Origin of the sequence: Aliiglaciecola sp. (assembly GCF_039982535.1) — a bacterium.
Classification (GTDB): Bacteria; Pseudomonadota; Gammaproteobacteria; order Enterobacterales; family Alteromonadaceae; genus Aliiglaciecola.
In genome coordinates this window covers 57,672-115,342 of the sequence record NZ_JBDWYG010000019.1, presented here as the reverse complement: position 1 = coordinate 115,342, position 57,671 = coordinate 57,672, and the positions used below count along the sequence as shown (strand labels likewise).

At 40.4% G+C, this 57,671-nt stretch carries 44 protein-coding genes (1 of these 44 only partly in view); 24 read left to right on the top strand and 20 right to left on the bottom strand.

Features of this window, described 5'->3' with window-relative positions; all coding sequences use genetic code 11:
* Positions 1 to 17: 17 nt before the first annotated feature.
* Complete coding sequence (locus ABJV04_RS04480) at positions 18 to 602, bottom strand: CoA pyrophosphatase (protein WP_348490102.1); 585 nt, start codon at positions 600 to 602, stop codon at positions 18 to 20.
* Complete coding sequence (pabB, locus tag ABJV04_RS04475; RefSeq protein ID WP_348490101.1) at positions 599 to 2,041, bottom strand: aminodeoxychorismate synthase component I; 1,443 nt, start codon at positions 2,039 to 2,041, stop codon at positions 599 to 601. Before pabB ends, ABJV04_RS04480 begins: the two co-directional genes overlap by 4 nt.
* A 125-nt stretch (positions 2,042 to 2,166) precedes the next feature.
* On the opposite strand from pabB, the gene ABJV04_RS04470 reads away from it, so the two are divergent.
* Both ABJV04_RS04470 and rmuC read left to right on the top strand, forming a co-directional pair.
* Positions 2,167 to 3,687 (top strand): fumarate hydratase, encoded by a 1,521-nt coding sequence (locus tag ABJV04_RS04470; protein WP_348490100.1) that lies wholly within the window; start codon positions 2,167 to 2,169, stop codon positions 3,685 to 3,687.
* A 111-nt stretch (positions 3,688 to 3,798) separates the two neighbouring features.
* Positions 3,799 to 5,277 carry a DNA recombination protein RmuC gene (gene rmuC / locus ABJV04_RS04465; protein ID WP_348490099.1) on the top strand — a complete coding sequence of 493 codons (1,479 nt, stop codon included), beginning with the start codon at positions 3,799 to 3,801 and terminating at the stop codon, positions 5,275 to 5,277.
* Positions 5,278 to 5,389: 112 nt separating this feature from the next.
* On the opposite strand, the gene rimO is transcribed toward rmuC, so the two are convergent.
* Positions 5,390 to 6,796 (bottom strand): 30S ribosomal protein S12 methylthiotransferase RimO, encoded by a 1,407-nt coding sequence (rimO, locus tag ABJV04_RS04460; RefSeq protein ID WP_348490098.1) that lies wholly within the window; start codon positions 6,794 to 6,796, stop codon positions 5,390 to 5,392.
* 410 nt (positions 6,797 to 7,206) lie between these two features.
* Between rimO and ABJV04_RS04455 the strand changes: the two genes are divergently transcribed.
* Both ABJV04_RS04455 and ABJV04_RS04450 read left to right on the top strand, forming a co-directional pair.
* Entirely contained in the window at positions 7,207 to 8,997 is a 1,791-nt protein-coding gene (locus ABJV04_RS04455) for a diguanylate cyclase (protein WP_348490097.1), read from the top strand.
* Positions 8,998 to 9,050: 53 nt separating this feature from the next.
* A complete protein-coding gene (locus ABJV04_RS04450; RefSeq protein ID WP_348490096.1) occupies positions 9,051 to 9,530 on the top strand; it encodes a DUF2919 domain-containing protein in 480 nt (159 codons plus the stop codon).
* A gap of 12 nt (positions 9,531 to 9,542) precedes the next feature.
* Here ABJV04_RS04450 and ABJV04_RS04445 read toward each other — a convergent pair whose 3' ends face one another.
* Entirely contained in the window at positions 9,543 to 9,956 is a 414-nt protein-coding gene (locus ABJV04_RS04445) for a hypothetical protein (protein ID WP_348490095.1), read from the bottom strand.
* Between the two features lie 221 nt (positions 9,957 to 10,177).
* Between ABJV04_RS04445 and ABJV04_RS04440 the strand changes: the two genes are divergently transcribed.
* A complete protein-coding gene (locus ABJV04_RS04440; RefSeq protein WP_348490094.1) occupies positions 10,178 to 10,813 on the top strand; it encodes a hypothetical protein in 636 nt (211 codons plus the stop codon).
* 29 nt (positions 10,814 to 10,842) lie between these two features.
* On the opposite strand, the gene tcdA is transcribed toward ABJV04_RS04440, so the two are convergent.
* Complete coding sequence (gene tcdA / locus ABJV04_RS04435) at positions 10,843 to 11,619, bottom strand: tRNA cyclic N6-threonylcarbamoyladenosine(37) synthase TcdA (RefSeq protein ID WP_348490093.1); 777 nt, start codon at positions 11,617 to 11,619, stop codon at positions 10,843 to 10,845.
* A gap of 311 nt (positions 11,620 to 11,930) precedes the next feature.
* Between tcdA and ABJV04_RS04430 the strand changes: the two genes are divergently transcribed.
* Positions 11,931 to 13,349 (top strand): mannose-1-phosphate guanylyltransferase/mannose-6-phosphate isomerase, encoded by a 1,419-nt coding sequence (locus tag ABJV04_RS04430; protein ID WP_348490092.1) that lies wholly within the window; start codon positions 11,931 to 11,933, stop codon positions 13,347 to 13,349.
* Positions 13,350 to 13,362: 13 nt separating this feature from the next.
* A complete protein-coding gene (locus ABJV04_RS04425) occupies positions 13,363 to 14,811 on the top strand; it encodes a phosphomannomutase CpsG (protein ID WP_348490091.1) in 1,449 nt (482 codons plus the stop codon).
* A 93-nt stretch (positions 14,812 to 14,904) separates the two neighbouring features.
* Here the strand turns inward: ABJV04_RS04425 and ABJV04_RS04420 are convergent, their stop codons facing one another.
* Both ABJV04_RS04420 and gltA read right to left on the bottom strand, forming a co-directional pair.
* Positions 14,905 to 15,330, bottom strand: coding sequence for a DUF3429 domain-containing protein (locus ABJV04_RS04420; RefSeq protein ID WP_348490090.1), 426 nt, complete (start codon positions 15,328 to 15,330; stop codon positions 14,905 to 14,907).
* A gap of 176 nt (positions 15,331 to 15,506) precedes the next feature.
* Positions 15,507 to 16,787 (bottom strand): citrate synthase, encoded by a 1,281-nt coding sequence (gene gltA, locus ABJV04_RS04415; protein WP_348490089.1) that lies wholly within the window; start codon positions 16,785 to 16,787, stop codon positions 15,507 to 15,509.
* A 401-nt stretch (positions 16,788 to 17,188) separates the two neighbouring features.
* Here gltA and sdhC point away from each other — a divergent pair, with 401 nt between their 5' ends.
* From sdhC to ABJV04_RS04365, 10 genes are all read left to right on the top strand, one after another.
* Positions 17,189 to 17,563 carry a succinate dehydrogenase, cytochrome b556 subunit gene (gene sdhC, locus ABJV04_RS04410; RefSeq protein WP_303473763.1) on the top strand — a complete coding sequence of 125 codons (375 nt, stop codon included), beginning with the start codon at positions 17,189 to 17,191 and terminating at the stop codon, positions 17,561 to 17,563.
* Positions 17,557 to 17,904 (top strand): succinate dehydrogenase, hydrophobic membrane anchor protein, encoded by a 348-nt coding sequence (gene sdhD / locus ABJV04_RS04405; RefSeq protein ID WP_348490088.1) that lies wholly within the window; start codon positions 17,557 to 17,559, stop codon positions 17,902 to 17,904. The genes sdhC and sdhD overlap by 7 nt, the downstream gene beginning before the upstream one ends.
* Positions 17,904 to 19,673, top strand: coding sequence for a succinate dehydrogenase flavoprotein subunit (gene sdhA / locus ABJV04_RS04400; RefSeq protein ID WP_348490087.1), 1,770 nt, complete (start codon positions 17,904 to 17,906; stop codon positions 19,671 to 19,673). Before sdhD ends, sdhA begins: the two co-directional genes overlap by 1 nt.
* 14 nt (positions 19,674 to 19,687) lie before the next feature.
* A complete protein-coding gene (locus ABJV04_RS04395) occupies positions 19,688 to 20,398 on the top strand; it encodes a succinate dehydrogenase iron-sulfur subunit (RefSeq protein WP_348490086.1) in 711 nt (236 codons plus the stop codon).
* 176 nt (positions 20,399 to 20,574) lie between these two features.
* Positions 20,575 to 23,397, top strand: coding sequence for a 2-oxoglutarate dehydrogenase E1 component (sucA, locus tag ABJV04_RS04390; RefSeq protein ID WP_348490085.1), 2,823 nt, complete (start codon positions 20,575 to 20,577; stop codon positions 23,395 to 23,397).
* A 12-nt stretch (positions 23,398 to 23,409) separates the two neighbouring features.
* Complete coding sequence (gene odhB / locus ABJV04_RS04385; RefSeq protein WP_348490084.1) at positions 23,410 to 24,894, top strand: 2-oxoglutarate dehydrogenase complex dihydrolipoyllysine-residue succinyltransferase; 1,485 nt, start codon at positions 23,410 to 23,412, stop codon at positions 24,892 to 24,894.
* 132 nt (positions 24,895 to 25,026) lie between these two features.
* Positions 25,027 to 26,193 (top strand): ADP-forming succinate--CoA ligase subunit beta, encoded by a 1,167-nt coding sequence (gene sucC, locus ABJV04_RS04380; protein ID WP_303473770.1) that lies wholly within the window; start codon positions 25,027 to 25,029, stop codon positions 26,191 to 26,193.
* A complete protein-coding gene (gene sucD, locus ABJV04_RS04375) occupies positions 26,193 to 27,065 on the top strand; it encodes a succinate--CoA ligase subunit alpha (RefSeq protein ID WP_348490083.1) in 873 nt (290 codons plus the stop codon). Before sucC ends, sucD begins: the two co-directional genes overlap by 1 nt.
* 558 nt (positions 27,066 to 27,623) lie before the next feature.
* Positions 27,624 to 30,716, top strand: coding sequence for a TonB-dependent receptor (locus tag ABJV04_RS04370; RefSeq protein ID WP_348490082.1), 3,093 nt, complete (start codon positions 27,624 to 27,626; stop codon positions 30,714 to 30,716).
* A 65-nt stretch (positions 30,717 to 30,781) separates the two neighbouring features.
* Complete coding sequence (locus tag ABJV04_RS04365) at positions 30,782 to 35,104, top strand: alpha-1,6-glucosidase domain-containing protein (protein WP_348490081.1); 4,323 nt, start codon at positions 30,782 to 30,784, stop codon at positions 35,102 to 35,104.
* A 128-nt stretch (positions 35,105 to 35,232) separates the two neighbouring features.
* Here the strand turns inward: ABJV04_RS04365 and ABJV04_RS04360 are convergent, their stop codons facing one another.
* On the bottom strand, positions 35,233 to 36,261 hold the full coding sequence (locus tag ABJV04_RS04360; RefSeq protein ID WP_348490080.1) for a substrate-binding domain-containing protein: 1,029 nt from the start codon (positions 36,259 to 36,261) through the stop codon (positions 35,233 to 35,235).
* Between the two features lie 188 nt (positions 36,262 to 36,449).
* Between ABJV04_RS04360 and glnS the strand changes: the two genes are divergently transcribed.
* Positions 36,450 to 38,114, top strand: a complete 1,665-nt coding sequence (gene glnS / locus ABJV04_RS04355; RefSeq protein ID WP_348490079.1) for a glutamine--tRNA ligase — start codon at positions 36,450 to 36,452, stop codon at positions 38,112 to 38,114.
* A gap of 144 nt (positions 38,115 to 38,258) precedes the next feature.
* On the opposite strand, the gene ABJV04_RS04350 is transcribed toward glnS, so the two are convergent.
* Positions 38,259 to 39,005: a YciK family oxidoreductase gene (locus ABJV04_RS04350; protein WP_348490120.1), complete on the bottom strand. Its 747-nt coding sequence runs from the start codon at positions 39,003 to 39,005 to the stop codon at positions 38,259 to 38,261.
* 351 nt (positions 39,006 to 39,356) lie between these two features.
* On the opposite strand from ABJV04_RS04350, the gene ABJV04_RS04345 reads away from it, so the two are divergent.
* Both ABJV04_RS04345 and sohB read left to right on the top strand, forming a co-directional pair.
* Positions 39,357 to 41,936, top strand: coding sequence for a VolA/Pla-1 family phospholipase (locus ABJV04_RS04345; RefSeq protein ID WP_348490078.1), 2,580 nt, complete (start codon positions 39,357 to 39,359; stop codon positions 41,934 to 41,936).
* Between the two features lie 278 nt (positions 41,937 to 42,214).
* Positions 42,215 to 43,237, top strand: a complete 1,023-nt coding sequence (gene sohB, locus ABJV04_RS04340; RefSeq protein WP_348490077.1) for a protease SohB — start codon at positions 42,215 to 42,217, stop codon at positions 43,235 to 43,237.
* 322 nt (positions 43,238 to 43,559) lie between these two features.
* Here the strand turns inward: sohB and ABJV04_RS04335 are convergent, their stop codons facing one another.
* From ABJV04_RS04335 to ABJV04_RS04310, 6 genes are all read right to left on the bottom strand, one after another.
* Positions 43,560 to 44,363 (bottom strand): PEP-CTERM sorting domain-containing protein, encoded by an 804-nt coding sequence (locus ABJV04_RS04335; protein WP_348490076.1) that lies wholly within the window; start codon positions 44,361 to 44,363, stop codon positions 43,560 to 43,562.
* Positions 44,364 to 44,653: 290 nt separating this feature from the next.
* Positions 44,654 to 45,040, bottom strand: a complete 387-nt coding sequence (locus ABJV04_RS04330; protein WP_348490075.1) for a hypothetical protein — start codon at positions 45,038 to 45,040, stop codon at positions 44,654 to 44,656.
* A 107-nt stretch (positions 45,041 to 45,147) separates the two neighbouring features.
* Entirely contained in the window at positions 45,148 to 45,828 is a 681-nt protein-coding gene (locus ABJV04_RS04325; protein ID WP_348490074.1) for a hypothetical protein, read from the bottom strand.
* 36 nt (positions 45,829 to 45,864) lie between these two features.
* Positions 45,865 to 46,266, bottom strand: coding sequence for a hypothetical protein (locus ABJV04_RS04320; protein WP_348490073.1), 402 nt, complete (start codon positions 46,264 to 46,266; stop codon positions 45,865 to 45,867).
* Positions 46,267 to 47,136: 870 nt separating this feature from the next.
* A complete protein-coding gene (locus ABJV04_RS04315) occupies positions 47,137 to 48,966 on the bottom strand; it encodes a M2 family metallopeptidase (RefSeq protein ID WP_348490072.1) in 1,830 nt (609 codons plus the stop codon).
* Between the two features lie 79 nt (positions 48,967 to 49,045).
* The gene (locus ABJV04_RS04310) at positions 49,046 to 49,384 is read right to left on the bottom strand and encodes a hypothetical protein (protein ID WP_348490071.1); all 339 of its coding nucleotides are present in this window, start codon (positions 49,382 to 49,384) and stop codon (positions 49,046 to 49,048) included.
* A gap of 128 nt (positions 49,385 to 49,512) precedes the next feature.
* Here ABJV04_RS04310 and ABJV04_RS04305 point away from each other — a divergent pair, with 128 nt between their 5' ends.
* The gene (locus tag ABJV04_RS04305) at positions 49,513 to 50,274 is read left to right on the top strand and encodes a Nif3-like dinuclear metal center hexameric protein (protein ID WP_348490070.1); all 762 of its coding nucleotides are present in this window, start codon (positions 49,513 to 49,515) and stop codon (positions 50,272 to 50,274) included.
* Positions 50,275 to 50,319: 45 nt separating this feature from the next.
* Here ABJV04_RS04305 and elyC read toward each other — a convergent pair whose 3' ends face one another.
* The gene (gene elyC / locus ABJV04_RS04300; protein WP_348490069.1) at positions 50,320 to 51,078 is read right to left on the bottom strand and encodes an envelope biogenesis factor ElyC; all 759 of its coding nucleotides are present in this window, start codon (positions 51,076 to 51,078) and stop codon (positions 50,320 to 50,322) included.
* 66 nt (positions 51,079 to 51,144) lie between these two features.
* Here elyC and ABJV04_RS04295 point away from each other — a divergent pair, with 66 nt between their 5' ends.
* Positions 51,145 to 51,900, top strand: a complete 756-nt coding sequence (locus ABJV04_RS04295) for a methyltransferase domain-containing protein (protein ID WP_348490068.1) — start codon at positions 51,145 to 51,147, stop codon at positions 51,898 to 51,900.
* Positions 51,901 to 51,965: 65 nt separating this feature from the next.
* Here the strand turns inward: ABJV04_RS04295 and ABJV04_RS04290 are convergent, their stop codons facing one another.
* From ABJV04_RS04290 to sbcB, 4 genes are all read right to left on the bottom strand, one after another.
* A complete protein-coding gene (locus ABJV04_RS04290; protein WP_348490067.1) occupies positions 51,966 to 52,955 on the bottom strand; it encodes a 2-hydroxyacid dehydrogenase in 990 nt (329 codons plus the stop codon).
* 47 nt (positions 52,956 to 53,002) lie between these two features.
* Entirely contained in the window at positions 53,003 to 53,485 is a 483-nt protein-coding gene (locus ABJV04_RS04285; RefSeq protein WP_348490066.1) for a glutathione peroxidase, read from the bottom strand.
* A gap of 39 nt (positions 53,486 to 53,524) precedes the next feature.
* Positions 53,525 to 55,180, bottom strand: coding sequence for a FapA family protein (locus ABJV04_RS04280; RefSeq protein WP_348490065.1), 1,656 nt, complete (start codon positions 55,178 to 55,180; stop codon positions 53,525 to 53,527).
* Positions 55,181 to 55,463: 283 nt separating this feature from the next.
* Entirely contained in the window at positions 55,464 to 56,900 is a 1,437-nt protein-coding gene (sbcB, locus tag ABJV04_RS04275; protein ID WP_348490119.1) for an exodeoxyribonuclease I, read from the bottom strand.
* A 280-nt stretch (positions 56,901 to 57,180) separates the two neighbouring features.
* Between sbcB and ABJV04_RS04270 the strand changes: the two genes are divergently transcribed.
* Positions 57,181 to 57,597 (top strand): CBS domain-containing protein, encoded by a 417-nt coding sequence (locus ABJV04_RS04270; protein ID WP_348490064.1) that lies wholly within the window; start codon positions 57,181 to 57,183, stop codon positions 57,595 to 57,597.
* Between the two features lie 65 nt (positions 57,598 to 57,662).
* Positions 57,663 to 57,671, top strand: the 5' end (the start) of a protein-coding gene (gene hrpA, locus ABJV04_RS04265; protein ID WP_348490063.1) for an ATP-dependent RNA helicase HrpA. It continues 3,921 nt past the right edge of the window; only the first 9 of its 3,930 coding nucleotides appear in the window; its start codon is at positions 57,663 to 57,665; the stop codon falls past the right edge of the window.

Sequence of the window (57,671 nt, the reverse complement as noted above, 5' to 3'; positions counted from 1 at the left end):
AATAAAACTTATACAGTCTAATCTAGGGATTCATAATCTATGTGATTTGACAGCAGTCTGACGAACGAAGCTGTTGCTCCCCAAATGGTTTTATCCTGCCAAGTGATAAAATAAATAGGATGTTTAATTTGGCCGCGATTGACCCAGTGAATAAAATGATTTTGTTTGTTTATAAGGTGTAATAAGGGCACTTCAAACACATTGTCAACTTCGTTTCTATCCAGAATGAGTTCAAACTCAGGTTGTACAAAACTCAAAAAAGGCGTGACTTCAAAACGGCTGACAGTACGATATTTGGGTAAGCTACCAATGAGGGTTATTTTCTCTGGGGTAAGTCCGATTTCCTCTTCTGTTTCCCGCAGCGCGGTGTGAGCCAGGTCAATATCGCTTTTCTCTAGTTTCCCACCTGGAAAGCTAACTTGACCGGGGTGATTTTTTAAATGCATAGCTCGTTGGGTGAATAAAACGGTTAATTGATCTGCGCGCTCTATAATTGGGATCAGAACAGCAGCAGGTTTACCTATTTCAGTTAACGGGAAATCTGCTTCTGGTTTAATTTTTCTAATATGTTGAAAGCGACGAATAAATTCTTCTTTATTCATAGGTCGTTTTCCAAAATGGGTAAAATTTTCGACACCTTATCTAAACTTTCTTGATATTCATCTTCAGGAGCTGAATCTAAAACAATTCCACCTCCTGCCCAACAATATATCTGTGAATCTTCACATAATAAAGTACGAATACAAATACTTGTATCCATATCACCGTTTCTATTTATATAACCAATACTGCCGCAATAGATATTTCTTCTATGAGGCTCTAACTCATCAATTATTTGCATGGCTCGTATTTTAGGTGCACCAGTGATGGAACCGCCCGGAAAAGCACCTTGTAACAAGCTTAGACTATCATCACTGCTATTTAATCTTCCAGTAACCGTACTCACAAGGTGATGAACCGCTTCAAAGGATTCTATGGCAAAAAGCTCAGGGACTTGAATCGAGTGGTCTTCACAGGCTTTACTCAAATCATTTCGTAATAAATCCACTATCATTAAATTCTCAGCTCGATCTTTTGTTGAGTTTTTTAAAGCTTCGATATTGCTTAGATCTGTGTTTGGGTTTGTTGAGCGGGGGCGTGTGCCTTTTATAGGTTGGCTTTCCACTTGGCTGTCTTTTACCTTTAAAAACCGTTCCGGCGAAATACTTAACACAGTGCTGTTTACAAGTTGAATGTAAGCAGAAAAAGGAGCTTGATTGGACTTTCTAAGTGTTAGGTAGGCTTGCCAAGTCGATCCACTAAACTGTGCGTGAAAACGTTGCGCCAAATTGACCTGATAACAATCTCCTGCGCGCAAGTAATCTAGAATATTTTGCAGCTTAGCCACATACTCATTCTTTAACATATTTGATTGCCAAGGCGTTTTCAATTGCCATTTCCCCTGAGTTTTTTCACACAAAGGACGGTTCAATAGGCTTTCAATTTCTGCTGTAGTTGGCGCCGGCAGGCTAGGGATATCTGTTAGGTAAAATAATCCAGTGTGGTTGTCTTTGATGACACTCCAACTATAAATGCCTACAGCCATGTCAGGGCTTTGATAGACACTTTTTGCAACGTTAGGCAAGGTTTCATAACAACGACCTAAGTCGTAACCAAAATAGCCCATGGCACCGCAGGTAAAAGGTAATAGGCGATCTCTGTCTTTAGCTGTTGGCTGCTCTTTGGGAAGGCTTGATTGCAGCAAGGTTCGTAAAATGGCAATGGGTTGGCCGGTTATTTTTTCCACTTTTTCTATCGGCGAATAATCATTTAGATGATCATAGAAGTACTCAATTTCACAAGAATTTTGATATGCGGTTATCGCAGCAATAGGTTTGGCGACAAAAATATCAAAACGCGCATTTTTGTGGGTGCTATTTGCTGAATCCAGCAAAATAGACCATTTAGATTGACAGTAATGGGCAAACAATTCCGTGATGTCTGTGGAGGGTGGAATAGCAAGTGTTTGAATACGAGAGCTTTTACAAGCGCTATGCTGCATGAAAATTTTACCAACAAATTTAAATTATACGCGTTTAGCGATGGAGCAATTGATTCCAAGAGGGTATCATATTGGCGGATATTTAAGACACAAAAAACTTCCCTACAATTGATTTAGAGGCACCTATGGCACTCATTCGTCAGCAAGATTTAATTGATAGCATTGAAGATGCATTACAATTTATTTCCTATTATCACCCTATAGATTATGTAAAAGCGGTAGAAGCGGCTTACAACAGAGAGCAAAGTCAGGCAGCAAAAGATGCCATGGCGCAGATTCTAATTAACTCTCGTATGTCTGCTGAAGGTAAACGTCCCCTTTGCCAAGATACAGGTATTGTTACCTGTTTTGTTAAGGTTGGAATGGGCGTGCAATGGGATAAGACTGACATGACGGTTCAACAAATGGTCGATGAAGGAACTCGTCGTGCTTACCTCAATCCTGACAACCCACTTAGAGCGTCGATTGTATCTGACCCTGCAGGTGCGCGTAAAAACACTAAAGATAACACCCCGGCAGTAGTACATATTGATATGGTACCAGGTGAAGGTATTGAAGTGATGATCGCGGCTAAAGGCGGCGGCTCTGAAAATAAATCAAAAATGGTGATGCTTAATCCAAGTGATGACATCGCTGATTGGGTGGTCAAAACCCTACCCACAATGGGCGCGGGCTGGTGTCCGCCAGGCATGTTAGGAATAGGAATTGGTGGTACTGCGGAAAAAGCTGCAGTATTGGCCAAAGAAAGCTTAATGGATCCTGTTGATATTCAAGAGTTAATGGAACGCGGCGCAGAAACTACTGAAGAAAAACTGCGTTTGGATATATTTAAAAAAGTTAACGACCTTGGTATCGGTGCACAAGGGTTAGGTGGGTTGACCACTGTTGTAGATATCAAAATTAAATCAGTGCCTACCCATGCAGCGTCAAAACCTATTGCTATGATCCCCAATTGTGCTGCTACTCGTCACGCTCATTTCCATCTTGATGGCAGTGGCCCGGCTGAATTGACGCCACCTAAATTAGAAGACTGGCCAGATATCACTTGGGAAGTGGGTGAAAATACCCGCCGAGTGAATTTAAATGAAGTGACCAAAGAAGATATTTTGGATTGGAAAGTAGGTGAAACAGTTTTACTTTCAGGCAAAATGTTGACCGGTCGTGATGCCGCTCATAAACGCATTCAAACCATGATGGACAATGGTGAAGGGCTACCTGAGGGGGTAGACCTTACAAACCGCTTTATTTATTACGTTGGCCCAGTTGATGCTGTTGGTGATGAAGCCGTTGGTCCCGCAGGCCCAACTACCGCCACGCGCATGGATAAGTTTACTGACATGATGCTGGAAAAAACTGGTTTGATAGGCATGATCGGTAAAGCCGAGCGCGGACCTGCAACTGTGGATAGCATTGCTAAACACAAAGCCGTTTATTTAATGGCCGTGGGCGGCGCAGCGTACCTAGTATCAAAAGCGATTAAAAAGTCACGTGTGGTTGCATTTGAAGATTTAGGTATGGAAGCAATCTACGAATTTGATGTTGAAGATATGCCAGTAACCGTTGCTGTGGATAGTAGTGGCGCAAATGCCCACGAAACTGGGCCGGCTATTTGGAAAGTGAAAATAGAGGAATCATACAAGGCGTAATTATCGTCTATTTAAACGCTACAAGAGTGCATCTCGCCTGGGATGCACTCATTTTCTTGACTCGAAAGCTTCGTAATATGTACCCACCATCAATAATTAGAATCCGTTAATATGAATGTAGATTTAGATCAAAATACCATTTTACTGTTAGTCAGTGCCGCATTTGTAGGACTGTTATTTGGGGCGCTTATTACCAACATTATAAATCGTCAAAAGCACTCTGCTGACAAAGAAGAGCTACAATTACAGCAAGAACTCAATCGTCAACAACTTGAAAGGCAAATTCTGCAGCAGCATGATGAACTTGAAAAGATGCAGGCAAAAATTGACCAGGCTCATGAACAGCAACTTATAGCACAGCGAAAATTTGGTGAATTGGAACAAAAAGATTTACAAATAGAGCAGTTATCTAAGCAGCTAGTAACTTGGCAAGAAAACGCGCAAAAGGCCAACGACAAATCTAATAAATATTATTCCCAACTTGAATCCCAAGGGGCCAGTTTTGCCCAAGAACGAATCGCCTTAGAAGATAAACTAGATTTACTGACTAGCGCTGAAAAACGCTTGCAGGAACAATTCGAAAATTTAGCCAATAAAATATTTGAACAAAAACAACAGAAGTTTACACAATCCAGTCAAGCAGGATTAGATGCGCTACTATCGCCTCTTAAAGAACAAATAGAAGGCTTTAAAAAGCAGGTTTCCGATCAATATGTAAAAGAGGGGCAAGAACGGGCCTCTCTTAAAACAGAAATTTTAGGACTTAAACAGCTAAACCAGCAAATTACCCAAGACGCTGCTGCGTTAACCAAAGCCCTCAAAGGCGACAATAAACAACAAGGGAATTGGGGCGAGGTTGTTTTAGAGCGCATATTAACCGAGTCTGGATTGCGGGAAGGGCATGAATTCGATACTCAGGTGAGCCTGAAAAATGAATCAGGAAAACTGTATCAGCCGGATGTAGTGGTGCACCTACCCAACGACAAAGACATTGTGATTGATTCCAAAGTATCACTGGCTGATTACGAACGTTATTTTAATTGTCAGGATGATGATCTTGCCCGCCAGCAATTTTTGCAGGCCCATACCCAGTCTATTCGCAACCACATTAAGGGCTTAGGGAAAAAGGACTATCAAGATCTAAAAGGCATACGCACCCTCGATTACGTGTTGATGTTTATTCCCATCGAATCGGCGTTTTTAGTCGCCATAGATCAAGCCCCAGACTTGGTTAAGTTGGCGTTGGACAACAATATTATGTTGGTTAGCCCTACCAACTTACTAGTGGCTCTGCGGACCATAAATAACATTTGGCAATACGAATATCAGAATCAAAATGCCCAGAAAATTGCCTCACAAGCCGCCAAGTTGTATGACAAATTCCACGGTTTTGTAGATGATATTGAAAAAATCAGTAAATCCGTCGAAACGGTACAGAAACATGTAGATGCAGCCACCAATAAATTGGTCTCAGGGAAAGGAAATCTTGTTCGTCAAATAGAACAATTCCGCGAATTGGGGGTGCAAACCAATAAACGCCTTAAACAAGAATTAGTTGAACAAGCACAAGAGGATAAAGGCGAAAGTTAAGGGGATAAAAAGTATTCGTACTTATAAGTGTCCGTACTTAGGATAACGGGCTGATTGACAGCCCGTTATTGAAGCTGAAGAGCGTACTGCTCATCAGCATAATAAAAGTAAGTTAATCTTCCACTTTTACGGCCCACATATCGTGCTCGTCAGCATGAATTATTTGTCCCCAAATTAGATCGCCAGGGTTAACGTCAAATTCATCAGTTAAATAAACCTGCCCATCTATTTCTGGAGCATCTGCGAAACAACGTCCTACAGCGCCTTCGCTGGTTACTTCGTCTATCAGAATTTGATATTCCAAGCCTATTTTTTGTTGCAGCTTTTCCGCACTGATTTGAGATTGCAGAGCCATAAAGCGTTCAAACCTTTCTTGTTTAACTGCTTCGGAAACTGGATCCGGTAAATCATTCGCTTTAGCTCCCTCAACGTCCGAGTATTTAAAGCAACCAACTCGGTCTAATTGAGCTTCACTTAAAAAGTCCAAAAGCTGTTGAAACTCTTCTTCTGTCTCGCCAGGAAAACCTACAATAAAAGTGGAGCGGATGATTAATTGTGGGCAAATGGCTCGCCAAGCTTTAATGCGCTCTAAGGTTTTCTCAGCCGCCGCTGGACGTTTCATTAGCTTGAGTATTCTAGGAGTGGCATGTTGAAAAGGGATATCCAAATAAGGCAATATTTTCCCTTCCGCCATTAATGGAATTACTTTATCAACTGAAGGGTAGGGGTAAACATAGTGCAAACGCACCCAAATGCCCATTTCCGCCAGCTTTTTACATAACCCTAGCATGTCGGTTTTCACCGGCATTCCATCCCAGAAACCCGTTTGATATTTTACATCAACACCGTAAGCGCTAGTATCTTGAGAAATGACCAATAGCTCTTTGACTCCGGCATTTTTCAATCGAGTGGCTTCATCTAAAATGTCACCCACAGGACGACTAACTAGATCTCCTCGCATTGAAGGAATGATGCAAAAAGTACATCTATGATTACAGCCTTCGGAAATCTTTAAATAGGCGTAATGTTTAGGGGTAAGCTTAATGCCATGGTCTGGCACAAGCTGCATAAAAGGGTCGTGTTTAGGTTTCGGTAGATGTGAATGAACTTGCTCGACTACGCTTTCATATGCGTGCGGGCCAGTAATCGCCAATACATTGGGATGGACTTCACGAATTTCGTCTTCTTTGACTCCTAAACACCCAGTGACTATGACTTTGCCATTCTCTGCAAGCGCTTCTCCTATGGTATCCAATGATTCTTGCACTGCAGAATCGATAAATCCACAGGTGTTTACAATCACTAGTTCCGCGTCATTGTAAGTTGGTACGACGTCATATCCTTCGGTGCGTAACTGAGTCAAAATACGTTCCGAATCGACTAAGTTTTTAGGGCAACCTAAGCTAACAAACCCTATCTTGGTTCCCGAAGCTGCTTTATTTGCAGTATTTGATTCCAAGACCTTCACTGGTGTTTCAAGGGTTGTGGTTTGCTTGGGGTTAACGATTTCTACGGTCATCTTGCGCCTTGTGCTGTAACTAGTGTTGTTTAAACAGATTGGTTTAAACATTAAAATACGGAATTAATCTAACTTGCAGTCAATATAGACTGTCTTAGCTGAATTGATTATTTAACGCGCAGGATTATACAGGATTGTCCTTTGTGACGATAGCGCCTAATAAAAACTTAAACAAAGCTGATTTTAAGTTTAATGCTACAGTTGCAAGACCTTTACTCATTTAATCGGCTTCTCCAAACCATTGATTCTATCTTGTGCTTAAAACTATAAAGAATTAAACTAAACGTAAGGGTTTTAAGGGGCTCCAGTGTTTAGCTTTAAAACAAAAATCAAGTAACAAAAAATAATAAAAAGAATGATTAAATTATGCTGAATAACTGCTTCTCTTTAACTACTAATCGGATATTATCTTGATTATAAAGCTAGTCTATTTTTGTTTTTTTATTGTATTGCTGATTACGTCATCGGTAGGTTTTGCTGACGAAATTAGTGAGATTGATAACTTTATTCTGACCTCTACTGTGGCTCCCTATGATTGTCCTGAAGATGATGCGAATCTAGCAATTGATCGCCATTTAAATTTTCCTGAGTTGAGCGATACGCAACGATTCCAACTTATGGTGATGAAAACCCATTGGCAAATTTGTGTTGGTAAACATGAGGAAGCTAAACAGGCTTTAATTGAGCTTCTCAATAACGCCGATGTCAATCAAACCATGGAATATTATGCATCGGCCACTTATCAGTTAGGTTTCATTTATGATGTCCAAGAAAATTTAGAACGCTGTGCGCTTTATGAAAAAGCAGAGCAGCTCTCCAGTGACAATTTTGAAGGGATCAATTTAAGCGCGCAATTGGGCTTGATCACTGTGTGTCATGCCGACATGGATGATGGTGTCAAACTTGGAAAAATGTATGCTTTGTTAGAAACCTATGCACTGAAAAATGATCAGGCGGCTTTAGCTCACATCCATAACAATATAGGTCTTCTTTACGCATCACTTGGTCAGCAAGTTTTAGCCGCTGAACAATTTCAGAAGTCTTATGAATTAGGTTTGAACACTTACACAAGTTCCAATTTGCTCGCCACACTTATGAGTGTCATTTCGTCTCATATGGCCGCTGGGAATTTTGAAAAAGCCGAACAAGCAATACAAGAGTTTAAGCGCGTAAACCTCTCTGTCGACACTGCGTTATCTAACGTCTGGTTGTATTTTGCCGAAGCCGGTTATCATTATCGAACCAATAACATTGAGCAATTACGCTATAGTTTGGCGAAGTGGAAAATCTATCTTGATTCCATAAACAGTTCCACATTTAACAGTTTGTATCGTTGGTATAGTGCGGTTGTGTGTTACGAGGATAATGATGTTGAATGCCTACAACAATTTTTAGAAGATGAACAAAATACCAGTGATGGTTATAAATTATTTATTAATAGAAATAAGGATTATTTGAAGTTCATCGTACAAATACACTTGTTTTTAGGTGATATTGAAGGCGCTGAAAAGGCCTTTGATACATTTTCAGATGTAATGATCAATAAGACAGTTGAGCAGCAAGAATCAGGTAAAATACTTGGTGTTGCCAATTTGCATAGTCAAATACAAAGCTTAGAGGCTAGTTTACAAGCATCGAAGCTTGAGCGTATACAAACCATCGTCATCATCGTCAGTGTGCTTTTGGTTATTATTGTGGCAATTATATTTTGGTTACGACACCGCTACCTGAATAGTTTGTCCTTTGATACGGTTACTAATCTTTTAAATAGTAAAGCGGCCCTGGCTAAAATTAGACGCGTCCCAGAGCCCTCACCAGGGCGCACTAATGCTTTAGCGTTATTTGATTTAGGCAATTTCCGCGATGTGAATCGGCAAATAGGCGCGACCAATAGCGAATTGGCGTTAAAGCAAATATCTTTAACCCTTAGTCAGGTAACACGTGATAGAGATATTTTAGGACGATTTGCACCAGAACAATTCATAGTTTGTTTGACGGATATAGAAGAAGATTCAGCCAAATCATTTTTTGAACGTATGCGATATGCATTGGAAAACACAATTTTAGGGGAACAACAGGGTCAGCAAGTAAGTATACGTTCTAGTATGAGTATTTATATTTCTAGTGGAACATTTGTTGATTTAGATGAAGTGCTTGATGACATGTTATTGTCCCTAGGAATTCAAACTGAAAGCGAATAATTTGTGTTGGCTCAACTCAGGGTTTGATCCCCTAAAATCTATAAACGCCTAAGATGTCGAAATTGTTATTACCCTTAAATCATTATGATGAAGCCGGAAGAATTAAACCTCCTCGTTTTTTTTGGTGGAGTTGTTTATTTCTTGCAAAAAGCTACGTTATTTTTGTGCTTTCTCTCAGTAACTTCCGTGATGCAGACGGATTACTTGAAATATTTTATCCACAAAAAAGCGAGCTATACATCGGTTTTGGGATTGGTGGGGGAGCGCTTCTTGCCATCATCATAGTGGCATACAGAGAAAAGTGGTGGGATGGCAAGTGGCAATTTGTTCGACGCTTAATTAAACCTTGCTTGATTATGACCGTATTACTCGACTTAGCCCATCAAATGCAAATTTCGGTCAGTCAGTATTGGCAATTTTCTTGGCCTGTGGCGTTAATGATGTTGGTTGATATTGTGGTGTTATATTGGATTTTAAAAAGTCGACATTTACGCTACATGATAGCCGATTGGGCCGATAAACAGCCCACATAATTGTTTTTGAGGTTATTGAACGCTGTTTGCGACAGCTTGTTGAAAGTAATCTTGAACACTAATTTGACTGTCATTAACCAGTCTTTGATAACAAATGCCAGCAAAAGCATAAGATTTCCCAGAATACTCCATTACCACATAGGGCGCATCTTTGTCAGATTCATCATAGCGCCAATTTCCGCCAACGAGTTGTTTAAAAACTTCGCCTAGATATGCACCATAAATATTAGATATCGTGAACACTGCATCATTTTCCAAAGCTTGATCTTTGTATCTTTCGATCCAGGCTAAAATTACATCGTCGACTAAAGCGATACTTTCAACTGAGCCATCTAATACAAGTTTAAATTCATCCAACGTCGTATCAATCGCGTTTTGAGCACTGTCTGCCATCAACTGATTGAGTTCTTCTTGGGTCATGCGCATGAAGCATCCTTAATATGAATATTGTCTATTACAGTAACGTGATTGTGGCGATATATTCGCTTTTTGTCTAATTTTCCAATGGATTTAATTAGTGCACAGTTTGATATCGGCAAACTGGCTCATTTCTTTTCTTAAAGATTTGTTATTTTTGTTTTTTAATTCCATTAGGCCGTTAAATTCGTTAGGTTGATCCCAAAGCCTCTAAGAAGCGTAACGCTCATATGAAGTATGCATTTGTTCTACCAACAACCGCTCTTTTTGCTTTGGGGCTAATTGCCACTCTGGTGCACTTTGATGTTATTCCACCAGGTCTCGCCATTCTAGAGGATTTAAAGTCATCTTTTGGAGAGTACTTTTATGTATTAATTTTCTGCATTATCTTAGCTGAATCAATTGTCTATGTTGGATTCTACTTTCCTGGGCAGTTTTTTGCGGTAGTGTTGGTGATTTTATCGAAACCAAGTATCACAGATATTCTCTGGTTGACCTTAGCTATGGTGGCCGCCGCCACGTTAGGTTCTTTTATTAATTACCGTTTAGGGCGCTTAAGTAGTGACCATAAAACTGGTCATTCATCTACTAGTTTGAAAGCGCTTTTATTAGCTATGGTGCATATTAACTCATTGGCTTTTTTTATGTTTAATCAAGGCAGTAACAGAAAGACGATAAAAGTGGTTTGGATGGCAGGGTTACTCAACCTACCTTATTACTTAGTTCTAATTACTGGTACGGCATTGTTAAGTGAAGAAATAATGCAAGTTGCTGAAAGCACATGGTTAATGATTTCAATGGTTTTGGTTTGGTTGGTTGTCGCTATTATATTAGACATTAAACAGTGGCGCGCCGCACAACACTAAGCTGAAATTTTGTCGCAATTGAGTTTAACCTATACCCCCAAGAACTTATTGATTGCTCGAGATGCGGCAAAAAATCCAAAACATGCCGTCACTGAAACCGATGCTCCAAAACCACTGTTGCAATCCAATCGCGCACTACTTTGAGCGTCTGATTTTTGGCACGATACGCTACCATCTCCTTGCGGATAACGCAGATGTTCAGTGGAATAAACACATTCAACAGCAAAACGCCTTTTAGGATTCTGACTAAAGTTGTGAAATCGTCTTAACTGGTTTCGAAGCTTTGCTGCAAGGGGATCTTGAATAGTTTTAGATAGATCAGCAATGGTTATTCTAGTTGGATCAATTTGACCGCCAGCACCACCAGTAGTGATGATTTTTATTTTATTTCGTTTACAGTGGGCGATTAAAGCCGCTTTTGCAGGCACGCTATCAATGGCATCGATGACATAATCAAATTCTTTGTTTATGTAATCTTGTAAGTTATCAGCAGTGATAAAATCTTCTATACAATTTACTGCGCAATCAGGGTTAATTTGTTTAATGCGCGCAGCCATAACCTCAACTTTAGCTTCACCAATGGTATTGCTCAAAGCATGAATTTGTCGATTAGTATTGGTGGTACAAATATCGTCTAAATCAATTAAGGTAATTTTCCCTAAGGCTGTGCGGGCTAATGCTTCAGCCGCCCAGGTTCCTACACCACCGATCCCTACCACACAAAAGTGAGCATTTTTTAGACGTTGTGTTTCGTTAACACCATAAAGTCTTTCGGTGCCGCCGAAACGGGATTTTTGTTCCTGCATAGATGAGTTTTGTTTGTTATATGGTAATTTTGGCGCAGTATATCAATTACTAACAATATTGCTAATTTAAGTAATCAGGAGACGTTAAAAGTTTGCAACGTAAAAGTAAAAATAGTGATTGTATTTTAGTTAATTCGCATGTTTTTAAGTTTATGAGTATTCAGTTGTTGATTACTAAGCGCAGCTTTTATAGCATGCTTTTATCTATCTTTGTGGAACGGATGGTTTCAGGAAAATGACGGGCTCTAATACGTGTATTAGGAGTAAGTCATGGGTCTAGGCATCATTAAAATATAAAAAAGGAAAAATACATGAAACCAGTTGTACTGGCGGGCGGATCTGGAAGTAGATTGTGGCCAAAATCACGAGCTGCATTGCCAAAGCAGTTTTTAGCGTTAACCGATGAAAACACCATGTTGCAAAATACTATCAGCCGTCTAGATGGTTTAGATATGGACCCTGCAATTTTTATCTGTAACGAAGCTCACCGCTTTCTTGTCGCTGAACAATTACGCCAACAAGGCAGGGAACACGGCGGAATATTACTTGAGCCTGTAGGTCGTAATACTGCTCCTGCTATCGCATTAGCTGCGTTACAAGCGTGCAGCGAAGGTGAAGATCCTGTGTTACTGGTTTTGGCCGCTGACCATCTTATTAAAGACAATAAAACTTTCCATAAAGCGATACAACACGCTAATGCATTGGCCGAACAAGGTAAGTTAGTTACCTTTGGTATAGTGCCAGACTGTGCCCATATCGGTTACGGCTATATTCGCAGAGGTGAACAGTTAAACCATTCTGAGACCGGCTTCGCAGTGTCTCAATTTGTTGAAAAACCTGATATGGAAACCGCCGAAAAGTATGTTGCAAATGGCGATTACTTTTGGAATAGCGGCATGTTTATGTTCAAAGCGAGCCGTTACTTGCAAGAGCTAGAAAAATTTGCACCTGAAATGCTCAAAGTATGTAAAGAGGCGATTTCATCTGAGTCTAAAGATTTAGACTTTGTGCGCGTTGATGCCGATATTTTTGCCACTTGCCCAGATGATTCAGTTGATTATGCGGTAATGGAAAAAACCGATGATGCCGCTATGGTTCCTCTTGATGCTGGCTGGAATGATGTTGGTAGTTGGTCATCTTTATGGGAAACGGCTGACAGCAAAGATGCGCAAGGTAATGTTTGTGTGGGTGACGTTATGTTAACTAACACAAACAATAGCTACATTAATTCAGAGCAGCGCTTAATTGCTGTGGTTGGGTTAGATGATGTAGTTGTGGTAGAAACCAAAGATGCTATTTTGGTCGCCAACAAGAACAAAGTTCAAGATATAAAAACAGTTGTGAATGAACTCAAAGCACAACATCGTCCTGAGTTTGAGTTCCACCGAGAAGTGTTCAGACCTTGGGGAAGCTACGACTCCATTGATAATGGTGAGCGATTCCAAGTGAAACGTATTACCGTAAACCCCGGCGAAAAATTATCAGTGCAAATGCACCATCACCGCGCAGAGCATTGGATCGTTGTTTCAGGTACAGCAAAAGTAACTAATGGTGAAGAAACCTTCTTAGTGACTGAAAACGAGTCCACTTATATACCAATTGGTATTGTCCATGCGTTAGAAAACCCAGGAAAAGTACCCCTTGAACTTATTGAAGTGCAATCAGGAAGTTATTTAGGTGAAGACGACATTGTGCGTTTTTCAGATAGATATGGTCGCACAGCGAAGTAATTAAGGACTCAAGATGCAAATAAGTTGTTTTAAAGCTTACGATATTCGTGGCAAGTTACTTGAGCAATTAGACGAAAATGTTGCTTACCGCATAGGCCGTGCTTATGCCGAGTATTTAAAAGCCGACAAAGTCGTTGTGGGTGGTGATGTTCGTCACACCTCGGCACCGTTAAAATTAGCATTGAGTGCTGGTTTAGTAGATGGTGGCGCTAATGTGATTGATTTAGGCATGACCGGTACTGAGGAGATTTACTTCGCTACCAAACACTTAGGAGTGGATGGTGGTATAGAAGTTACCGCTAGTCACAATCCAATCGATTACAATGGAATGAAGTTAGTTAAAAGCGAATCTCGCCCTATTAGTGGTGATACTGGATTGTTTGCGATTAAAGATATTGCTGAACAATATGACCAAGAGACTGTTGAGTCGCGTTTGAGCTTTTTCTCGGATAAACGCTGTAGTAATGAAGCTTTTCTAAAAGGTGAGGGCAGTGTTTCGGCTGAAAAGCTCACCGCCTCTGGCAAATATTCACAGCGCTCTTGTTTGCCGGCCTATGTTGAACATATGCTTTCTTATGTCGATCTAAATAACTTCAAGCCTCTGAAACTGGTAGTCAATGCGGGTAACGGAGCGGCAGGAAAAGCCTTAGATAGTATTGAACAACAACTTAAAGCCCTCAATATCCCCATTGAGTTCATTAAAGTGCATCATCAACCAGATGGTGACTTTCCTAATGGTATTCCCAATCCATTATTACCTGAAAGCCGCGCGGATACCGCTGATGCTGTTATTGCCCATAAAGCAGATATGGGGATTGCTTGGGACGGTGATTTCGACCGCTGCTTTTTGTTTGATGAAAAAGGTGAATTTGTTGAAGGTTATTACATCGTTGGTTTGTTAGCGAAAGCGTTTTTAGATAAAGATGCCTCAAGCAAAATCATTTACGACCCGCGGGTATATTGGAATACCGAAGATATTGTGAAAACCGCCGGTGGCACGCCAATTAAAAGTAAAACTGGGCATGCTTTTATTAAAGAAAGAATGCGTAAAGAGGATGCTGTTTACGGTGGCGAAATGAGTGCACATCACTATTTTCGTGATTTCGCTTATTGCGACTCAGGTATGATCCCTTGGTTATTGGTCGCAGAGTTAATTTGCACCAGCGCGCAACCTTTATCTGCATTAGTGAAACAGCGCATTGCGGCTTTCCCATCTTCTGGTGAAATTAATAGCTTATTAGAAGACGCTGATGCTGCACTTGACCGTGTTATAGCAAAATATCAGCCTATGGCAGAGGTCATTGATGATACTGACGGTGTGGGACTGGAGTTTGGCAATTGGCGATTTAATCTAAGAAAATCGAATACTGAGCCTGTTATCCGATTAAATGTTGAATCCTCAGGGGATATTGCCTTGATGGAGGAAAAAACAGCTGAGTTATTGGAGATTATTCGCGCTTAATTCAGTTGTGCTGTATTTAAACGTAAATAAAAAATAGCCCTTATGGGCTATTTTTTTTGGGTAATGAATGATGGTCGAGACGCATTGTTGCAACTATCGAGACATTTGTTGAATTATCCAAATAATCATTAAATGGCTGCCGATGGTAATTGCGGTTAAACGGATACGCAATGAGCGATACCATGAGGCGAGGGTAGAGAGTTTAAACTCGTAGAAAATGACTAGGGTATAGCTGCAAGCTAAGGTAATTAGCGCGATAACCGGAGGTAACCAAATTACACTCAGCCAAGCAATAATTGATGGCAGCATTGCCATGTATAATAAGGTTACAGAGCGTTCTTTGTTAATTCCATCAAACCATAATACTCCACCTAAAAATGATAAAATTATTGCAGAATATTGAATGAAAAAGTCTACGCCTTCAAAGTAAGAGACGGTTTCCCAAAGTATAAAAAAAGGCAGCATGATAAAGGGGATTAATCCTGCGTAACCTAATATTTTGGCGTGGTATTTAAGCATTTTTATCACTTTTTGTAATGTTATATATTTGTTACGTCAACAATGACGACAAGTTTAATCATTTTTAAAGAAAAATTAACGTAAAAATCTAAGGTATTGAAGAAGCATAAGTTTCTAATTAATTAAAAGGAAAAAAAATAGCGCCAATTGGCGCTATTTTTAACATTACTAACTGGTTACTTTTTAATTGGGTTGTACTTTCTTACGTTTTCACCAGTATAAAGCTGGCGAGGACGACCAATTTTTTGACCAGGTTGACTTAGCATTTCATGCCAATGAGATACCCAACCAACAGTTCTTGCTAAGGCAAAAATACAGGTAAACATGTTAGTTGGAATACCGATTGCCTTAAGAATGATACCTGAATAAAAATCCACATTTGGGAAAAGCTTTTTCTCAGCGAAATACGGGTCGCTTAATGCAATTTTCTCAAGTTCCATTGCTACATTTAACAATGGATCGTCAATATTCATTTCTTCAAGTACTTCGTGACAGCTTTCACGCATTACAGTTGCACGAGGATCGTGGTTTTTGTAAACACGGTGACCAAAGCCCATTAATCTGAACGGGTCATTTTTGTCTTTAGCACGAGCAATAAACTCTGGAATACGGTCAACACTACCAATTTCTTGCAACATGTTTAAGCATGCTTCGTTAGCTCCACCATGAGCTGGACCCCATAACGATGCAACACCAGCGGCGATACATGCGTAAGGGTTAGCACCAGATGAACCGGCAAGTCTAACTGTAGACGTTGAAGCATTTTGTTCGTGATCCGCATGTAACGTAAAGATACGATCCATAGCGCGAGAAACAGCAGGGCTGATTTCATAATTTTCAGCAGGTACAGAAAACATCATGTTTAAGAAGTTTTCTGCATAACTTAGATCATTTCTTGGATAAACAAAGGGTTGACCAACGTTATATTTGTAACACATTGCTACTAAAGTCGGCATTTTCGCGATTAAGCGGTATGCACTTCTTAAGCGTTGTTCAGGATCTGAAATATCCAAATCATCGTGATAGAAGCTAGAAAGAGCACCAACTGTGCCACACAACATGGCCATTGGGTGAGCATCTCTGCGGAAGCCTCTAAAGAAATTTGTTAATTGATCGTGAACCAAAGTGTGACGCGTAATGGTGTTTTTAAAATCAGCATACTCTTCTGAAGTTGGCGTTTTGTCATGTAATAACATGTAACAAACTTCAATATAATCAGCATCTCTTGCCAATTCTTCGATTGAATAACCTCTATGAAGCAATACGCCTTTAGCTCCATCAATGAAAGTGATGGATGATTCGCAAGAACCAGTAGCCATGAAACCAGGGTCGAAAGTGAAGTAACCGCTAGAGCCTAATGCTCGAACATCTATTACGTCGTTCCCAGCAGTTCCCGAAAGTACCGGAAGTTCTACCTCTTTGTCGCCTACTTTTAAAATGGCTTTAGTTTCTGCCATAAGATGTTCTCCTTAGACTAAGTTCTTAAACTGTTAAAAATATATACAATAATAACAGCCATGAAAAAAAGTGTGCTATTTGTACTTAGAAAGTTAGCTCAAGTCAATTTTAATACACGAATGTTTAATATTTATTCTCAAAATGTATCTAGAATCAACATAATTACCCAAATCCAGAATTAAACCGTTTTTATCTAGAACAAAAATTGTAATTAATCTCAACGCTGGATATACTTTACGACACTAAATGAAAAAAACGCTTAGTTGTTAAAGGTTTAATAGTTAATTAACAAAGTGTTAACAGTTAGGTTTGCTTAACTCTATTTTTCGTTTATGCACTATACAACAAAATAACTTTAAATAAATGCGTCAAACCTCAACAATGATTACAGGCACATAAAGTGAAAAAACAAAGACCAGTCAATCTTCAACTCAATACGATAAGTTTTCCCCCTTCAGCTATAGTTTCTATTTTACATCGGGCAACCGGTGTTGCTATGTTCTTCGCTCTGATTTTTGTGATCTGGGCGTGGGCTGTATCTGTATCATCCTTAGATGGATTTAATACAGTGCAAGAAGTAATGGCAGGGCCTCTTGGTAAATTCGTTGCTATCGGTACCTTATCCGCCTTGACCTATCATATCCTTGGCGGTATCCGTCACGTGATTATGGATATGGGTCACTGGGAAGAAATCGATTCAGGCAACTTAAGCGCGCAAGCCACTATTGGTTTGTGGGTATTAGTGACTATCGTTATAGGAGTTATATTGTGGTAACCGAACAAGCGGGTTTAAAACGTAACGGAGTACAAGATTTTGTTACTCTACGTGCTACGGCACTTATCATAACCTTATTTTCTTTTTACATGACCTATTTTTTCATTGCCACACCCGTGGTGACATTTGAAATTTGGAAAGATTTATTTTCTAGCATATTTATGAAAGTTTTCACTTTCATTACGCTAGTAGCAATTATGTATCATGTAAGAATTGGTCTTTGGCAAGTTTTAACAGACTATGTCAAGGGACCAGGTTTGCGAGCAACGTTACAATATGTTCTTAACATTATTGCATTTGTATATGTTGCAGTTGGTTTATTTGTTTTGTGGGGTGTGTAGTGAGTATTCCGGTTCATGAGTTCGATGCAGTAGTAGTAGGAGCTGGCGGCGCTGGAATGCGAGCAGCTTTACAAATTTCTCAATCAGGCAAGTCCTGTGCGTTACTTTCAAAAGTATTTCCAACACGTTCACATACGGTTTCTGCTCAAGGCGGAATTACAGTAGCGTTAGGTAATGCCCACGAAGATAACTGGGAATGGCACATGTACGATACCGTTAAAGGTTCCGATTATATCGGTGACCAAGATGCTATCGAATATATGTGTAAAACAGGCCCTGAAGCCATTATTGAAATGGAGAACATGGGACTACCATTTTCTCGTTTTGAAGACGGCAGAATTTATCAGCGTCCTTTTGGTGGTCAGTCGCAAAACTTCGGTGGTGAGCAAGGTGCTCGTACTGCAGCGGCAGCCGACCGTACAGGTCACGCATTATTACATTTGCTTTATCAGCAAAATGTTAAAAATAAAACAAAAGTATTCAGTGAATGGTACGCCCTTGATTTAGTCAAAAACCAAAATGGTGATGTAGTCGGTTGTACTGCAATTGATATTGAAAGTGGTGAAGTCGTTTACTTCAAATCTAAAGCGGTTGTATTAGCCACAGGTGGAGCTGGTCGTATCTATGCTTCAACTACTAATGCTCACATTAACACTGGTGACGGTGTTGGTATGGCATTACGAGCTGGTGTACCGGTTCAAGATATGGAAATGTGGCAGTTCCACCCAACGGGTATCGCTGGAGCTGGTACGCTAGTAACCGAAGGTTGTCGTGGTGAAGGTGGTTACCTTCTAAACAAAGACGGCGAACGTTTCATGGAACGTTATGCACCAAACGCGAAAGATTTGGCGGGTCGTGACGTAGTTGCTCGTTCAATGATGACCGAGATTCGTGAAGGGCGCGGTTGTGACGGTCCTTGGGGAACTCACATTAAACTTAAACTCGATCACTTAGGTAAAGATGTACTTGAATCAAGATTACCAGGTATTCTTGAATTGTCTCGTACCTTTGCTCACGTTGATCCGGTTAAAGAACCAATCCCAGTTATTCCTACTTGTCACTATATGATGGGTGGTATTCCAACTAATGTTGATGGCCAAGCTATAAGTATCGATAAAGACGGTAACGAAAAACCCATTGGCGGATTATTCGCTTGTGGTGAAATTGCCTGTGTATCTGTACATGGTGCTAACCGTCTTGGTGGAAACTCGTTATTAGACTTGGTTGTATTTGGTCGCGCTACAGGTCTGCACCTTGGTGAAGCTATCGATAAAATTGATTCTACTGAAGCATCACAAACTGATGTGGAAGAAGCAATGGTACGTTTCAATCGCTGGGAGAGCTCAGAGGTTGGTAAAGGTGAAGATCCAGTTCAAATTAAGAAAGATTTGCAGCAATGTATGCAACTTAACTTCTCTGTATTCCGTGAAGGTGACGCCATGGCCGAAGGTCTTGCTGAACTGAAAGAAATTAGAGAAAGATTGAAATTCGCTCGTCTAGATGACAAGAGTAGCGATTTCAACACTCAACGTATTGAGTGTCTTGAACTTGATAACCTAATGGAAACTGCATTTAGTACTGCAGTAGCTGCGAACTTCAGAACAGAAAGTCGTGGTGCTCATAGCCGTTTCGATTATCCAGACCGTGATGATTCACAATGGTTGTGTCACTCTGTTTATTTACCAGAGTCAGAGTCAATGCTTAAGCGTGACGTGAACATGACACCGAAGCTACGCGAAGCGTTTCCACCTAAAGCTAGAACTTATTAATAGGAGTAACGAAGATGAATCTTACTTTCTCAATATATCGTTACAACCCGGATGTTGATAACGCACCACGCATGCAAGAATACTCGCTTGAAGTGGAAGAAGGGCAAGACATGATGGTGCTTGATGCACTTATCGCCCTTAAAGAACAAGACCCAACGTTGTCATTCAGACGCTCATGCCGTGAAGGTGTGTGTGGTTCTGATGGCGTGAACATGAATGGTAAAAATGGTTTGGCTTGTATTACGCCACTTTCCGCTTTAGGAAAAGGCAAAATCGTAGTACGTCCTTTACCAGGTTTACCAGTGGTACGTGATTTAGTCGTTGATATGAGTCAGTTCTATACTCAATACGAAAAAATTAAACCGTTTTTGATTAATGATGATAATCATCCGCCAGCACGTGAACATCTTCAACTTCCTGAAGAGCGTGCTAAGCTAGATGGTTTATATGAGTGTATACTCTGTGCATGTTGTTCTACTTCATGTCCGTCATTTTGGTGGAATCCAGATAAATTTATTGGACCTGCCGGATTGTTGCACGCTTATCGATTCCTAATCGATAGCCGTGATACAGCCACTGATGCACGACTCAGTGATTTGGATGACGCATTTAGCGTTTTCCGTTGTCACGGGATAATGAACTGCGTTAGTGTTTGCCCGAAAGGACTTAATCCTACTAAAGCTATCGGCCATATTAAGTCGATGCTACTACAACGGGCTGTTTAGTTTAGTCATTTGACACCAGTGGTGTTAATCGTGACAGCAAGTCTAAATAGCCATCCTTCGTAGGATGGCTTTTTTGCTTAAAAAATCAAACCTTTTGGGTTTATTTACTTTAATTTTTTGGATATTTACGCATACTAGATATCCGGTTGTTAGCCTGACTTTTTAAAGGGACAATAATGCAACAAAGCGTGATGAAAGCATGGTGGGATTCTTCACACATGGCTGGCGGCAACGCTGCTTATATAGAAGAACTCTACGAAGCATTTTTGGAAGATCCAAACAGTGTTTCAGAGCAGTGGCGAAGTATTTTCGAAAGTTTGCCTAAAGTTGATGGCGTTGAATTAGATACCAACCATTCTTTAATAAGAGAGCAATTTAAAGCCCTTGCAGCACTAGGTCCAGCGGCCAGAGCAACTAGCAGTGCGCCAGCGAAGGCTGCAAGTAGTGATGAGAAGCAAGTAAGAGTACTGCAACTAATCAATGCTTATCGATTCAGAGGGCATCAACATGCTAATTTAGATCCATTGGATTTATGGAAGCAGCCTAGAGTTCGAGACCTAGAATTATCCCACCACAATTTGACTGAAAAAGATTTCGATACCCATTTTAATGTTGGTTCGTATGCTATTGGTCAAGAAACCATGACATTGAAGGATTTATTCACTTCCTTAAATAGAACCTACTGTGGTTCTATTGGTTCTGAATATATGCACATTACTGATACTGAACAAAAACGTTGGTTACAGCAGCGCTTAGAATCGGTACAGGCAAAACCTGAAATTAGTCGCGATGAAAAAGTTAACATACTTAAAGGCTTAGTCGCCGCTGACGGTATGGAAAAATACTTAGGGGCTAAATTCCCTGGTGCTAAACGCTTTTCATTAGAAGGCGGCGATGCATTAGTTCCTATGCTTAAAGGCTTAATTAGCCATGCTGGTGTAAATGGCGCTAAAGAAGTTGTCATTGGGATGGCTCACCGTGGTCGACTAAATGTTCTTGTGAATGTTTTAGGTAAAAACCCATCTGTGTTATTTGATGAATTCTCAGGAAAGCACGATGAGTCACTAGGTGCTGGTGATGTAAAATACCATGCAGGTTTCTCATCTGACTTTGCGACTGAAGGTGGTAATGTCCATTTAGCGTTGGCCTTTAACCCTTCTCACTTAGAAATTGTAAATCCAGTGGTTATTGGTTCAGTAAGAGCCCGTCTTGATCGCCGTGGGTGTGAAGATGGTTCTACCGTTCTGCCAATTACTATCCATGGTGACTCGGCTATTGCTGGACAAGGTGTTGTTCAAGAGACATTTAACATGTCTCAGACGCGTGGATTTAAAGTGGGTGGAACAGTTAGAATTGTGATAAATAACCAAGTTGGTTTTACCACTTCTAAAACTGAAGATACTCGCTCAACGCAATACTGTACAGATATTGCAAAAATGGTTCAGGCGCCTATATTCCACGTCAATTCTGATGATCCTGAAGCTGTTTTGTTCGTTACCAAACTAGCGTTAGATTATCGTAACACCTTTAAACGTGATGTGATGATTGATTTAGTTTGTTATCGACGTCATGGTCATAATGAAGCTGATGAGCCAAATGCAACACAGCCATTAATGTATCAAAAAATTAAAAAGCATCCTGTTCCCCGTGCATTGTACGCTGATCAATTAACCGCTGAAGGCAGTCTTGATGCCCACGAAGTGGATAAGTTAGTCAGTGAGTACCGAGCAGCCTTGGATCATGGTGCTTGTGTTGTGCCTGAATGGCGTCCGATGACAGAGCACTCTGTCGACTGGACTCCGTATTTAGGACATGAATGGAATTCGCCTTATGATGCACAAATCGAAAAAGATAAACTTATCGAGTTAGGGCGTTCTATTGTTAGCTACCCAGAGAGTTTTAAACTGCAATCTCGAGTGAAAAAACTCTATGGTGATCGTGAAGCTATGTTGGCTGAAGATAAGCTGATTGACTGGGGAATGGCTGAAAACTTAGCCTATGCTGATATTGTTTCAAGAGGAACAAATATTCGTTTAACTGGTCAAGATTCTGGTCGTGGTACTTTCTTCCATCGCCATGCTGTTTTGCATAACCAAAGTGATGGCGCAGAATATATGCCGTTGCAGCACGTTAGTGAAGAGCAAGGTAAAATGGAAATCTACGACTCTGTGCTTTCTGAAGCTGCGGTTGTAGCCTTTGAATTTGGTTATGCCACTGCTGAACCAGGTACATTAACTATTTGGGAAGCGCAATTTGGTGATTTCGCCAATGGTGCTCAAGTGGTAATCGATCAGTTCTTAAGTTCAGGCGAAGCCAAATGGGGACGTTTATGTGGACTAACTCTATTGTTGCCACATGGTTACGAAGGACAAGGTCCAGAGCATAGTTCTGCTAGACTAGAACGTTTTCTACAATTATGTGCTGATCATAACTGGCAAGTCTGTGTGCCTTCTACACCGGCACAGGTTTATAACATGATCAGACGTCAAGCAATTCGTCCCATGCGTAAACCGTTAATCGTAATGTCTCCTAAATCACTATTACGTCATCCTTTAGCGGTGTCGAGTTTTGATGAGTTAACTGATGGTGTTTTCCATACTGTTATTGACGAAATTGACGATATTAAACCAGCAGACGTTAAACGTGTTGTCATGTGTTCCGGTAAAGTTTATTACGATTTATTAGAACAACGTCGTAAAAACGAACAACATGATGTGGCGATTGTCAGAATTGAACAACTTTATCCATTCCCAAGTGAAGAAGTGGTGGCAAACATCACTAAAAAGTATCCTCACGTTAAAGATTGGGTATGGTGTCAAGAAGAACCACAGAATCAGGGAGCTTGGTATTGTAGCCAGCATCATTTCTGGGCATCTATCCCAGAAGGAGCAAAACTAACTTATGCAGGTAGAACTGCATCTGCTTCTCCTGCAGTTGGCTATAACGCAGTTCACAATCAACAGCAAAAAGCGTTGGTTGATGATGCACTTACTCTATAATTAGGAACCAGTATGACAATAGAAATTAAAGTACCGGTGCTACCAGAATCAGTAGCAGATGCTTCGATTGCCACATGGCATGTCAAAGTTGGTGACAAAGTCAGTCGAGATCAAAATCTTGTTGATATCGAAACCGACAAAGTAGTGTTAGAAGTTGTATCACCAGATGCGGGTACAATCACAGAAATTATGGATGCTGAGGGCGATACTGTCCTTGGTGAACAAATCATTGCAAAACTAGAAGAAGGCGAAGGCGCCAGCAGTGCAAAAGCACCTGCAGCACCAGCAGCTAGTCAACCAACTACATCAAGTACAAAGGGTAAATCAGTGGAAATTAAAGTTCCTGTGCTGCCAGAATCGGTAGCTGACGCAACAATCGCAACATGGCACGTACAACCTGGGGAAGCGGTTTCTCGGGATCAGAATCTAGTGGACATCGAAACTGACAAAGTTGTGTTAGAAGTCGTTGCTCCAGCAGACGGTTCACTAACTGACATCGTTGCTCAAGAAGGTGACACTGTAACTGCAGAGCAAGTCATCGCAAACTTTGCTGAAGGTGCAGGTGCATCTGCTCCAGCAGCGTCAGAATCTGAAGAAGCTGAATCTGCTGATGAAAATGACGCATTAAGTCCATCAGTTAGACGTTTATTAGCTGAAAAAGGCGTTGATGCAGCGAATATCAAAGGCACAGGTAAAGGCGGTCGTATTACTAAAGAAGACGTTGAAAAACATCTTAAAGGTGCTTCTAAGCCAGCAGCTAAAGACGCGCCAGCCGCTCCTGCAGCTCTAGTGGGTGAGCGTACTGAAAAACGTGTTCCTATGACCCGTTTACGTAAAACCATTGCAAGTCGTTTATTAGAAGCGAAAAATTCTACGGCTATGTTGACTACCTTTAATGAAATCAACATGAAGCCAATTATGGATTTGCGTAAGCAATATCAAGAAAACTTCGAAAAGCGTCACGGTATACGTTTAGGTTTCATGTCGTTTTATGTTAAAGCGGTAACTGAAGCACTAAAACGTTTCCCTGAAGTGAATGCGTCAATTGATGGTGATGATATCGTTTATCATAACTATTTTGATATCTCTATTGCGGTTTCAACACCTCGTGGATTGGTCACGCCAGTTTTACGAGATTGTGACGCATTAGGTATGGCAGGGATTGAAAGTGGTATTAAATCTCTTGCTCTTAAAGGTCGTGATGGCAAACTAGCCATGGATGACCTTCAAGGTGGTAACTTTACTATTACTAACGGCGGTGTATTTGGTTCGTTGTTATCAACTCCAATTATTAATCCACCACAAAGTGCTATTCTTGGTATGCACAAAATCCAAGAACGCCCAATGGCGGTCAATGGAAAAGTTGAAATTTTACCAATGATGTATTTGGCGCTATCTTATGACCACCGTATTGTTGATGGTAAAGAATCCGTAGGCTTTTTGGTTACGGTTAAAGAAATGTTAGAAGATCCAACTCGTCTATTATTAGATGTGTAATATCTTGTTCTAAATCGAATTGATAGATGGTAGTGAAAGCTATCATCTATCCAAATGTCGGTATTTTATCGACACCTTTAATCAAGTCGCTAAAATGCGGCTTTTATATTAAATAAAACGGATAGAAACACCATGAATTTGCATGAATATCAAGGTAAGCAATTATTCAAAGAATATGGCTTACCAGTATCTGAAGGGTTTGCTACAGATTCTCCAGAAGAAGCTGCAGCAGCGGCCGATAAAATTGGCGGAAGTGAGTGGGTAGTAAAGTGCCAAGTACACGCAGGTGGCCGAGGTAAGGCTGGCGGTGTTAAGTTAGTTAAATCTAAAGATGAAATTAAAGCGTTTGCTGAAAAATGGTTAGGTAAAAACCTAGTTACATTCCAAACTGACGAAAACGGCCAACCAGTTAGCAAGATTTTAGTTGAATCTTGTACTGATATTGCTGACGAACTTTATTTAGGTGCGGTTGTTGACCGTACTTCACGTCGTATCGTTTTCATGGCATCTACAGAAGGCGGTGTTGAAATTGAAACCGTTGCTGAAGAAACTCCTGAAAAGATTTTAAAAGCTGAAATCGATCCTATCGTTGGTGCTCAACCGTACCAAGCACGTGATATGGCATTCCAGTTGGGCCTTAAAGGTGTGCAAATCAAACAGTTCACTAAAATCTTTTTAGGTTTAGCGAAAATGTTTGTTGATCTTGATATCGCACTTATCGAAATTAACCCATTAGTGATTAAAGATGACGGTGATATTCACTGTCTAGACGCTAAAGTGGCAATCGATGGCAACGCTGCTTATCGTCAGCCTAAAGTGAAAGCTATGCACGATCCATCACAAGATGATGCCCGTGAAGCTGAAGCGGCTAAATGGGAACTTAACTATGTAGCACTAGACGGAAACGTTGGTTGTATGGTTAACGGTGCCGGTCTAGCAATGGGTACAATGGACATTGTTAACCTTCACGGTGGCAAACCAGCTAACTTCCTTGATGTGGGCGGCGGTGCAACTAAAGAACGTGTTGCTGAAGCATTCAAAATCATTCTTTCTGACAGTAACGTTAGCGCAGTATTAGTTAATATTTTCGGTGGAATTGTACGTTGTGACATGATCGCTGAAGGTATTATCGGTGCAGTTAAAGAAGTCGGTGTAAACGTACCTGTAGTTGTGCGTCTTGAAGGTACTAACGCTGAACTAGGCCGTGAAGTTCTTGCTTCTTCTGACCTAGATATAATCGCTGCAAGCAGTTTGACTGACGCAGCTCAGCAAGTTGTTAAAGCTGCGGAGGGCAAATAATGTCAGTATTAATTAATAAACATACCAAAGTTATCTGTCAGGGTTTTACTGGTGGTCAAGGTACTTTCCACTCTGAGCAAGCGATTGCTTACGGTACGCAAATGGTTGGTGGTGTAACACCTGGTAAAGGTGGAACAACTCACCTAGACCTACCTGTATTTAACACTGTTCGTGAAGCGGTAGAAACTACTGGCGCAACAGCATCTGTTATTTATGTTCCTGCTCCTTTCTGTAAAGATTCAATTGTTGAAGCTGCTGATGCAGGCATCGAATTGATTATTTGTATCACTGAAGGTATTCCTACTATCGACATGTTGTTCGTTAAAGAATACTTGACTGTGAAAGGCGTTCGTATGATCGGTCCAAACTGCCCAGGTGTTATCACTCCGGGCGAATGTAAAATTGGTATCATGCCTGGCCATATCCATAAGCCTGGTAAAGTTGGTATCGTTTCACGTTCTGGTACTCTTACTTATGAAGCTGTTAAACAAACTACAGATGAAGGTTTCGGCCAATCTACTTGTGTAGGTATTGGTGGTGATCCTATCCCAGGTTCTAACTTCATCGATATCTTGAAGTTGTTCCAAGAAGATCCAGAAACAGAAGCAATTGTAATGATTGGTGAAATTGGTGGTTCAGCAGAAGAAGAAGCTGCTGAATTTATCAAAGCTAACGTTACTAAGCCTGTTGTGTCTTACATTGCTGGTGTAACTGCACCTGCTGGTAAGCGTATGGGTCACGCTGGTGCAATCATCGCCGGTGGTAAAGGTACAGCGGATGAGAAGTTTAAAGCACTTGAAGATGCAGGTGTTAAAACGGTTCGTTCACTTGCTGATATTGGTAAAGGATTGCGTGAAATTACCGGTTGGTAAGCTGCAATTAATTTACTAGACAAAACCCGCCAAAAGGCGGGTTTTTTTATGTCTAACTTTATCCTTCCAATGCGTTTACCCTTTGATCAGCATTACTGCTTAGAATCTAATCTTGATTGAATTTAAAGACGGTTGATTTTAAAGACGGTTGATTTTAAAGCCAGTCAACAGACTACAAATATTTAACAAGATGCCAATTTTCATGGGTGATATGTAGTCTCAATGTTAATCATAGCTCCGTCCCTTGCTACTAATTTAGGTTGCTTTTCTTGGAGCTAATTCTGTTCTGTTGTTTAAAAATCACTTATTAAAAAATAAATTTATCCATTATTTACAATGGCTTAGGTTTTGTTTTATGGCTTGGTAATTCCCCTGTATTTTCTGTTTTTTCTTAAAATAAACATATCCTTGCATTGAATACGTATGCACAGCATTGAGTGTTCCGTTAACACAGATGTAACATTGTGTGGTCATAAATTTTGATGTTATCGGCTAATTATAATTTAACAATCGAAAACATTTTTAAATTGGAACCACAAACGGGAACGGGAAACACACATGAAAAAATTCAGACCCAGTTTGATTACAACGGCTTTACTGGCAAGTGGAATGTCTTTGTCTAGTTTAAGTTCTTTTGCTCAAGATGCCGATTTAGCGCAACCTGAAGCAGAGTCAAATCAAATAGAAACAATCGAGGTGAAAGGATTCAGAACAAGTCTAATAAAATCCCTTAACCAAAAACGCTTTAGTGATACTGTTTCAGAGCAATTATCCGCAGATGACTTAGGTGGATTACCTGATGTATCTATGGCCGATGCCTTGACTCGTTTACCGGGTATTTCGGCGGTTAGAACGGGAGGCCAAGCAGCAGAGATTAACATCCGAGGGTTATCTGGGGATTTTGTTTTCTCAACATTAAATGGAAGAGAGCAAGTTTCAACTAGTGGTTCTCGTTCCATTGAGTTTGATCAATATCCCTCTGAATTAATTTCTTCTGCAGCAGTGTACAAATCACCCAAGGCCTCCTTAATCGAAGGCGGGGTTGCAGGTACCGTTGAACTACAAACTGCAAGCCCACTGTCTATTACCGAAGAATATAAGTTCAATATGAATGTGCGGGGGATGTTTAACGACAGAGCCGGTGAAGTATCCGATGCAGAAGAATTTGGGCACCGAATCAGTTTTTCCTATCAAACTAAACTTTTAGATGACACTTTAGGACTCGCCCTAGGGTACGCAAGATTATTTCAACCTAGTGTGTCTACTCAGTTCATAGGATTGGCCTATAACACCGAACGAGATGTGGATTTCTTAGAGGGTGATGAAGAAAACTACGATCCTACCTCTGATGTGCCCAAAGATCAGCAATGTATCGAGTGCGAATTCGTCAGTGAAGGCTTCGAAATGCAACACAAAGGTGGTGAAGAGACCCGCGATGGTTATATGGCCGCTATTGAATGGGCACCAACAGATAATTTCGTGTTAAAAGCGGATGCCTTTTACTCACGTTTCGATTCAGAAGAATTTGCCCGCGGTTTCCGAGTCAAGTTAGAACCCGGAACGGCCGTTATTACTAATCCAGTGGTAGATAACAATACTGTCATTGGTGGGACCTTTAGCCGGGGAGCAGATTCCTTTACTCGAGTAGAGTTGGTTAATGATGACAATCAGGATTTTGATGAGATCCAAAACTTCGGATTAAATGCTGATTGGCAAGCAACGGATAATCTCACCGTAACTGCTGATTTTTCCTATTCAAACGCAAAAAGCGAATTTAGAAATGGTTTGTTGTGGTCATTAGTTGGGGCCGAAAACGAAGGTGGAACCCCTCGTTTTGATACCGATATCGCAATTTCATATTTGCTTAATGGACTAGATTTACCGGATATTGGATTTAGTCAATTTGATGATTTTTCCAATGTAGATAATGTTTATGTGACTAAATATGGTATTTACCCTTTTGAAAACGAAGATGAGTTATTTGCATATCGTCTCGATCTTACCTATGAAGTGGATAATCCATTCATCTCTTCGTTTGAATTTGGCGTACGTTATTCTGACCGTGAATATTCCAATGATCGTTCGGTCTACGAATTCGGCAGCGACTCTTCTTTTTCGTCTAGCGAACCGCCGTTAGCGTTAAATGATCAACTGGCATCTGTGGTTAATTGGGAAGGGGATTTTGCTTATTTCCCCAGTTATTTGTCAGTTGATTTAGATGCAGCATTATCAGCTTGGTTTCCAGAGGGCACCCCTGAACCTGTTCAGACTTGGGGAGTAGGGCATCCAGGTCTGATAAATAGTCCTGGTGGCACTACTAATACCGCGTGGTCGGTTTTAGAAAGCGGCAAAGTATATGAAGAAGTCTTATCCGCTTACATTATGGCTAATATTGACACTGAAATTGGTGATCTACCTGTTACTGGTAATATTGGTATTCGGCGTGTAGAAACCGAGCAATCCTCGACATTTTTACAAGACGTGAGTCGTACTATTCAGGTTGAGGGGACGGATCCTGAAACAGGCGAAACCATCATAGTGGACGTGGTACAAGGGGATCCTGAACTAGGTGCACAATTAATCACCGATGAAGTGGGCCTGATCAATAACTTTTACCGTCCAGAGCTGCTGGTTGATAAATACACGGACTATTTGCCGTCTATAAACTTGAACTTTAAGTTAACGGATCAGGATCAGTTGCGATTTGCCGCAGCTAAGGTGATGGGGAGACCCCCAATTAATCGTTTGTTCGCAAATTCCAATGTACGTGTGGCGGATGTGAATGCAACCATGAACCCTGACTCTGGTGAAATCTCGGTAGACCGCGATGCAGAATTATCGGGAAGCTCAACCAATAGCCCTTATTTGCGTCCATTTTATGCTAATCAATATGATATTTCCTATGAACGCTATTTTGATGAAACCGATGGCGCCATTGTTGTTGCTTTATTTTACAAGGATATAAAGTCATTTATTAACGATTTCACCATCGATCCCTTTGATTTTGCAGCGAATGGATTCCAAGCGCCTTCATCAATCGAGGTTCCGGTTTTTCTTGACTCCGATGACCCTAATGCTGAGGCCACTCAGGCAACAGATGATAATGGCGATCCTTTGTTTATCACCGTTCCTACCACTAACGGACCTTACACTACAGCGGTTAACAATCGCGAAGGTGGCTATATTCGTGGTATCGAATTAGCGTATACCCAAGTGTATAGCTTCTTACCCGCGCCTTGGGATGGTTTAGGGGTGAGTGCAAGTTATTCGTACACAGAAAGTGAAATTCAATTTCAAACCAACCTGGGTGGAACGAGTGTGCCACAACAATTACCGGGATTATCGGAAACCGTGGTAAATGGCACCTTATTCTGGGAATACGAAGGTTTTGAAACTCGCGTGAATGTGCGTTGGCGTGATGCCTTTGTATCTAAGCAAGTTGCTGTTAATGAGCAAATTGTTAACTTCGATGACGAGCTCATTATTGATTACCAAGCCTCATACGACATTAACGACAACCTAGGTGTGTTGTTTCAAATTAATAATCTGACGGATGCTCCCACTAAAAGCTACTTTGGTCGAGAATCGCAAACCGGCACCATTCAATATTTTGGTACCCAATACTTTCTTGGGGTGACGTACTCGCTATGAAACTAAATCAACTTTTTAAATTGAATCGTCGCTGTCAAAAGAAAATAACATTGGAGTATAGACCTATGTTTACCAATTTTAACCCTTTAGTGAAAATGCTGCTGCTAGCAACTGCACTGATTTTAAGCGGATGTGGTGGGGCTGATGTGAAGTCAGGAAGTAATAACTTGCTGACGTGCAGTGTTCCTAATGTACCTAATTCAACGGGTACTGCCTGTGAAGCGCCACCTCCCATTCAGTGTGACGCTCCCACAGTGCCAAATGAAACCAATGATGCCTGTGTGGTGGGCGCTGATCCAACCGCTCCTGAACCTATGGTTACCCCAGCAATGGATCAGGCGGTTTTATATTATAACCGTGCAGCGGTAGGAGCGGATAATTCCTCTACTGATCCCTCCTATGAAGGCTATCGATTGCACACTTGGAACAATGATACCTGTAGTGCTTATGCCGATTCTGATACTGATTGGGCTAATGGACGTGTGCACGATGGTGTGGATCCTAACTATGGTGCTTATTGGGTGATTGAGCTTGTGGATGATTACGCGGGCACTGAAGGTGCTTGTGGAAATTTCATTATCCATATTGGTACTGACGATGCTGGTAAAGAAATGGGCGGTTCGGACAAAAGAATGCCGCTTTCTCAAGATGACCCGGACTTTGCTCGCATGAACTTTACCTTTTCTGGTGAAGAAACCGTGTTTGAGTATCCTATTGTATCCCTTGGTCCTCAGCCGGTTAAAATTGAAGGTCAAGCAGCCCATTGGTTAGATGTTAATACGCTACTTTGGGATGCTGGTGATGCTGTGGCAACAGTTAAATTACACTATTCCGCTGATGCTGCTCTAGAAGCGTCCTTAGAGACAGGCTTAAATGGTACGGCCATCGAATTAATGGCAACAGATTTAACCGATGAACAAACTGCCATAGCTCCACATTTATCCAATTTACCCGCGTTTTACGGTGATTGGAGCCTTGAGGACGCCAAAACGGTGTTGACAACTCAGGCCGTTTTAGCCGGTTATAATGCAGATGGTGTGATTGTTGCGGCCACGGGTATTCAACTGGCCAATGTTATTGACCAAGTGTATACCTCAGGAGATATGGACGCCGACGAAGCAACTCTTGGACCTATCTACGCAGGCGATAACATTACCGCTGCAGTTTGGGCACCCACTGCGCAAAATGTACAGTTAAAATTGTACAACCAAGATAAAACTCTGGCGTCTACTATTCCCATGTCAATGGATGCAGATTCTGGTGTTTGGTCGTATACAGGTGGCACTGAGTTAGACCGCCAATTATATCGATATGAAGTAACGGTTTATCATCCTAAAGCGGAAGGTATTCAGGTGTTGAATGTCACTGACCCTTATTCGGTTAGTCTATCTACCAATAGCCGTTTTTCTCAGTTCGTGAATTTGCAGGACGATGATCTTAAGCCCGATGGCTGGGATTCACATGTCATTCCTACTATTGAAAACTTTGAAGATGCGGTGATTTATGAAGGGCATATTCGAGACTTTAGCGTACGGGATGAAAGTACTTCACAAGCCAATCGCGGCAAATATTTAGCCTTTACTGAACAGGGCAGCGATCCTGTCGAGCATTTGCGTAAGTTAGCAGAAACCGGTGTGACTCACTTCCATGTTTTGCCTGCCAATGATATTGCCTCAATTGAAGAAGATACTAGCAAGGTTGTTGATCTTAATAGCACTTTCGCTGACTTATGCAGACTTAATTCAGCAGCTAATATTTGTCAGGACAGTTCTATCAGCGATGACATGACACTACTGGAGTTATATCAAAGTTACGGCGTAGGTGAGGAAGTCAAAGCTCAAGAGATCGTAGAGGCCATGCGCAATCATGATCAATTTAACTGGGGTTATGATCCCTTCCATTTTAATACCCCTGAAGGCAGCTATTCATCTGATCCCGATGGTGTAACTCGAATCAAAGAAATGCGTGCAATGAACATGGCATTACATGAGTTGGGATTGCGTGTTGCACTGGATGTTGTCTACAACCATACCAATGCCTCAGAACTGAATACTAAATCTGTGTTAGATAAAGTTGTCCCTGGTTATTACCACAGGTACGCAGTGGATAGCGGCGATATCATTCGTGAAACCTGTTGTGATGATACTGAGCCGCGTAATGTAATGATGGAAAAATTAATGAAAGACTCCTTAACCCTTTGGGCGTCTGAATATAAATTTGATTCCTTCCGTTTTGACATTATGAGTCAGGCAAGCAAAGACACCATGGTGGATTTATTCGAAGCCGTTAAAGAGGTTGATGAAGATACCTATTTTTATGGTGAAGGTTGGACGCGAGAAGATCGTGGTTACGAGCAAGCGAATCAGCCAAATATGGCGGGTACTCAAATCGGTACCTACAATGACCGAATTCGTGAAGCGGTACGTCAAGGTAACGTTTTTAAGCGCGAAGCGGATAACGCCTCCATGAGTGACCAAGACAGGATTAAAATGTCGCTAGCCGGTACCCTAACGGATTATGTGCTAGAAGACTTTAATGGTGTGGCTTCAACAACCAGTAGTATAGGTGGCTACGCCACTGATCCTGCCGATATTATTAATTATGTGTCTAAACATGATAATGAAACCTTGTGGGATCAGTTCCAATATACCTTGCCTGATGACCTAACATTAACCCAACGTGTGAGGGCGCAAAATGTAGGTGCGACTTTACCACTGATGTCACAAGGCATTCCGTTTTTACAAATGGGCGGCGACTTCTTACGCTCTAAATCAATGGATCGTAATACCTATGATGCCGGTGATTGGTTTAACTATGTGGATTTCACCATGCAAACCAATAACTGGAATGTGGGGTTGCCTTTAGCACAAAATAATCAGGATAACTGGGATACTATTCATGCTTATTTTACTGCACCTGAGCGTGCGGCGAGCATGACTGAGATCGAGTTTGCCTCAGCCATTTTTGATGAAATGTTATCTATACGTGCTGAGAGTCCATTGTTTCGATTAACCACTGCTCAACAAATCATTGATCGCATCGGCTTCCATAATATTGGTCGTCGTCAAACCAATGGATTGATAGTGATGAGCATCGATGATGGTATCTCTGACGACCCAGACATGCCCCGTGCAGATCTTGATCCTATGGTGGATGCCTTGGTGGTGGTGGTGAATACCAGTTATGAAGAGCAAAACCATACAGTGCCTACGGCATCGGGTTTTGAACTGCACAGTACCCAAATGGCCTCAACGGATCCTGTTGTCAGAGGAGCGTATTTTACTGGCGCGGAAGGGGAAGGTACTTTTACGGTGCCTGCTTTAACCACCGCTGTATTTGTGAAACCACAAATGGGCGCCCAAGGTGGCGGGTTATCTGCTTATGCCACTTCTGGTGCGCCGGATGTGGTGCCTTATGGCAGTACTACCGTGTTTGTCCGTGGTGCATTCAATGGATGGGGTGAAAGCGATAGCATGAACTACGTGGGTGACGGCATCTATGAAGCGGTTATCGAAGTAGCGGCAGGCGCATATGAATTTAAAGTCGCCTCTGCTGATTGGTCTACGGTAGATTTTGGCTCTTCTGATCAAAGCGTCACCTTAGGTGATGAAAAGACGTTGTCTAGAGGTGGTTCTAATTTACAACTAACCCTAAGCGAAGATGCGACTTTGAAGTTTGTAATTGATGCTAGCGATTCAGAGGCACCGGTGTTTAGTGTTGATAACGAAGAACCTTTCTTTGGTACCACAGTATTTGTCCGCGGTGGCATGAATGATTGGAGCGAAGATAACCCAATGGCCTATGAGGTTGGCGGTATTTATACTACAACGATGAATCTCAGTGCCGGCAGTTACGAGTTTAAGATTGCGTCTGCTGATTGGTCGACAGTGGATTATGGCAGTGGTGAGTCAGATACATCTATTGTCATTGGTCAGGAGAAGTTTGCAGCAATCAGTGGCAGTAACCTTGGGCTGACTATCATTGATGAAGGGAAATATAGCTTTATATTCGATATGAGCAATCCTGATGAGCCTAAGATCTCAGTATTTTCTACCGAGTTCTTTGCTGATACGTCCGTTTATATTCGAGGTGGTATGAACGGTTGGGGAGAAGTCGATACCTTAATTTATAACGGTGATGGGGAGTATGCAGTGCAAATCGACCTTAAAGTAGGCAGTTATGAATTTAAAGTGGCTTCTAGTGATTGGTCGACGATTAACTTAGGCGGCAATGAAGAAAGCTCAACTGTTATGTTAGATTCAGCTTTTACTCTGAGCTATAACGGCAGTAATTTACTGTTAGATATTGATAGCGCAGGTTTATATCAGTTCAGTGTGACAGGACCGGATCCCCAAGCGGCTAAAGTCACCGTCAGCGAAGTGGAGTAACCTGATTTAAAATATTCACTTTGTAAAAAGAGTCATTAAATAAAGAGTAACGCGTTAGATGTCGTCTGTTAGTTTAAAAGAGACGAAATCTAGCGCGTTTTTATGTAAGGACGAATAAAGAGGGGAGGTTAGTTTTTATATCCACAAGATCCACGTTTAATGACTTCAACTTGCATGGATTGTGTCGTCGGTTCTTCACCGTTTATTAGCGCCACAAGACTCGCTACTAATAATTCACCTGCGCGAATAGTATCTTGAGAAACCGTCGTTAATGGTGGGTGAGTAAAGCGTGATACTGGAATGTTGTCGTATCCTACCACTGCAATATCAGTGGGGATATGTCTGCCTAGATCTTGGCATGCTTGCATTACTCCAATAGCGATTAAGTCACTAGCACAACAGATAGCATCTATTTCTGGACTGTCTGTCAAAAGTTGTTTAGCCGCATCATATCCTGAATTTTCAGTTGAAAAGGCTTCAACTTGATAGTTTTTGTCTACCTTCAGCCGCGCATCTTCTAATGCTTGGCAATGACCCAAATAGCGTGACTGAAATTCTGGTGCATGATCGTCAGCTCCGCCTACAAAAGCAAAGGTTTTGCGTCCTGCTTCAATTAAATGTTGAGTAATATCAAATCCGCCTTGGTAGTTGTCACATCCAATAGAAATACCAGGGTGTTCTTTATCTTCGGGGCCCCATCTAACAAAATGGGTTTGTTGTTCTTCTAATTGGGTTAATTTATCTTGATAATCTACAAAGTCTCCATAGCCCAATAAGATAATTCCATCGGCTTTATTGGTGTCTTTGAATTCCGCATGCCAATCATCTCCCATATTTTGAAATGAGATTAGCAAGTCGTATCCGGCCAGTGAGCTAGCTTTAGTAATGCTGCCAATCATAGAAAGAAAAAATGGATTGATTAAAGAATCGTCAGTGGTTAAATCTTCAAACAACAACAGCGCTAATGTCTTGCTTTGTTGTTGCCGTAAATTACTCGCATTTTTATCAACTTTATAATTTAATTCAGCCGCGATAGCTTTGATTTTATCGCGGGTTTGTTGATTAACCAAAGGGCTATCCCTAAGGGCTCTAGATACGGTAGATTGTGACACTCCGGCTAAATGGGCAATATCAAATGAGGTCGCTTTTACTTTCATAGTGATTACTTATTATTATTATTGAGCGATGCTGGTAAATGGAATTGGTTTAGTTCCTTACTTTTATACACCAGCTTTTGGTGTAAAGCTTTATAAATTATTTGATTAAAAAGATTTTGCCTTGGTAGCAAAGTGCTATAATGGCTTCTTTTTTCGTTTCTAATTCATGTGTTACAGGGGAACTATTAATGGCCGAGACAGACATTCGTCCGACCAACTTCATACGTCAAATTATTGATAAAGATTTGCAAGCAGGGTTGCACAAACAAATTCACACACGTTTTCCGCCTGAGCCTAATGGTTATTTGCATATAGGACACGCGAAATCGATCTGCCTGAATTTTGGTATTGCGCAAGATTATCAAGGAACCTGTAACCTCAGGTTTGATGATACTAATCCTGATAAAGAAGATATTGATTATGTTAATTCAATCAAGAACGATGTGCATTGGTTAGGTTTTGAATGGGAAGGTGACGCTCGTTACTCTTCAAACTATTTTGATCAGCTACACGCTTATGCCACTGAGTTAATCGAAAAAGGTTTGGCGTACGTTGACTTCTCCACCCAAGAAGCAATGCGTGAAATGCGTGGCACCTTAACCCAACCTGGACAAAATAGTCCTTATCGGGACACCACAGTTGAACAAAACTTAATTGAATTTAAAAAAATGACTGCGGGTGAATATGCTGAAGGACAGTGTGTTCTGCGAGCTAAAATTGATATGACCTCGGCATTTATGTGTATGCGCGATCCCGTCATTTATCGAGTTAAATTTGCTCACCATCATCAAACAGGTGATAAATGGTGTGTATACCCAATGTACGACTTTACCCACTGTATTTCTGATGCCATTGAAGGAATTACCCATTCACTGTGTACCTTGGAATTTCAGGATAATCGTCGTCTGTATGACTGGGTGATAGATAATATTGATATTCAGTCACAACCACGTCAGTACGAATTTTCACGGTTAAACTTAGAATATACCGTGTTGAGTAAACGTAAACTGATCCAATTGGTTGAAGAAGACTATGTGCACGGGTGGGATGATCCACGTATGCCCACCATTGCCGGATTGCGCAGAAGAGGTTATACCCCAGATTCAGTGCGTGAATTTTGTAAACGCATTGGTGTGACCAAAATGGATAATATGGTCGAAATGGGCATGCTTGAAGCGTGTATTCGAGAAGACCTCAATGAAAATGCCAATCGTGCCATGGCGGTATTATCGCCAGTGAAAGTCGTGATTGAAAATTACCCTGCAGATCAAGTTGAAGAACTGACTGCCGCCAATCATCCAAATGATGAAGGCAAAGGCACGCGCAGTATTCCTTTTACCCAAGAAGTATTAATTGAAGCTGATGACTTCCGTGAGCAAGCGAATAAGAAGTTTAAACGCTTAGTCTTGGGTAAAGAGGTACGTTTGCGTAATGCTTATGTGATTAAAGCGGAACGAGTTGAAAAAAATGCAGAAGGAGAGGTGACAACTATTTATTGTAGTTATGATCCTGATACCTTAGGTAAAGACCCAGCCGATGGCCGTAAAGTCAAAGGCGTGATCCATTGGGTAAGTGCCAGTAAAGCACTGCCTGCTGAAATTCGACTTTATGATCGTTTGTTCACTGCACCTAACCCTGCAGCTGAAGAAAACTTTGTAGACTGCATCAACCCTGATTCATTAATCGTTAAAAATGGATGGGTTGAACCTAGCTTGTTAGATGCACAAATAAACCAAACCGTACAATTTGAACGGACTGGTTATTTCTGTAAAGACAAAGACAGTAATGAAAGTAAATTGGTATTTAATCGTACCGTAGGTTTGCGTGATACTTGGGCAAAAATTGGCGATTAACTTTATGTAAACTGAGTTTCTGAGTTAATGAAGCTAGGTTTATCATCGTTTAATTAAAAAGTGCGGCTTGAAAAAGCCGCACTTTTTTTGTTTGTAAGGAATGTATTCTTTAGACCTATTTAATACTCGGCTTTAGCCATAATATTAGGATTTTGGTTGGGCTACGAAGGTTTTCCCATTTTCTTCTTTACTGTCATCTGACATTAAATATAAATAAAGAGGCATAATATCTTCTGGTGTTTTAAGGGTACTTGTTTCTTCACCTGGAAATGCTTTTGCACGCATGGAAGTGCGAGTTGCACCTGGATTAATACAGTTAAAGCGTAATTTTGTACCTGCGTATTCATCCGCTAAAACTTGCATCATTCCTTCAGTGGCGAATTTTGATATGGAGTAAGTACCCCAATAGGCTCTTCCTTGGCTACCCACACTGGAGCTAGTAAACACAACAGAGGCTTGAGGAGCAAGTTCAAGGGCTTCTAACAATGCTTGTGTCATTAAAAATTGACTGTTTAAATTAACCTGCATTACCTCATTGAATATATCTTCTTCAATTTGTTTAAAAGGCTCTAGGTGTCCTAATAGACTGGCATTTTGCAATACGCCATCTAGTTTTCCAAACTGATTAATAATAGTGTTAGCCATATCCTGATAATGCTTTTTTGTTGCGCCTTTCATATCTAAGGGGACGATAGCTGGCTCTGGGTATCCGGCTTCTACTATTTCATCGTAAACCGATTCAAGCTTTTTAACTGTGCGGCCTAAAAGTATGACTGTGGCGCCATGCTTGGCGAAGTTGATAGCGGCCGCTTTACCGATTCCAGCACCGGCACCAGTAATTATTATTGTTTTGTTTTGTAAGGCATTTAAAGAGGCAGAAAAATTGAGCATGTTAAAATATGAGTTGAGCAAAAGGTAATAGATCCTAACATTTAAGGGCTTTTGGAGGTATTCATTTTTAATTTAACTGAATAATCAGAGTAGGTTTTGAAAGAATTGATCCTTTTGTAAGTTTAAGATGTTTAACAAACCGTGAAAAATAGGCTTTTTTTTCACTGCGAAGCTATCTAACAATATTTTAACAAACTCATTTGCAAAAAACTAACAAAGCCAATACTATGGTGGCAATGACAACTGGTCATACTTGTTAAAAGTTGAAAGGCTCAAACAACATACAAATGTTGGCCAAAAAATAAACTTTTCGCATGTGTATCAATGAATTAACTGTATTTGGGAGAAATAATGAAAAAACTGTTAATCAGCACAAGTATCGCTGCAGTGTTTGTGCTCGCTGGTTGCGGTGGTGGCGATGAACTGAAAGAAATCCAACAAGATACTACGAAAACAGTTCCCGCTTCACGTATTATGTTTGACCCCTCCAATAGTGTATTGAATGTTCCAAATGACTTATTTTTCGCGTTAGTGGAAGTGACAGATGATGGTACGTTGGAAATGCCGGATGAGGTTGCTGGACAGGCAAATGGCGGAACGCCAGATTTTGGTAATCCATCAGCTGCACTAGGAGCGTTAGATGGTTGGTCAACTCAACATCCATTCACTTTTTCAACTTCTCACCCTGATGGTGTAAGTTTAGATGCTGCTTCAGCGGCAAGTGCTGGGGCAGTGCGTATATTCGAAGGTGCCATTGGTGGCGATTTGAATGATCCCGATTGCACCAACGTATCACCTATTACTGGCTGTAAAGTCGGTGCTGAATTAACCTTTGGGGTAGATTTTGTAACTACTGCAAGTGGTAATGACGTGGCTATTGTGCCGCTCAAACCGTTAAAAGAATCAACTTCTTATTATGTGGTAGCAACGAATAAGCTAACTGCTGGTGGACAAGCGTTAAAACCATCGACTACTTATGAGTTAGTAAGACAAGATATTACAACTTTACCATTGGCAACAGAATCGCAACTTAGTTTGCAGGGTATTATCAATTCTTACGAAGCGGTTTTAACTAGCCAAGCTGGATTGAGTCAAGATGAGATAATATTTAGCTATACTTTTACCACACAATCTACCACGCAAATTATAGATACTGTTAAACAGCTACAAATTGCGCCTTTTGCACAAGCTCTACAAGGTGGATTATCTCCTGCTGAAGCCGCGGCATATTTACCTGTTATTCCGGTATCGGAAGCGTCTATGTCTACGGCATTTGATATTTTAGCGCCAAGTTTATTAGGTGAAGACCAATTGGCAGGATTAATGGCCGTAGGTTTAAATACCTGTGATGGCATGATTGCTGCGATTTCTGATAGTTCCTCGCCATTATTTTCCACAGCAGCGAGTGTTTTCCCGCAAGTAGGTGCATTTTGTGCTGCTTCTATGAAGTCAGGGAGTATAGATTTACCATATTACAGTGATCCTGTTGATCCATTAAATGGACGTTGGGAAGCGGCGTGTACAAATGGTTTAGCACTGCAGACGCTAGGCAGCGAACAAATAGCTACCTTGTTGGCCAACGGTACTATTACTACTGGCGAGAATAACGACCTGTGTCAAGCTGCATCTGGTGGTCAATTGTTAGATTTGGATTTGACTAATGTGGGGGTAAATGACTTACGCCATGTTACTCGTTACAGTCCTATTCCGGCTCCTCAAGGTACGAACGAAGATGGTACTGAAACCCTTGATGTTCAAATTACTGTGCCAGATCCTACTGTAATTGCAGTTTTGGCTGCGATACCTGACTCTGGTGTAACTGCCATTAGTAAGCCTGAATCGGGCTGGCCTGTGGTTATTCTGCAACATGGTATTACCTCTAGAAAAGAAGACTTCTTAGCGATTACAGGGGCGTTATCTCTTGCAGGATTCGCCACAGTTGCAATAGATCATCCATTGCATGGTAGCCGTGGGTTTACTATCGACGGGCAAGTAGTTAATACATCAACTGGCTTTGGAGGCTCTACTACAGATTATCTAAATCTAGCGTCACTGCTTACCACTCGAGATAACAATCGTCAGAGTATCGTTGACGTTATGGGTTTACGTTTAGGTTTGAACGCTGTTGTAGATTTAACCGGTGGTAGTGTTGATTTGGATGCCAGCAAAGTTTCTTATATTGGACAGAGCTTAGGTTCGATTACTGGTATTCCATCTGTTGCTTCTGCAAATAAATCATTTGGTGAAAGCAACCCTCTTGCAGCCTTTGATTCTATGTACGCTTTTGAAACTGCTGTATTTAACGTACCTGGTGGCGGTACGGGTGGTTTCTTAATTGAATCACCTAGCTTTAGTAACCTGATTAAAGGTTCCTTATTAGCGTCTTCGTCTACTGAGTTTCAAACTTACCTAGTTGAGTATGCAACGGAAAATCAAATCCCTGCAGCAGATGCAATAATACCGGCATTCATTGCTTATGAAGCGCAACTTGATGAAGCCGGTTTGGCTGAAATTAATGCCACATTCGCTAGTTTCGTATTTGCAGCACAAACCATAACGGATGCATCAGATCCAAATAACTTTGCATCTTTACTTGCCTCTAATACTAGCTTTATGTTCCAAGAAGTTATCGGTGGCGGTACCAATGATGATGGTTCAACGGCATTGCCGGATCAGGTCATTCCCAATACAACGGTTAACTCTTCAACTTTTGCGGGTACTGAGCCTTTGGCGAACTTTGCAGGTTTAAGTGGAGTATCAAGTACCACTGAGGGGAATGGACTTGTACGCTTTATTGCTGGTGTTCACTCCAGTTTATTGAGCCCGTCACCTAGTGCGGCGGTAACAACTGAAATGCAAAAACAAGCTGCGGCATTTTTTGCCACAGGCGGTACAATTGTAGTTACTGATTCTTCGGTGGTTGCTAACTAAGTACAAAGCATAGTAAAAGCCAAGTCTCTGACTTGGCTTTTTTTTGTCTGCAGTTTGTTACCTCACATTATTGGTGTTTAATGGGTTGTAGCATCAATAGCTTGGATATATTCTGACTATCGTCGAAGCTTATCGAGCATTGAAATGCGTAAATAAAATGCTTTTAATCTCACAATTTGTCCCCACATAAAGGGATTACCGCTGGGAACGGTTTTATACTGACCCCTCACTTATAATATGAATAAGTTGATTTTTTAATCAATATAAAGGAGTTACGCTTGGAATTTTTATTTCAATATGGGTTGTTTGTAGCCAAAGCAATCACCATCGTGGTGGCAATTTTATTGGCTGTTGGCGGGATAATTGCGCTTTCTTCCAAGCAAAAGCAGGGCGCTGGTCAATTAGAAATTAAATCAATGTCTGAGCACTTTGATGAGTTAAAAGAACATGCACAACATCTCCTTTTAAGTAAAGAGCAGCTTAAGAAAAAGCAGAAAGAACAGAAAAAAGCTGATAAAGAAGCCAAAAAGAAAGACAAGGACGAGGTTAAGGCTAATCTTTTTGTGTTGGATTTTAAAGGTTCAATGGATGCCCATGAAGTAGATAGTTTACGCGAGGAAATTACTGCTATTTTATGTGCTGCACAACCAAAAGATGAAGTTTTAGTGCGCCTAGAAAGCGGTGGCGGTGTCGTCCATGGGTATGGGTTAGCAGCCTCACAATTGCAACGTCTAAAAGATAAAAATATTCATCTCACTGCCGCAGTAGACAAGGTAGCAGCAAGTGGCGGGTATATGATGGCCTGTGTTGCTGATCATGTTTTGAGTGCTAAGTTTGCGATTATCGGCTCAATTGGGGTAATTGCCCAACTGCCTAACTTTAATAAAGTTCTAAAGAAAAACGATATTGAATTTGAACAGCATACTGCCGGTGACTTTAAACGGACATTAACCTTGTTTGGTGAGAATACCGATCAGGGGCGCGATAAGTTCAAGCAAGAACTAGAAGAAGTGCATGTGATGTTTAAAGACTTCGTGTCTTCTAACCGTGCCGATCTAGACATTGATAAAGTCGCCACAGGTGAATACTGGTATGGTAGTCGAGCAAAAGAATTAGGCTTAGTGGATACTATCCAAACTTCTGATGACTTCTTAATGAGTAAATTAGACAGTCGAAATATCTTTTCAGTGAAGTACAGTAAGAAAAAAGGTTTGGCAGAGAAGTTTGGTAAAGCAGCCTCTACAGGGATTGAATCTGCTTTAGTGAAGCTTTGGTCTAAAAGTCAGACCTTGTTCAAATAGATAAACGTTAAGTAAATTTTATCAATAAAAAAGAGCGACCTAAGTCCGGGCTATTGAGTTAACTTGGAGCCGTTTTGTTGAAATAACGAAGCGGCTTTTTATTGTCATAAATCTTTTTCTATATTTTTCAAAGGGTATGAAAGGTAAGAATATTGCCGAACAGCTTATAAATGTACGATTAGTTAAATTTTTCAGTTAGTTAAAGGTGTGATTTGGCTAGATAGAAAAGGGGATTGATGAGAAACTCTCTGTTTTTGTATATCAAGAAACAAAAAACACTGACCATTATGATCAGTGTTTTCTTAAAAGCTAAACTTGTAGATTAAGCTTGCTTCTTAAACTTACGAGAAGCTAATCCTATTAAACCTAAAGCAAATACCGCTAATGTAGATGGCTCAGGAACTTCTGTTGTCCCAGCAAAGGTTAAAGTATGCAACTGAACATCGGTAGCTATAAATCCCTCAAAAGATCCATCTGTATAATTTAGCTTATTAATTCCAAATTCAAGCTCCTGCCAAGTCAAACCGTAATATAATCCATCCTCTGAAGAAATATCACCATCTATGGCTCCACGACTGAAGCGATCAAGGCCTGTACTGCTGATTAAAGATAAGCTTCCTGATAACTCATTTACATCATAAAAGTTACCGTCTGCATTGAAAAAAACCAGCATATCATCTGCAAATGCTAAGCCGTGGGTCGCGCTAAATACTCCAGCATCTCCCAAAACAGAGGTTGCTCCTGTTAGAAGGTTAATTGAAACTGCGTCATCAGAACTCTCACTCCAACCGAAGGCTTCACCAGAATTACTAATAGCAAAGCTTGTTACATTAGTTCCTAGCGCGCCAATTACACTAGATTCACCAGTGTCAGTATTAATTGAAACCAAAGAACCACCTAGGCGTTCAGTTCCGTATAGTACTCCGTTATAAAACGCAATAGAATTTAAGGCTAAGCCTGTATTTCCGATTAATGTGGTATCCCCAGTGACAATGTCTACAGTATATAAGTCACTAATAGCACCACCACTGCCCGAAGTTGCGTAAGTAATCAAACCTGCATTAGCTAAACCACTAATAGCCAGAATAAAGCTAGCCACTAATGCTTTTAAAAATTTATTTTTCATTTGAGTTTTCCTTTTAATTCTATGCCAATCGAAGTTGTAAGTTATTTAATAAAGCCAAAATTAAATACATATTGGATACTACGCAAATAGTGCGCCAATTAGGTAAATTACAAAAAAACAAAAGGTTAGTGGTGTTGTGTGATTTGAAACTAGTGCTTTTGTAAATTAATTTGACACTAAAATCGGTTATTCATAAAGCTTGGAACGTGTTCAGGTTTGTTGCGATAGACTTCATCAATTCGCACTTTATCAAAGCTAAACGACAGCAACTCTTGGGCTGTATAGATCTTCTAGGTTAAACCAAGTCGCATTGCGGGTGTGGTAGGTTTTGGTTTGTTGTTACTTTTATAATTTTTGTTAATAGTGCGCTCATTGGTCATGCAATAATTGAAATATACTCGTTTTATTTCTATGAGTTTTACCATCCATTCTGGGTTATAGCCTGCATTGGCATTCCAACGCTTAGAGTTAGTGGCGCTGGTGACTGGACGCTCTAAAAAGTTGATGTGCCTACGTAAGATTTGAAACCAATTATCAACACCATGCAGTGATGTATTCATTAAAGATTTTTCTACTAATTGGGGAGTCATATTTTTAACATCACCAAGCGGCAGCATCATTGCTAACCGGGATTCTCTGTTGGGGTTGATTATCCATTCTGATTTAGCATTACCCACTCTCTTTCTGTTTGATAGCTGCGCTTGCCAAAGTGCGGCTTTGATTTCTTCTTTGGTTAGATCTGGATTGTCTTTTTTTAATTCATTTCGAATTTCTTTGAAACGCTCTAATAATATATCATCAAGGTACTGAGCGCTTCCTGATTAGTCAGCAGAGATTTGAAAGGCATATAAAGCATATGATGAGCTATCCAATCGCAGAAAACTGCTCCTAGGACCAATTTGATGCCTGAATCGTTACCGGCATACAAGTGAAAACGGTTTGCATATTTAAGCTTTTCTTTAAGCAATGTATAGTGAGCTAACACACTGTAAGTTTGTTGAACCAATAACCCTTTTGGTGGCATTTGTAGCTCAACATTGCGCTCAGTTTCTGACGCTTGCTCGTTAACATCATCGTCACTTAATACGTATTGCGCATAACGTCTGTAATAGGGAAACTTCTCTTGCTCTTTCTTTTCACGATGCTCTTTGTTTATCTCGATGTAGTTACTGGTGAAATCGAAATTAACGTTTGAAACAAAAACAAATCCTGTGTCGTTATCGACCGTTGATGTATTCACAATAGGCGTAGGCTTTGGCATGTTATGGTCGCCCCAGTTACTTAAATAAAACTGTCTGTCTGAGCTAAGATTCAGGGTTTTAGTGGCAACAGCATGGTCTAACATTTGAGAGTGATAGTGGTCAAAAGCTATGGCTTGCTCATAAAAGAAATTGATTTTATCGTAAATGACTTTGGCACCAAGCCCATGCTTATCCATCATCCGATTAATGATGTCTTTGTTCATCAAATCTTTAAAGATTGTAACGTTAGTTAAATCTCGTTAATGACGGTTAGCGGGATTTACCTTAATGGCAAACCGAGTATCACACTCCTTACAGGTTATAAGTTGAGAGCCTAATCTATCTTCTTTAATAACTTGCGTTACTGGCTTGCCGCCTTTTTTAAGTGGTTCTTTGATTATATGATCAATAACGCGGTCAGGTTGAGTTTTACCATCTAATTTATAAAGCGCTGGATGAGTGTAAATGCCTTTATCTCTGTTGTTACATCTTGGCTTTTGAATCCGCGTTCCTCTCCTGCTTTCAGGTGAATGCGGGATGTAGTAATATCGAAAGCTGCTTGGGATAGCTGGTATCGCTTTATTTGGACAAGTAGGCTCTATTGGTTCATGCACCGTTGATAAACGTGCTACTTCCGCTTCGAAGCAACGGTTATGTATCATGGTCGTGCTATGCCCACATAGTTTACAGGTCAGCATGTGTTCAGATTTATCATCACTCCACGTAAGCTTATATTCATTGCCTAAACCACGCTTTAACTCACCATTGTCTTTATACTTAGGATTTTTAGCTATTACACCAAAGTATTCACACTTTGGATTTTTGCAAAAATTAACTTGTGTATAATTGCCCGTTTCTTTGTTTATATAGGCTCTTGGGATTGAATTGGTTTTAGTAGGTGTATGTTTGTTCTGCTGTGGTGTTGATTTAAGTGGTACTTCGGATTCATCGAGTAATTTAAAAAAGAGTTGGGCGCAGAGGGATGCATCAAGTAAAGCGCTGTGTTTAGTCCGACTTGAAATATCTATACCACATCTCAGATAAGCTGCATCTTAGCTAACTTTTCTAACATCAAACTTGCTCTTGGCAAGCTTCATTGCACAAGTCACTTCTGCGCAAATATCAGAAATCGTAGAGGGTAATTTATACGGTTTAGCTCTGCATTTAGGAACTTTAAATCAAATGGGGCATTAAAGATAACAAGGTTGGTATCTTTGATAAATTCGATGACAACCAGTATGAGGCTCTAAACCAGTTGTTTCCGTATCTAAGAAGACATATCGTGTCATTATTACCACTCCTATATCCAATATTATAGGAGGTTTTGCTGAGTTTTAAATAACTCATTGAAAAAACTCGCTAATCGTACATTACATTGTGGTATTTACTTGCTGGCTTGCAATAGCCCTGTTAGGTATCTATTGATTTTCAAGGTTTTAAAAAGAAAAAGAGCCACTGTCGTAAAATAGTAGCTCCGAGTTGACTCAATAGCCCGACCTAAGTCGCTCTTTTTTTGTGCTGGTTTTTAGTATTTACCAACCACACTTTCTGTCTTGATTTTGTTCATCTAACCAAGCTTTTAGTGGCTCGAAATAGTCAAGAATAGCAGTAGCGTCCATTTCAGGTTTACCGGTTAAGGTTTCTAATGCTTCTTGCCAAGGTCTACTTTGTCCCATTTCCAACATATTATTCAATGCAGTACCGGCTTCTTTACTGCCGTATATTGAACAGCGGTGCACAGGACCTTGGTCACCGGCAATTTCACATAAACTTCTGTGGAATTGGAACTGTAAGATATGCGCTAAGAAGTAGCGAGTATAAGGGGTATTGGCAGGAACATGATATTTTGCCCCAGGATCAAATGCATCTGCAGGGCGATCAACCGGTGCTTGCAAACCTTGATACTTTTCACGTAGTTGCCACCACCCGCTGTTATATTGTTCTGGCGTGATTTCCCCAGAGAATACTTTCCATCGCCATTGATCAACCATTAAACCAAAAGGTACAAAGGCAATTTTATCCAAGGCTAATTTAAGTAACATGCCAATATCATTTGACGCATCAGGAATGTTGTCAACCAAACCAATTTCTTTTAAATACTTAGGCGTAATGGATAAAGCAATGGTGTCACCAATAGCTTCATGAAAGCCATCATTTGCAGAGTTTTGATATAGGGGGGGTTGTTTATTATAAGCCCGCTGATAATAGTTATGACCTAGTTCATGATGTATTGTTGAGAAATCTTCACCATTTTTTTGAATACACATTTTAATCCGCAGATCTTCGATGTTATCAACATCCCAAGCTGAAGCATGACAGACTGCATCTCTCTCTTTGGGCTGAGTAAACATGGAGCGTTCCCAGAATGTTTCTGGTAAAGGTGCAAAACCTAAAGAAGAAAAGAAAGATTCGGCTTGTTTAACCATTTGGATTTCGTCGTAATCATGCTCTTCTAACGCTTTGGTAATATCAATAACATCCATTTTTTGTTCAGGTTTTACGATGTCATAAATATTGCCCCATGATTGCCCCCACATATTACCGAGTAAATGGGCAGGGATAGGCTCATCTTGTGGCACCACATCTTCACCGTACTTTTCACCTAATTCGGCACGAACGTGGCAGTGAAGTGCTTCATAGAATGGTTTTACTTGGCCCCATAAACGATCTAGCTCTTGGCCAAATGCTTCTGCTTCCATGTCGTAACTGCCGCGCCACATTTCGCTTAAATCTTTTTTACCCAACTCTTGAGCACCTAGGTTCGCAAGTTCAGTTTGTTCTGCATAAAGGGCTTTCATGGGGGGAGAGACTTGGCGCCAACCTTCCCACATCTCTAATAATAGTTTGGGGTCACGTTCGCTTGCCATTATATTGGACATTTCAGGTAGACTGAAACACTCATCTTCGCTGCGACAATACTTTCCAGCTCCATACATACCACCTAACTCAGAGCCAATTTGCGCTAAACGGGCGGACTTTGTCGGATCTTTTGGCGCGGGCATAACCAAACTATTTGTTAATAAGTTGAGCTTTCTTCTGGTGTCTTGATCAACCTCAACGGTGTTAAATTTTGCTGACTCTTTGGCATAATTTGTTGCTAAAGAAGTGACTTTTTCGTTGAAGTAGGCACTTAATGCTGCAGTATCTTGATTAATATAAGTTTGATAGGCCCATTCGGCCTGAGCTGCAGGTATGAGTAATTCTGAAATATCCTTTTGTGCTTTTTCAACAAACTGCTGCGCATCTTTTTCAGTTAGTGCTTTGGGTTCAGAATTAGAGGATATTTCTTGCTTATCCCCACATGCAGCCAAACCTAAGGCAGCAATAACTAATAGTGCACTTTTAGTGCGTTTGAACGTCATGTGTTTTTCCTTTTTATAACAGAAATGAAAAAGCGGCTAATAAGCCGCTTTAATCGTTTATCATCGTCCATTGTACAAATTAACGTGGAAGTTTTGAACCTGGATTTTGAGCCATAATTTTCTCTTGCCAATAGTCTTTCACTGAAAAGCTACTCTTACCTTTAGGTTTTTTAGAGGTTTTCGATTTTGTCGCAACTTTGTTATCTGATTTAGAAGGCTTCTTTTCTACCGTTTTTGTGTCTGAGCCACTAGATACTAGGTCATTAGTCATTTCTTCGAGTGCTGACAGTCGGACATTCTTTCCACCATCAATGCTGTACCAACCACCTTTAGCTTCCACTGTTGGTGTTTTGCCATGGGCGGATTTATATGCTTCGGTAAACTTCTCAATAACCTGATCTTTGTCCAGTTTGCTCATTTTAGGATCTACACCTTTTTACTAAAAATAATTGATATTGTTGAAATGCTTTTATACCGTGTTTTCTGAAAAATGTCTAATATCGACAATTATGTAGCAAAAATGCTATTAAAATGTAAAGGGTAACTATGAGCATCAATAACCAAACGTTATTAACTTACCTTAATCAGCTTCTTAAGCCTGAAAAAGTTAAAGACTATTGTCCCAATGGGTTGCAGGTGGAAGGAACTTCCGAGATCCGCAAAATTATTACTGGAGTAACGGCTTCTCAGGCACTTATTGATCGAGCTATAGAGTTAAATGCTGACGCTATCTTCGTTCATCATGGTTATTTTTGGCGTGGAGAGAACCCTTGTATTGTTGGTATGAAACGGCAACGAATTAAACACTTAATTAATAATGAGATAAACCTCTACGCCTATCACTTACCCTTAGATATCCATCCAGAGCTAGGGAATAACGCGCAATTAGCTAAAAGATTGAATATAGATGTTATCAGTGGATTGGAAGCGCAAAACCAGCAAAGTGTTGCCATGTTAGGGCAGTTTGAAACGCCGTTAACATTGCAACAGTTATCTAATAATATTGAAACATCTTTACAGCGAACGCCACAGGTGATTTCGGGTGGTGAGCACAATATTAAATCAATTGCTTGGTGCACAGGTGGCGGACAAAGTTATATTGAAATGGCAGCAGAGCAGGGGGTTGATGCGTTTATTAGTGGAGAAATATCAGAACAGACGGTGCATGTAGCCAGAGAGATGGGTATTCACTTTATCGCTGCTGGACACCATGCAACTGAACGTTATGGCGCTAAAGCCGTTGGTGAATATTTGGCAAGATCTTTTGATTTAGAAGTGATATTTGAGGATATCGACAACCCCGTTTAAGACTTTTTAAGTCTGCAAACTTTTAGGGTTGTTTAACCAATTTGGTTAAAACCAACTTTTAATTTTAACCCATGTATTGCCCATCCACTCATACCACCAGCGTTCAAATTTATAGATGCTTTTAGACGCTGGTAACAAATAACCAGTGCCACCGTCTTCAGAATCTCTAACAAGGTGTTCTGTTGGTGCTGGAATAGGAGTTAATCCTTGTTGTTGAAATAAATACACTGCGCGTTTCATATGGGTGGCTGAGGTAACTAATGCGAATTGTTTATTTTGTAATGTAGCCTGTAAGTTTGCGGCTTCTTCTTCGGTATCTTTGGATAACGGAACTTCGATAACACGATTAGCTGGGACGCCCATAGCAATGATAAACTGTGCGGTCATATAGGCATTACTAAACGTTTGTTTACCAACGTTACCAGAGGTGAGTATTTTGGCTGAGGGGTTATGCTGCAATATTCTGATGGCTTCTGTTGCTCTTATCAGTGAGCAAGGAGAAAGTTGAGATGTAATTGGCACCGCTCTGTCATTCACGTGGGCGCAGCCTAGTACAACAATATAATTAACCTTTTCAGATAAATCGTATTGTGGATATTGGCGTTCTAAAGAATGTAAAAGTGTATTAGGAATCGGGGCAAAAGAAACCAAAATGAAAGCCATTACCCCGACACTTAGAAAAAGCTTGGCGCGACCATATTTTTTTCGCCATAAACAAACCATAGCGATAAACAGACATATTAAAATCATCGGTAAAGGCATTAAGAATACACCGATAAACTTTTTAATTAGGAACAAATCCACGTAAAATGATCTCCAGTAAAGTCACATGTAGTAGGCAGCTATGCACCACCTTAAAAATATCATCCTATGAGTAAAAATTCAGATCAAAGCTTTGATTCATTGATGGATAAGTTTGCTAACAATATTTACGGTTCTAGCAAGGGAAAACTGCGACACGAATTGTTAGTTAACAATCTGCGTAATTATATCAAGCTTGAAGATAAACCGCTCGACATAATCGATGTGGGGGGCGGAACAGGTATTATGAGTAAGGTGATGCTTGAGTGGGGCCATAAGCTCACGTATAACGATTTGTCTGCAGATGCCGTGGCGATGGCGAAACAAAACTTGGCTGAGTTTGATGATGTTAGATTTCTTTGTTGTTCATTAAGCGAGTTACCAAATCAACAGAGCTATGATGTGGTGATTTGTCACGCTGTTTTAGAGTGGTTAGAGTCACCACTGGATGCAATTTCAAGTTTGGTAACTAAAGTGAAGCCCGGTGGACTGCTATCTTTAAGCTTTTTTAATAAAGACGCCCATAGGTTCGGAAATTTGCTGTACGGGAATTTCGATTATGTTGCTGCTGATATGAAAAATAAAAATACGGTGAGATTGAATCCAAACAATGCATTAGAACCGAAAAAAGTCATCAATCACTTAGATAACTTGCCGGTTAAAATTATTAGTAGCGCGGGGATCCGCTGTTTCCATGATTATCTAAAAGATATATCGAAACAAACAGATGAATATGAAAATATAAAAGCAGCTGAAATAAAATACGGACATACAGAACCTTACAAATGGTTAGGTAAGTATTTTCATCTCATCGTTCGTTGTTGAAACCTAGATTCAATTTTCTTGAAGCTAGGCTGGGCTATTAAATATCCATATTATAGCCAATTGCTTTATGCCAAAAAGGTATTCTCATCCGATTGTTGTTTGTGCATTAAATCAATGTTGTTTAGGGTCGTTTGTGCGATTTGTAGTAGGGCTTCATGGGTGAAGAACCCTTGATGACCAGTAACTAAAACATTGGGAAAGCCGACTAACCTATCAAAAACGTCGTCTTGCATTATTTCCCAAGACTTATCTTCGAAAAATAGATCAGACTCCATTTCATAAACATCTAAACCTAATTGGCCAATTTTTCGAGATTTTAATGCTCTTATAACCGCCTTGCTATCCACTAAACCACCACGAGAAGTATTGATAAGCATGACGTCATCTTTCATTTTGCGAATCGAATCATCATTTATCATGTATTGACTTTCACTGGTTAACGGACAATGTAAGCTTATGATATCTGATTCACTTAAAAGGCTATTTAGAGATACAAATTTGACGTCTTTATCTGTACTTTTTTGCGTTATAGGATCGTAACAAATCACCTTGCAACCCAAGCCTAGTAGTATATTGGCCGTGCACTTTCCGATTTTCCCATAGCCTACAATACCAGCAGTTTTGCCATGGAAGTTGAAGCCAATTAAGCCGTTAAGGCTAAAATTGTTTTCACGAACACGGTTGTATGCTTTATGTAATTTTCTATTCAAGGTCATCATGAGTGCAACGGTGTGCTCTGCAACAGCCTCGGGTGAATAAGCGGGTACACGAGATACCCTGATGCCAAGCTGTTTAGCAGCTTGTAAATCAACGTTATTGAAACCGGCACAACGCAATGCGATGTGCTTAATCCCCATTTCTTTGAGGTGTTCAATTACCTGTTTATCAACTTGGTCATTTACAAAAACACATATGGCTTCGTAACCCTGACACAAAGGGACAGTATCAATGGACAGCTTCGCTTCTTGAAAATCTAAGGTGAAATTATAAAGCGCGTTTTGTTTATTAAAATAGGTAATATCATGAGATTTACTACTGAAAAAGAGTGTTTTCATTCTGTTAGTCTCTTGGTGTGAACGATGATTTGTCGGTGAAAAAGGAATTAAAGTAGTGCCTCAATATCTTTTTGAATCGCTTCAGGTTTAGTTTTTGGGGCATATCTTCCCATGACTTTCCCTTCTTTATTGACTAAAAATTTTGTGAAATTCCACTTAACACTTTTGCTTCCTAAAACGCCAGGAGCCTGTGCTTTTAAAAATTCGTAAAGGGGAGATGCATTTTTACCATTCACATCTGACTTTTTAAATAGGGGAAAGTCGACATTGAAATTTAAACTACAAAATTGTTCAATTTCAGAGTCTGAACCTGGTTCTTGATGTCCAAACTGATCACAAGGAAAACCTAATATTTCCAAACCCTGTGATTTGTATTTTTTGTATAGTGCTTGTAAGCCATCATATTGGGGGGTGAATCCACATTTACTGGCGGTATTAACGATCAACAGAACTTTGCCTTTGTAATCTGAAAATTCTTTTACTTCACCGTTACTCATTGGCATTTGAAAGTCGTAAATCAAGTCTGACATATTTTTCTCATGTAGGTTGCTACTGTTGTTTTCTAATATTTATATTATCGGTTCATAATTCCACTGGTGACCCGCATAATGTACTTTCGCTTTAGCGTATTCACGTTCAGCTCGCCAAGTACGGTTGTTAAGCTTAACCACAACCCCAGCATACAAACGTTTATTCGCTATTATTTTGATTCCCTCTTGATAGGAATCTTTGGCTTGCTTCATTTTTTCACACTTTGTTTCTAACCATTCTAACAACTGTGATTCGTTTTTAAACATCTCTTCAGCTTCTTTAAATTTGCGCTGTAGGTCTGGGTGGATTTTTTTACTGCGCATTAATTCAAACTTGCCTCTGTGGCGCAAATTATTGTCTCTTAATTGCAGTAACAGTTCCTCTACCGTATCTTTTCTTTCCAAAAGGTTGTTGAACCCCTGGCTGAAGTCAATGTTCAAATGGCTGCCAGAAACTGCACCTAAGGTGCCGGCCGTTATCGCGCCTTTGCATTGAATATCGCAGGCAAATAAATTTCCATTTGGTTTATCAATGGGACCGATTGTCACGCTTCCACCGCAATTTATTTTACTGTATGCCAGTTGGCGGCCAATGGTAACGTTGCCGCTACATTGTACATTTAAACCTTGGCCATGTTGAACGTGAACACTGCCTTCGGCTATTAATCTAGTGCTATATTCAGTGCTGTGTTCGTTTACTTTGCCCATGGCACCTTCTGTTATGATGATGTCGCCGCCGGCTTTAATGGTAGCCGATTCAACAAAGCCATTGATGGTGACATCTCCACTGGCGGTAATTTCCATTTTTTCAGTCACATCGCCATTCACTAACACCGCACCATCGTATTTAATGTTACCGGTACCAACATTTACCCCTTTACAGATAAATGTATCATCAACCCACATTTTGCCATTTTGGAATTTTGGCATGCCGGTGATTGCAGCGATAAACAAATTTTCATCATGGTCACTGCTTTTGATCCCATCACCGGGCTTGAATTTAATCCAAGCACCCACCTTAGGTGCAATTATTCCGCCTTTAACATTAAAGCCACTGCGACCTTTGGTTGGCGCAATACGACGTAATACTTCGCTGTTCGCTTTGACACAAATAACGTCACCTAAGTTGCGCATGTCAACACGGCTAGAACCACTTGTCTGAGGTTTTAATATTCTTTCAAGGGCATTGGGTACCAGCGGCTTCAATTTAGAGTCTTTACCATTTTTGACGGGTAGCCCTTTAGCAACTAGCGCTTCAATTATGGAACCAGGTTTTGCAGATTTGGCTTGTGTTGCAATGTCGTCGATTACTTTTTTACTTAGACCTCTTACAACACCGCTGTCATTGGCTAGTTTGACTAATTCAGTGGCGGTGGGAGAGTGCCCACCGTAAGCGGCAGTAATGGTAATAAACCCATACATATCATTGTCTTCAATACGGAATTTTACCTTTGCGTCTTTTTTCTCTGCAATCACTTCGGTAATTGTTTCGTAACTGCCTTCTTTGCGAGCTTTAGTTAATGAGTCTGCTGCATTAATGACATTCTCTTCTGATAGATATAAGTTTGAATAGTCGCTGTTATTAAAACAATTGATAAGGGATTTTGTATCGATGTTAGGCGCTACATCGCTTGGGTTGATTACTAAATTTAAAAATATGCCGCTATCATCTAGCCTAAAATTGATGCCTTTCATTGCTTCCACCTGGAATTAATCCGATCTATTCGTTACTGCTTTATCGACTATAAGTATAAATATATTAACTATAGACAACACATGGGACTTTGTTGGTCAACATGGGCTGCTAGTAGTCAATTCAATATGTGATATTAATTCGGGTCTAAGGTGTCATTCAAACGCACTTAAACACGGTAACATTTAAAGTCTATTTATATCACATAAGTGAAATGTACTTCCCGTTAGTTTTTTATACTAAGGGATTAATTTAGAGTGTGTAATCAGTTCTTATTTGCCTCTACTATAAGCTTTCTGCGTATTGATGTAGGGCTCTGATAATAGCTCTTTTTTCTGGGTTATTCTGATACTCAAATGTTAATTGTTCCAATAAGTTTAAATATTCAGGCAACTGCATGCTTGCCGGTGATTCAGGATCGGTTAGGCGATATTGTCTATGACGTTGCCATTTCATGATCTCTTCTTCATTTAAACTGATAGGATAATTTCTAGCTCTATATCGAAATAATAAGGTACTCAGTCTTGGATCTTCGAATTCCCACTCTTTTGTGCCTAAATTATCAGGCTCAATTTGATGAATTTGATTCAATTTTTGGCGATCAGAATCACTTAGGAAGCCACCGGTGTATAGGGCATAGTCAGCATCCATTGATGGTTCTGACTCACGCGGTTGATCAAATACAGCAACAAGCTTATTGGCCAGGCTGGTTTGGCTTTTGATGTTTGCTAAATTTTGTAAACATTGGCTACGGTCGATACCTAAACGTTGTGCATTTTCTTCGCTAAGGGTTTTTGCTGGCGCTATGACTGGGCACTTATTAAGGTGGATAAGTTTAATAGGAAGTCTTTGTTGTCCCTCAGGCATATCAGATGCACGTTGATATAATCTGGCCTTTATTTCTTCAACGTCTAAGTTGAACAAGGGAGTCGGATCCAAGCCGAGATTTAAACATATAATGGCGTTTTTATTGGTTGGGTGGTAGCTAATGGGGAGCACCCACGTACAACAACCATTTTTTGCCGGTAATTTTGAAGAAATATGTACCAAAGGAACTTGGGCATCTATGTTTATATGTTCAGCTACTTTGCGTTTATTACGCAGACTGAAAATATAATCGTATAATTTAGGTTGAGCTTGTTTAATCAGTTTAGCAATGGCAATAGTGGCATACACATCCGATAAGGCATCATGGGCATCAGCATGAGAGATCCCGTTTGCTTTTGTGAGGTCTTCGAGTTTGAAGCTCGGCGTACCATCTTCTTTGTAGACCCAGTTTATGCCTTCTGGTCTTAATGCATAACATGCCCTTACTAAATCTATAATATCCCAGCGGCTATTGCCATTTTGCCATTCGCGCGCATAAGGGTCATATAAATTTCGATAAAGGGTGTATCGAGTGACTTCATCATCAAATCGAATACTGTTGTAACCGGCGCTACAGGTGCCAGGTGTCGCCATCTGTTGCAGTATTTTTGCAATGAATTCAGCTTCAACCAAGCCGTCTCGGATAGTTAACTGTGGAGTAATTCCAGTCACTAGGGCTGCATAGGGATTCGGTAAATAGTCATTAGGTATTTGGCTGTACCATTTTACTGGTTTATCAATAATATTGAGCTCTAGATCAGTTCTTATTCCAGCAAACTGGCAAGGAACGTCTTTTTGAGGGTTTACTCCCCATGTTTCATAATCGTGCCAAAGGATTGATGGGCTCAATGTTATCACTCTCTGCAATTAGTTTTCTCAATGCCACAGGTTAAATAAGATGAAAATTAGCTTATTTTTAGCTAGGTGGAATTTGAGTTGGGAAAAATAAGAATTATACAGAATCCAATAGGTTCTGCTATCCACAATGGCATTCTTAACGCATCTGACAAAAAATACTAAAATGTTTTTAAAAAGTTATGTTTTTTAAACGGTTATGACTATCTTTATATTAGGTGGTCAATTTAATCCACAAATTGATAGCTAACCAAAACACTTTCGAAGCTAAGGAGAAAGGGTGGAATCATTAAAAGTAAATCACTATATGAATCGTCGGCCCGTAACTTTTACCGATGAAATGCCAGTGGCAGAGGCGGTAGAGCGCCTTTTAACTGGAAAGCAATCTGGGGGAGCCGTGTTAAACCCTCGTAATAAAGTAATTGGCTTTTTGTCTGAAAAAGACTGCATAGCTCGAATGATCACATCTAGTTATTATCGAGAGCAAGTGGCCCGAGTCAAAGAGATTATGAAAACAGATGTTTTAGCTGTGAAATCTTATGATTCAATTATTGAAGTGGCCCAGCGTTTTTTAAACGAAGGTACGAAATTATACCCAGTGGTAGATGATGACGGTTATTTTATTGGCACTATCAGCCGGGCAGATGTGCTTTATGCAATAGATGTTCAACTAAGAGATGGATATAAACGCGCCTAAAAGCGTTTAATAGGCTACTTTGCTGGAAATTTGCTGGCGTTTCTTCTAGGATCCGTTGCGTTTTAATGCATCGA

Coding starts and splice junctions, on each gene's coding strand:
- ABJV04_RS04480 (WP_348490102.1), bottom strand. CDS start 602: ATGAATAAAGAAGAATTTATTCGTCGCTTTCAACATATTAGAAAAATT.
- pabB (WP_348490101.1), bottom strand. CDS start 2,041: ATGCAGCATAGCGCTTGTAAAAGCTCTCGTATTCAAACACTTGCTATT.
- ABJV04_RS04470 (WP_348490100.1), top strand. CDS start 2,167: ATGGCACTCATTCGTCAGCAAGATTTAATTGATAGCATTGAAGATGCA.
- rmuC (WP_348490099.1), top strand. CDS start 3,799: ATGAATGTAGATTTAGATCAAAATACCATTTTACTGTTAGTCAGTGCC.
- rimO (WP_348490098.1), bottom strand. CDS start 6,796: ATGACCGTAGAAATCGTTAACCCCAAGCAAACCACAACCCTTGAAACA.
- ABJV04_RS04450 (WP_348490096.1), top strand. CDS start 9,051: ATGTCGAAATTGTTATTACCCTTAAATCATTATGATGAAGCCGGAAGA.
- ABJV04_RS04445 (WP_348490095.1), bottom strand. CDS start 9,956: ATGCGCATGACCCAAGAAGAACTCAATCAGTTGATGGCAGACAGTGCT.
- ABJV04_RS04440 (WP_348490094.1), top strand. CDS start 10,178: ATGAAGTATGCATTTGTTCTACCAACAACCGCTCTTTTTGCTTTGGGG.
- tcdA (WP_348490093.1), bottom strand. CDS start 11,619: ATGCAGGAACAAAAATCCCGTTTCGGCGGCACCGAAAGACTTTATGGT.
- ABJV04_RS04430 (WP_348490092.1), top strand. CDS start 11,931: ATGAAACCAGTTGTACTGGCGGGCGGATCTGGAAGTAGATTGTGGCCA.
- ABJV04_RS04425 (WP_348490091.1), top strand. CDS start 13,363: ATGCAAATAAGTTGTTTTAAAGCTTACGATATTCGTGGCAAGTTACTT.
- ABJV04_RS04420 (WP_348490090.1), bottom strand. CDS start 15,330: ATGCTTAAATACCACGCCAAAATATTAGGTTACGCAGGATTAATCCCC.
- gltA (WP_348490089.1), bottom strand. CDS start 16,787: ATGGCAGAAACTAAAGCCATTTTAAAAGTAGGCGACAAAGAGGTAGAA.
- ABJV04_RS04395 (WP_348490086.1), top strand. CDS start 19,688: ATGAATCTTACTTTCTCAATATATCGTTACAACCCGGATGTTGATAAC.
- sucA (WP_348490085.1), top strand. CDS start 20,575: ATGCAACAAAGCGTGATGAAAGCATGGTGGGATTCTTCACACATGGCT.
- odhB (WP_348490084.1), top strand. CDS start 23,410: ATGACAATAGAAATTAAAGTACCGGTGCTACCAGAATCAGTAGCAGAT.
- sucC (WP_303473770.1), top strand. CDS start 25,027: ATGAATTTGCATGAATATCAAGGTAAGCAATTATTCAAAGAATATGGC.
- sucD (WP_348490083.1), top strand. CDS start 26,193: ATGTCAGTATTAATTAATAAACATACCAAAGTTATCTGTCAGGGTTTT.
- ABJV04_RS04370 (WP_348490082.1), top strand. CDS start 27,624: ATGAAAAAATTCAGACCCAGTTTGATTACAACGGCTTTACTGGCAAGT.
- ABJV04_RS04365 (WP_348490081.1), top strand. CDS start 30,782: ATGTTTACCAATTTTAACCCTTTAGTGAAAATGCTGCTGCTAGCAACT.
- ABJV04_RS04360 (WP_348490080.1), bottom strand. CDS start 36,261: ATGAAAGTAAAAGCGACCTCATTTGATATTGCCCATTTAGCCGGAGTG.
- glnS (WP_348490079.1), top strand. CDS start 36,450: ATGGCCGAGACAGACATTCGTCCGACCAACTTCATACGTCAAATTATT.
- ABJV04_RS04350 (WP_348490120.1), bottom strand. CDS start 39,005: ATGCTCAATTTTTCTGCCTCTTTAAATGCCTTACAAAACAAAACAATA.
- ABJV04_RS04345 (WP_348490078.1), top strand. CDS start 39,357: ATGAAAAAACTGTTAATCAGCACAAGTATCGCTGCAGTGTTTGTGCTC.
- ABJV04_RS04335 (WP_348490076.1), bottom strand. CDS start 44,363: ATGAAAAATAAATTTTTAAAAGCATTAGTGGCTAGCTTTATTCTGGCT.
- ABJV04_RS04325 (WP_348490074.1), bottom strand. CDS start 45,828: ATGAACAAAGACATCATTAATCGGATGATGGATAAGCATGGGCTTGGT.
- ABJV04_RS04320 (WP_348490073.1), bottom strand. CDS start 46,266: ATGATACATAACCGTTGCTTCGAAGCGGAAGTAGCACGTTTATCAACG.
- ABJV04_RS04315 (WP_348490072.1), bottom strand. CDS start 48,966: ATGACGTTCAAACGCACTAAAAGTGCACTATTAGTTATTGCTGCCTTA.
- ABJV04_RS04310 (WP_348490071.1), bottom strand. CDS start 49,384: ATGAGCAAACTGGACAAAGATCAGGTTATTGAGAAGTTTACCGAAGCA.
- ABJV04_RS04305 (WP_348490070.1), top strand. CDS start 49,513: ATGAGCATCAATAACCAAACGTTATTAACTTACCTTAATCAGCTTCTT.
- ABJV04_RS04295 (WP_348490068.1), top strand. CDS start 51,145: ATGAGTAAAAATTCAGATCAAAGCTTTGATTCATTGATGGATAAGTTT.
- ABJV04_RS04290 (WP_348490067.1), bottom strand. CDS start 52,955: ATGAAAACACTCTTTTTCAGTAGTAAATCTCATGATATTACCTATTTT.
- ABJV04_RS04285 (WP_348490066.1), bottom strand. CDS start 53,485: ATGTCAGACTTGATTTACGACTTTCAAATGCCAATGAGTAACGGTGAA.
- ABJV04_RS04280 (WP_348490065.1), bottom strand. CDS start 55,180: ATGAAAGGCATCAATTTTAGGCTAGATGATAGCGGCATATTTTTAAAT.